Below are 57,671 nucleotides of genomic sequence, written 5' to 3'. Positions count from 1 at the left end.
GGGAACCGTAGAAGGTTATGGAGAGCGTACACGGAAAAATCCTGCTCAGTTTGACCGAAATAATTTGCTCTTTAAAATTCATCAATACTTTAATGATAATCACCGACTTGGTTTTACCGCAGAGCGTTTTGATGATGATAGAAACACACATTCATTGGATGCTTCTAAAAGGTATGCCCCAGGTTCCGTTTATGATAAAGACAACAAACTTCGTGAACGCCTTTCTCTTTCTTATAACTATAACGGCAATGAAGATTCTGTTCTTGATGCGTTTCATGGAAAAATGTATTGGCAAAGACAGTCAAATCGTTATATTATGACTGGATTTCGTGTTGCAGCCCCAAACGGGGATTATTTGAGAGACAATTTTTTGCGTAACACTAATTATGGTTTCAATGCTGATGCTCTTAAAAAAGTTCATATTGGCACTGTAGATCATACATTAAAGCTTGCCACTAATGTTATGTCATCTAAATTTCATCATTATTTGTTCGGGAAAGATAATTGTCACTTGCCGGAAAATGCACGGGGGTGCCTCTTTGTACCCGCTAATCGGTCAGATTCACCAGATACAAATGGCTATAATTTGGGTTTTGTTTTCGAAGATGAAATTGCCTTTGCTGATAACCATTTCCGTGTAACACCTGGAATTCGTTATGATTGGTATAAGTATGTCCCTCAGAAAACACCCTCTTATGAGAAAGCTCTGATTTCTGATAAATTTCCTCCAGAAAGAAGTGGTTCACATTTTTCTCCCAAATTACGTGTGGAGTGGGATGTGCGTAATCAAATAAGACTTTATGCTCAATGGGCTCAAGCTTTTCGTGCACCACGCATTTCAGAACTTTACGTCTCTTATATAAAACCCGGTGCCTATTATGTGAAAGGAGAGCCTGATCTTAAAGCAGAAACGAGTAATGGGTATGATGTTGGTGTGCGATATGGAAATGAAAATTTCGGCGGTACACTCAATGCCTTTTTCAATCAATATAAGGACTTCATAGATACTATAGATAAAGGGCCTTCAGAAGAATTCAGATTTTCGCGTCGTCATTATACAAATCGTGCGAATGTGCGTATTTATGGTGCTGAAACAAAAATACATTGGGTTCTTAATAATGGTTTCCATGCCAATGTTGCCCTTGCTTATTCACAAGGAAAGGACACTGATAAAAATGAATATCTTAACTCAATTCCAGCTTTTAAAGCAGTTATCGGGATAGGATATGCAAAAGAAACTTGGGGTGCAGATGTCGTGCTTACCTCATCTGCCAAACGTGATAAAGTTGCTAAGGATTCTGATTATCAAAAGATACCCGGCTACAAGGTTGTTGATGTATCAGGTTGGTTGAAGCCATTCGGCGAGAAAGGCCTTGTTGTGAGGGTGGGCGTCTATAATCTGTTCAATGAAAAATATTGGAATGTATCGGATCTTCCTTCCGGTAAGAGTACCACACCGAAGGATTATTATAGTCAGCCGGGTCGCAACTTTAAAGTTTCGTTTGTGCAAAAATTTTAGTCACTTTTGTTAACCATTAGATCAATTAAAAAGGTTATATCGATAAAACATAAATTATTGCGTTTTTGTTCCCATTGTTCTTTGAACAACAAATTTTGAGGTTAGCGCTTTAGCTATTTGTAATTATTGGTTTTTATTGTTCTACTGTTGATAAAATAAAGGCTTATTTGGTGGTGAGTTGAACCATTAGTTGATGGTGGTTCAACTTACTGTCTTTGAGTTTTAAAATTAAACAATTAACCTTCAAACAGGAAACATAGGGATAAGCCCATGTCATACACAGCCGAAATGATTATTCGCTTGCGTGAAGAAAAAAAGGAGATGCGTAGCCGCGATTTCGCGGACTCTATTGGTATATCCGAAGCAGAACTCATTGCGGCTTATTGTACAATTGGAAAAGCAAAAAAACTACGCACTGATGTCGCTACTCTCTTGGAAAATGCTCCTAAACTTGGAACAGTTATGGCATTAACACGGAATGAAAATGCTGTCCATGAAATAACAGGATGTTTTGAGAAGATTGTTCAAAGCCAGCATATTCCGATAACACTGGGTGAAATTGACTTGCGTATTTTTTCAAAACAGTGGAAGTTTGGTTTCGAGCATGACGTGATTATTCTCGGAACACCTATGAAAAGTCTGCAATTTTTTGATCAATATGGCATTGCTATCTTCAAGCTCTATTCTAAAGACGCAACAAATATGGAAGAATGGGCTGCACTTGTTGACAAGTTGCTTCATGACGATCAATCACCCGTACTTGATATTTCTCCCGTTCCTACTCCAGTACAATGTGATACGACAAAGCTAGATGTTGAAAAGTTCCGAGATCGTTGGCGACAGATGACTGATGTGCATCAACTTCATGGGATTATTTCTGAACTGAAAATTAATCGACATAATGCTGTAAAACATGCCGGAAATGAATTTGCCGATGAGTTGAAAATAGAAGCTGTTGAGATGATGCTCAAACAAGTTGCGCAAGAAGAGTTACCAATTATGTGTTTTGTTGGAAACAAAGGATGTATCCAAATTTTTACTGGACAAGTAAAGAATATTAAGCAAATGGGACCTTGGCTTAATGTTCTCGATCAGAAATTTCACCTCCATTTACTCGTTTCTGGAATCAAAAAGGTATGGCGTGTTCGCAAACCTACAATTGATGGGTATGTCAACTCACTTGAAGTTTTCGATAAAGATGACGAGATGATTATTCAATTCTTTGGCGTACGCAAGGAGGGTCAAAAAGAACGTGAAGATTGGCGCTCTTTATTGAATGGTTTACCATCGTGCCAAGAAAACAGCAGTAACTAAGATAAGGTAAGGTCGGACATGTTCATATCTCTTTTGCATAGGTTATCAAACCTTTTTCTTATGTGTTTACTGCTCTCTCTTACCTGTTTTTCTAAACAAGTAATTGCTGAACCCACAACCGGTTTTCCTGAAAATGCTCGAATTGTTTCTATCGGCGGAGCACTTACAGAAATTGTCTATGCATTAGGGGGACAAGATCAACTTATCGCTCGCGATAGTACAAGCGTCTATCCAGAGGAAGCTCTCAAGCTTCCTGTGCTTGGGTATATGCGCGCGCTCTCTCCTGAAGGTATTTTATCACTTGCTCCAGAGGGCATCTTACTTGTTGAAGGAAGCGGTCCCGCTTCAACCATTGATATTCTCAAAAAAACATCAATACCTCTGGTGATCATACCAGAAGACTACTCCCGTGAAAATGTGATAGAAAAAATCCGCCTCGTTGGTAAAGCCATTCATCGGGAAATGCAGGCAGCTACATTAATTGAAAAAATAAGTCGTGATTTTGTCGACAATGATGCGCTTTTGGAAAAAGTAACAAAACCAAAGCGCGTTCTTTTTATTTTATCAGTACAAAATGGGCGTGTTATGGCGTCTGGAACAGGGACAGCTGCCGATGGTATGATAAAACTTTCAGGTGGGATCAATGCTATTACCGATTATAAAGGATATAAGCTTCTCAATAACGAAGCGTTATTGAAATCGAATCCGGATGTTATTTTGCTTGTCAAGCATGGTAGAAAATCTGCTAACATTGATAAAATTTTAGCCATTCCAGCAGTTCAAGCAACAACTGCTGCAAAAAATCACGCCATTAAACAGATGGATGCCATGTATCTTTTGGGATTTGGTCCACGCACTGCAAATGCATCAAAAGAGCTTATCCATATACTTTATGGTACAAATCAAAATGATAAGAGTTGATAGAAATGCTAGACAATCCATCCATGGTGCGTACCCCTGAAACAAAAGAGAATAAAAGACTAAACCGTGCAAGATTGGGAAAAATTTTATTATTTAGCTTAGTAGTGTTCCTTACCTTTAGCATTTTTAGCGGGCTTTTACTTGGTGCATCAAGCGCTTCTTTCATTAATCTTCTTCATGTGATGCTTACGCAAGACTTTTCAGTGAGTAGTAAGACACGTGATTATCTTATTCTTATCGATATAAGGCTTCCCCGTGTTATCTTTGGATTGTTGATTGGAGCAGCTTTAGCTGTCTCCGGTGTTCTTATGCAAGGGCTTTTCCGTAATCCTCTTGCAGATCCAGGAATTGTAGGTGTATCAGCAGGTGCTGGACTTGGAGCAGTCTTAGCAATTGTTGTCGGTATTGCTTTTCCTGTTTCATTTGCACCTTTTTTAGAGCCTTACAAAGTTATCATAGGTGCTTTTTTTGGTGGACTTTTATCAACGATTATTCTCTACATAATAGCAACGCATAATAGCTTTACCTCTATTGCAACCATGCTGCTTGCTGGTATTGCTCTTGGTGCATTAAGCAGTGCAGTTGTCGGAACATTGATTTTTATCGCAAATGACCAACAACTCCGTGATATCACTTTTTGGAGTCTTGGCTCTCTTGCGGGCGCTACATGGTTGAAAGTATGGCTCGTTCTCCCTTTCATCATTATTGGTCTTCTTTTCTCTCCCTTTTTATCACGAGCACTTAATGCCCTTGCTCTTGGAGAAGCTGTTGCTGGCCATATTGGTTTCCATATTCAACGCGTTAAAAATATTGCTATTCCCCTTGTTGCTCTTATGTGTGGTAGTGCTGTTGCTGTCAGTGGGGGTATTGGTTTTATTGGTATTATTGTTCCTCATATTTTACGTCAGCTCATTGGTCCTGATCATCGCTATCTCATTCCTTGCTCTGCTCTCTTAGGAGCAGCATTACTTATTTTTGCTGATACGTTTGCACGCTTAATTGTTGCCCCCGCAGAATTACCGATTGGAATTGTAACAGCACTTTTTGGTGCACCTTTCTTTCTATGGATCCTTATCTGCAAACGAGGAACAGACTTTTCATGATTAAAGCAACAAATATTTGTGTTCAGCGCGGAAAGAAGCAGATTCTTAAACACATTAATCTTCAAGCTAAAAGTGGTGCTTTTACCATTATTATTGGTCCTAATGGATCAGGAAAAAGTACTTTTATCAAAGCTCTGAGTGGTGAAATTCCTTACAGTGGAAAAATAACTTTAAATGGTTATAATGTATGCCAAACAAAAACTCATGAAATGGCAAAAATGCGCGCTGTGCTACCACAATCAACAACGCTCGTATTTCCATTCTTAGTCCATGAAGTTGTAGGGCTTGGCCTTTCTGTAAACCAATTTACCATTGCCAAAACCAAAGTGCAAAATCTTATCCAAAAAGCTTTAGAGTGCGTTGACCTTTCTGATTATGGCAACCTGTATTATCACCAATTATCAGGCGGAGAACAAGCTAGAGTACAACTTGCCCGTGTACTTTGTCAAATCTGGAAACCTGTTCATAATGGGATTCCTCGCTGGATGATACTAGATGAACCTATTGCTAGCCTCGATATTCAACATCAAATCATCGTTATGGATATTGCTAAACAATTTGCCCATTCTGGTGGCGGCGTTCTTGCTGTTCTTCATGACCTCAATCTCGCAGCACATTATGCCGATAACATGATCTTGCTCAAGGAAGGAGAGATTTATTGCGAAGGAAATGCAACTAACGTTTTAACAACACAAAATCTCCGCGATGTTTATCATTGTTCTTTAAACGTTTCTGAATTACCTAAAGAAGATATCCCATTTATACTCCCTCAAACGGCATCCTCCTATGAAATTAGATCTCTAAGCTATCGGTTTCAATCTAAAAACTAAAGTCCATAGAAAAATAAAACATGCAAATATTCAAGAATTTTTTTTATTTTTATATGAGCTTTTTTTGTCATCTGTCATTTTAAAAAATTGTTTTTTTTGACTCTCTCAAGTATCATATTAACAGTATAGATTTCCTCTTCATATGCTAGAAAATAACGCGGAATTGCTCCGCGTTAACAAAATTATCAGGGTGTATAGATTATTATTACTCAAACATACTCATGATTTTATAGCATAGACAACGGTTGCATTAACAGGGCGCGTTTCTGCCTCACCCGTATGGGAAAGAGTTACCTTGTGTGTATGTGCACCAGCAGAACCTGTTCTCCCTTTCAGGGTCGCATTATAGGTATAATGATTTGGTAGTCTCCCAATATCACCAACTGGCCATCCTACCCCTTGATACTCAAAATTATGCGTATGCTCACCTGCATTTTCAATACTCCCAATATGCGTATGCGATTTTATGCTATCTTGTTGTTCATCTGCAAATTTTCTACCACTATCTAAACCCCGACCATTATCAAAGCCGCGTAAAAACATGCCTCTAAAATCAGGAACTTTAAAAGTTTTATTGCTGTCTTTTCCCCATTTATCACCTATTGCGTTGAATAACTGCGGATAATCTTCACGCTTATAGGCCTTACCATCACACAAAAGCCAACCATTTGGCACATTTTGCATAGCAAATGTTGCAATGAATCCAGAGGGAAAACTTTCTATCTTTGGTGGTGTAGGATTTAATAAATACCACCCCTCATGCTCTTTTATTAAAACACCATTATTGTATACCATTTCATAAATGCCATCTGTTTGAAATTCTCCACCTTCTAATGGTATAACTCCCGCATCAGTTGCTTTATAGATAAGCTTTTCTCCTATATTATTAACAGTTATTTTTGTCGAGCCAATATTTACACCACAAGCTTTAAAACGTATGAGGATATCATTGTTGTATTTCTTTATAGGCGAAACTGTCTTTAAGGTAATTAATGTTGTTTTATCTTCCACATTTACTATAAAGCTTGAATTAATAGATCCACCATTATCTGCAAGATATTCACGCACGCGCTGCATCATCGCCCGTGCACTATCATTAACAGAACTAGGCGGCTGACCTTCTGCCCAATTAATGATACTATCTGAATAAGCATTTTCATCAGCCTTTAGAGACCAATCGTAAATATTAGACATTATAAATCCCCCATTATTTTCATAGTTTTTTTAACAAATTCTCGTTCTGTGCACTAAAATGTGCTGCCGCTGTTGATTGGTACATCATAATTACTGCACCATCCGTATTTACGCATTTTACCTCTCTTCACTCCTTACAATTTAATAACCTAAATTCACCAGATGCTTTTCATAACATTAGTATTAATGTTTTCTCTTCTAATGTGTAATGTAACTACCTCATCTGATGTTACTTAATATCTTGTTTTGTTGCTTTGCTGTTGTTATATAATTATTTTTTAAATCTTGCATCTTGTTGCAAAATTTATAAATACTGTTCAAAATTTTCCTTATTATGGATTTCATACAACCATTATCGAATGTAATAACTTATCATCCACATAGAAAGTTTCTGATTTAAACATTATCTTTTTTTATTTTTTTCAATAGGTTAAATCTATCGCGTCGATCTTTTAAAACAAAGAAACTCTATCTTTTGGCTATCACTTGTATTAAAATTTTAAAAGTTAGCTTCAACTTCGTTGCATGCTTCATTATGTTTTTATTCACATGCAGATGCTTTGTTCTATTTTATTCAATTTATTCCTGAAATTGTGTTACAAAGTCAGCACCAATGTTTTTTTGAACAAGCTTTTGTCTAATCTAAATGCACCATAGAAAATATATTCAATATGGACACTTCTTCACGCTGAAATACTTTGAAATACTAAAGAAACATCACACACCTTCACCAAATCTGAAGGTTGTATCCGATCCGGAAAACATTAAAAAACATAACCTAGCACCCTCCCCCAATTTTTATAAACAATACCCCTATTTTTTAAGCGCCCCGCAACAAAATTCTCCCCTCCCGCACTTAGCACATCCCTCTATATATATTATTATATGTATATTTTTTTTGCAAGAATAATAAATTATTCTCAACAACATCTTACAATTATTGGTGCTCTTCTCTATTCTTTCCAGCGGTTACTTCATTATTTAATATAATTGCACTACTTAAAAATGATTTTTTAACAAGATCTAAAAGATAAACTGTTTTTTATATCTTTCATAATGTTCATAACTAGTTTTATGATATTAGTGGGACAATGAAAAGCGATTATAGAATGCTATGATAGTGTAGATAAAGAGTTCACTAACGAATTTATCTATGAGTCTCTTGTTAACACATTTTTTTATCTCTGAGGTATACCAATCATCTTTTCCTGTATAGCTGCCGCTTTTATATGGCTACCAATTGTAAAATTGCTAATAATAGCAATATTAGTGGGAATTTGGTTACTCTTCCTCATAATTCCCTACTTATTCTAAAATTGTTTTTTGGCTTTGGTAATCATTATCATAATAATTCTTTGTTTGCGTTTGTTTTATTTATTACCTATTTTAGTGTTTAAAATTTTTTTAATGCAAATTTACTCAATTTTTCTCTTTTTGTATTATAATAATAAGAGTACTCCATTATAATTAGAAAGCTTTTTGTATATAATTAGTGATTTCTTATCTGTAATATTGTTGCACGATACCACATGACTCTTGAATAACTTTGCCATGAAAACAAAGAGCTTTATGTCTCAGAAAATGAATTTTTATCTCGTCTTAAGCTAAAACACAGCGTTTTGCACACATTTCTAGTGCAAATTAATTAATGAATTTACGTAATACTTTATGCTGAGATAGATCCTTTTGCTTTTCTCTCTCTTCCAACTATTTAAAATTGTTGATGAAATTTCAAGATGAAAAGCCTTTGTTCATTTTCATCATCATTTTTTTATTCAGCTTTACGATTTTCAAAACATTCAAGGCAATATTATTTTTAATAATAAAGATTAGGTATTGTTTCACGCTTTTGTTTATCGCATTCTTAATGGGAACATCCCATCATAAAAAATAGAATGCCCCGCACAAAATATAATGGTACCGCATATCACGCACTTTTTAAAGAAATATTGCTCAAAATATACTCCGTTCATTTTACGACAGCGCACGTCAATGATACAATATAGATCATCATCTTTAAGCTTTTGAAGATACAAGCTGGAACCCATCATACATTTTGTTGGTCCCCACATTGCAATAGTCCTCGCATCTGAGAATGTTCATGAATGACTTTTGGCTTCCTTTCTTCAAGTGTTTTGCCCCATATGCTCCCACTGATGACGTGCAAGGAAATGATTTTATATGAAAAGATGTATGATGAGAGAATCTTATGGTATTCTGAGTTATTATTTTAATATGAAAAAAATCTCGATCAGAGCTATAAACTATCTAATTTTTCCTTGATAATCCGTTTTTAACTTTATTCTTGTTTATAAAAGCTTCAGTATCATAGTTTATCACTTCATAATATCTATTTTCACTCTTAAAAAACACACCAAAATCGTTTAAATATATTTTTATGATTGACAATATAGATATTTAAGCCAACCATATTCGTATTAACAAAAATACTTTAAGTGGGAGGAGACATGCAAATATTAGAATAGATATTGTATCAATTTTCAAAATAAGTTTTCTTGAGCTTTATTGGGTTTGCTTTACTATAAAGCAATACTATTCCTATTCATCCGAATGCTCGTAATTGATAATTTGAATACATCCCCATTAACATCGCAACCTATTTTTGAACCCTATGTCTATAAGGAAAAAGTTTGTGCAGAAAAATACTCCATCAATCAGTTGTAGCCCCTTTCCCGCTTCACGCAAAATTTATCAACAGAGCCTTCTCTTTTCTGATGTGCGCGTCCCATTGCGTGAAATTTCATTAACTGATGGCAGTAGTGAAAAATCTTTAAGCGTCTACGATACTTCTGGCCCTTACACAGATAAAGATATGATCATTGATATTACAAAAGGCTTGCCAGCAATTAGCTTGCCTTGGCTCTCTAAGCGGGATGATACTGAAACTTATCCTGCACGATCAGTAAAACCTGAAGATAATGGATTGGCTTCTGATAAAAACCTTACACCAGCCTTTAAACAAAAACGTCCCATTTTACGAGCAAAAAATGGCAAAGCAGTTACACAAATAGCTTATGCGCGCGCAGGCATTATTACCGAAGAAATGGAATATGTGGCTATACGAGAAAATGAAGGATTAGCAGTAAAAGAACGGCAGAATGTACCATCAAATGAAACATTTGCTGGATCAATACCAGAAATTTACACTGCAGAATTTGTTCGCAATGAAATTGCTTGCGGACGCGCCATTATTCCTCAAAACATCAATCATCCAGAATGCGAACCAATGATTATTGGGCGCAATTTTCGTGTTAAAATTAATGCCAATATTGGAAATTCTGCAGTTACTTCATCTATGGCAGAAGAAGTTGATAAAATGGTTTGGGCCATTCGCTGGGGAGCAGATACAGTGATGGATCTCTCAACAGGTCGGAATATTCATAATATTCGTGAGTGGATTATTCGAAATTCCCCAGTTCCCATAGGAACTGTCCCACTTTATCAAGCACTCGAAAAAGTACAGGGTATCGCTGAAAATTTAACATGGGATATTTTCCGTGATACGCTCATTGAACAAGCAGAGCAAGGTGTTGATTATTTTACTATTCATGCAGGATTAAGATTACCTTTTATCCCTCTAACTATTGATCGGATAACGGGTATTGTTTCAAGAGGCGGTTCTATTATGGCAAAATGGTGTCTGCATCATCACAAAGAAAGTTTTCTCTATGAACATTTTGATGAAATTTGTGATATTGCACGCACATATGATATTTCTCTTTCCTTGGGAGATGGATTGCGCCCTGGCTCTATTGCCGATGCTAATGATGAAGCCCAATTTGCTGAACTTAAAACTTTGGGAGAATTGACAAAAATTGCTTGGGAAAAAGATGTACAGGTTATGATTGAAGGACCTGGACATGTCCCAATGCATAAAATTAAAGAAAATATGGAAAAACAATTAGATCTCTGTCATGAAGCACCCTTTTATACTTTGGGACCTCTTACAACTGACATCGCACCGGGATATGACCATATTACATCGGCCATTGGTGCTGCTATGATTGGATGGTTTGGAACTGCCATGCTGTGTTATGTAACACCTAAAGAACACTTAGGATTGCCTGATAAAAACGACGTAAAAACTGGTGTGATCACTTATAAAATTGCTGCTCATGCTGCTGATCTTGCCAAAGGTTTGCCTAGAGCACAATTGCGCGATAATGCTCTTTCGCGTGCACGATTTGATTTTAGATGGTATGATCAATTCAACCTTTCTCTTGATCCGGAAACAGCCTGTGCCTTTCATGATGAGACAATGCCTAAAGAAGCCCATAAATTGGTACATTTTTGTTCCATGTGTGGACCAAAATTCTGTTCTATGCGTATTTCTCATGATATTCGTGAGGCAGCAGCAATAAGAAAAACAAAAGGGGAAGGTATGATCGCCATGGCCGAGAAATATCAAAAAAATGGTGAGCTTTATATGGAAATCGTTTCTCCTCAAAAAGAGAAAGCAAACAGTTGAAGAACATTCTTATCAAAGGTACAGGTGTAGGCGGCTTAACGGTTGCCTTTATGTTACAGCAAAAAGGTGTTTCTGTTACTATATCGGCTCCCCCTCATTCTCCTATAGGAAGTGCTAGTTGGTATGCAGGAGGAATGCTCGCACCTTACTGTGAGAGAGAAAATGCGGAACAGATTGTTGAAGATCTTGGTATACAAGCTATACAGTGGTGGCGTAAAACGCTCCCCAACCTTGTCATACAAAAAGGCACTTTAGTGGTTGCACCTACACGAGATAGAGGAGAGCTTGAACGATTTTCTGAGCGCACGCATAATCACAAAACCATAGATAATATAGAAATAGCTCATCTTGAACCAGATCTTGCGGAACGTTTTAACTGTGCGCTCTTTTATGAAAATGAAGCCCATATTGATCCTCGCAAAGCACTTATGGCTTTAAAAGAAAAGCTTCTCAACAATGGAGCGTGTTTTGTTGATGTAGAGACAGCTGAAACAAATTTTGATATTGTTATTGATGCGACAGGAATAGCGCGTTTAAGAAAAGATAAAAATATACGGGGCGTACGTGGCGAAATGCTTCTCGTGCGCTGCACCGATGTTAAAATTTCGCGTCCAATTCGTCTTCTTCATCCACGGTTTCCTCTCTACATTGTACCTCGACAAGATAATATTTTTATGATTGGTGCAACAATGATTGAAAGTGACTTTGATGGTGCAATCTCAGTGAGATCAATGATGGAACTGCTCAATGCGGCTTATACTTTACATCCTGCTTTTGCTGAAGCAGAAATTATTGAATCTGGCGTTGGTGTTCGTCCATGTTATCCTGATAACTTCCCTTCTGTGCATAAAGATGGTAATTGTATTTTTATTAATGGATTTTATAGACATGGTTTTCTTTTGTCTCCAGAAATGGCAAAACAAGCAATGAAATTGGCATTGGAATAAAGCATGAAAATATTTGTTAATGGTGAAACTGTCCAAACAGAAGTTATGACTCTCGGTCTCTTACTTGAAGAATTGGGATATGAAGGAAATTGGCTTGCAACCGCTGTTAACGCTGAAGTTGTTTCCATAGATGCACGAAGCCAATTTGTCTTGCATGAAGGGGATAAAATTGAAATTTTAAGCCCAATGCAAGGAGGCTAAAATTATGCTGAATCTTTATGGACGACAATTCTCTTCCCGTCTTCTATTAGGTACAGCGCAATATCCTTCACCTGCAATCCTTCGTGATGCTATTCATAAATCGAATACGGAAATTGTGACTGTTTCCTTGCGCCGTGAAACTGCAGGTGGAAAACAAGGTGGACAATTTTGGAAATTTCTTCAAGAACTTGGGGTAACAGTGCTTCCTAATACTGCTGGTTGTTATACTGTTAAAGAGGCCGTAACCACAGCGCATTTAGCAAGAGATCTCTTTAAAACAGCTTGGATTAAACTCGAAGTGATAGGAAACCCAGACACCTTACAGCCAAATATTTTTTCCTTAATCGAAGCAGCGCAAATTTTAAATGATGAAGGATTCCAAATTTTTGCTTATACAACGGATGATCTCATTGTTGCTGAAAAGCTCTTGGATGTTGGTTGTCGTGTCATTATGCCTTGGTGTGCTCCTATTGGATCTGCCAAAGGACCTCATAATACTGATGGACTGCGTTCTATCCGCGCTTACCTTCCTGATATTACTCTTGTTGTTGATGCCGGTATTGGACGTCCATCACATGCCACCATTGCTATGGAACTCGGTTATGATGCAGTACTGCTTAACACTGCAGTTGCTAAAGCAGGTAATCCTGTCTTAATGGCTGAAGCATTTTCTAAAGCTGTTCAAGCAGGACGTATGGGATATAAAGCTGGCATGATCGAAGCACGCAATGTAGCGGTCCCTTCAACACCAGTGATTGGAAAAGCAGTATTTTCATGAAACTGGATCCATTTTACCTCATCGTTGATAACGCTGATTGGGTTGAACGTTTGCTCCCTCTTGGCATCAAGCTCGTACAATTGCGTATGAAACATGAAAATCAACAAAGAATCCGTCAACATATCAAGCGCGCAAAAAACATATGCAATAAATTGGGAGCACAATTAATTATTAATGATCATTGGGAAATAGCAATTGATGAAAAGTGCAATTTTATTCATCTGGGACAAGAAGACCTAAGCAATGCTGATCTTCACGCAATTCGAAAAAGTGGTATAAAATTTGGTCTTAGTACACATGATGAACATGAATTGGATATCGCACTCTCTGTCAATCCTGAGTATATTGCACTTGGTCCTATTTATCCGACAATCTTAAAAAAAATGAAATGGATGCCGCAAGGACTAGAAAAAATCAAACAATGGAGAAAACGGATTGGTGCTTTACCTTTGGTAGGTATTGGTGGTTTAACACCAGAACGCGCAGTTGATGTTTTAAAAGCAGGAGCAAATAGTGCTGCTGTTGTGACTGATATTATCCTCCATAAAAAACCTGAAGAGCGTGTCCAGCAGTGGATAAAAGTGACACAAACATGGCGTTAATACCTTCCATTCTTATTGTTGCAGGCACGGATCCAACAGGAGGTGCCGGTATTATTCGTGATATAGAAACCGCCGCACATTTTCAAATAAAAGCAAATTTAGCAATCACTTGTGTTAACGTACAAGATGATAATCGCGTTGTCGAAATCACTCCAATGCGTGGAGGCCTCGTCGCTGCGCAAATGCGTGCTGCCCTAGAAGCAAATCCAATAAGCGCAATAAAAATCGGTATGACGGGGACAAAAGCAATTATAATAGCAATCTGTAACGTACTCAAAGACTATCCCCATATTCCAGTTATTCTGGACCCCGTACTTGTCGCTTCATCAGGAGGAAAACTAACAACAGAAACAATCATCTACACGATGATCGATAAACTGCTTCCTCATGTTACTCTTTTAACACCAAATAGAGAAGAACTAGCTCTTCTTAGCCAAAGTCCATTGGCATCTCATGATAAGCAAGCAATACAACAAGCAAAAAAACTTTTGTCATTGGGAGCTCGATCTATTTTAGTAAAAGGGGGACATGCAGAGGGTCCTCTTGCAATTGATAGCTTCATTGACAAAACTGAAGTCATAAATATTTCTACGCCACGTTTAAAAGGAACAATGCGAGGAACAGGTTGCATTCTCTCAAGCGCTATTGCAGCGCATTTAGCATTAAATGAATCTATGACTGAAGCGGTAAAAAAAGCAAAAGCATATATCCACACATTGCTTTTAACCCATTGTAAAAACAGTTTGTAAAGTCTAGTATTTTCACATATAAAAGTAATATTTATATATCTCATTCATATATTTAATATTTTTAATAAAAATTATTAAAAAAAGATAAAAATATAATAATAAAAAATTTATACTTAATTTTATAAATAAAATACTATAAAAGTCACTTTCATTAATTATTAAATATAAAATATAATGATCAAAAATGTTATCATACCACTTGCATTCAGTAGAGAATTCTTTTATTATAAAGGGCTTAGTCTGTTTAAAAATTTAAAATAGCGTAATTTAAACAAATTGTACATTTAAAGATGTATATAATCGCGAACACTCGCATTTTACGATTTGCCTTTTTTGTGAAAAGAGAGAATCCTATCAGCGTTCTTGTACATTAATGGCTAGCGAATACATTTATAAAACTTGAAGGATAATTTTGTTTGATCTATAGTTGTTAGATCATTAGAAAAAATAAAATGTTAAATCAAACGCCGTGCTCAATTTCCTATGAAGAACTCTTAAACTTTTATAAAGAAAGTGGTGCGGATGCTGTTCTGACAGATTTCCCTATTAATCGTTTTAAGCAGTCTGCTTGTTCAGAGAGCAAATTAATATCTGTCGTGAACATTTCTCATAATCAACAAACATCTCCCACCGTAAAATCAGATCATCGTCCGCTGCATAACTCTAGCGGGGCTATACAAAATGAACCCACAGCTATAGAGAGTGCAAACAATGCAAAAACACTTGATGAATTAAAATCTGCGCTCCTTGCATTTAATGGCTGTTCACTAAAATTGACAGCAAAAAATACCTGCTTTTCAGATGGAACAGCTGGAAGCCCCCTGATGCTTATAGGCGAAGCACCAGGACGAGAAGAGGATATACAAGGAATTCCTTTTGTGGGAAAAGCAGGGATGTTGCTTAATAAAATCCTCGCATCAATTGGCTTAACAAGAAATAATGTTTACATTGCCAACACTATTCCTTGGCGTCCACCAGGAAATCGTACACCAACACCAAGAGAAGTTGCCTTGTGCCGTCCTTTTATTGAACGGCACATTTATTTAGCGCGTCCTCGTGTACTTATAGCACTGGGAGGCATTGCTGCACAGCTTCTTACGGGATCTCAAAATGGGATTATCCGAACACGAGGGAAATGGCATATTTATGAAAGTGAGGATAATATTAAAATACCTGTTATGCCAACTTTCCACCCTGCCTACCTTCTCCGAACCCCTAGTCAAAAAAAACTTACATGGATAGACTTCTTAGAAGTAAAAAATCGCCTCGATAGCCTTTTGTAATTCTGTAATCTTCTTTGACTCTAAAATTAAACACCTTCTTCTTTAACTCTTAAAATACGAATGGGAAAAACTATGGAACAGCCAACAACATCTATTTATCGTTTGGAAGACTATCAGCCAACCCCTTACGCTATCCCTAAAACACAACTTTCCTTCCAATTGGCACCAACAAAAACCTATGTTACAGCCATATTGTCTATTGAATCCCGTCACAATACAAAAAAATTAACACCTCTTGTTCTTTCTGGTGATGATCTTACTTTAATTTCCGTTTCTATTAATGATGAGACATTAGCCCCAAACACTTATAAAGTGACGCCTTCACGTTTAGAAATTACAAACCCACCAGCGGCTCCTTTTACATTGAAATTGGTTACGGAACTGAATCCTGAAAGCAACCGCCAACTTATGGGCCTTTATCTTTCAAATGGTGTTTATTGCACACAATGCGAATCGGAAGGTTTTCGTCGTATTACTTATTTTTACGACCGCCCAGATGTTCTTTCTACCTATAGAGTGAAAATTGAAGCAGATTCCCAAACAATCCCAATCTTGCTTTCAAATGGTAATCTGGTGGAAACAGGAACTTTAGAGAATAATCGCCATTTTGCTACTTGGGAAGATCCTTATCCCAAACCATCTTATCTCTTTGCTTTAGTAGGTGGAGATCTTGATAAGTTAGAAGACCATTTTACAACTGTATCTGGACGACGTATCGAGCTTGGTATCTATGTGGAAAAAGGAAAAACAAAACGCGCAACCTATGCAATGGATGCTCTTAAACGTTCCATGCGTTGGGATGAACAATGTTTTGGGCGCGAATATGATCTTGATGTTTTTAATATTGTTGCTGTCTCCGATTTTAACATGGGAGCAATGGAAAACAAGGGACTTAACATTTTTAATGATAAATATGTTCTCGCAGATCCTGAAACAGCAACCGATCAGGATTATAGAAATGTTGAACGTGTCATTGCACATGAATATTTCCATAATTGGAGTGGTAATCGTATTACCTGTCGCGATTGGTTTCAACTATGTTTAAAAGAAGGATTCACTGTTTATCGTGATCAGGAATTTTCATCAGATCAAAATGTACGCAGCCTACAGCGAATTGAAAATATAAAAACATTAAAAGCTACTCAATTTGCCGAAGACGCTGGTCCCCTCGCTCATCCTGTACGTCCTCGTCAATATAGCCAAATTAACAATTTTTACACCACAACTGTTTATGAAAAAGGTGCTGAGGTTGTTCGCATGATACGGACTATTTTAGGACCCTCTCTATTTCGTAAAGGTACTGATCTTTATTTTCAACGTCATGATGGACAAGCTTGTACAATTGAAGATTTTATCGCCTGTTTTGCTGAAGTATCTGGTCAAGACTTTTCCCAATTCATGTTGTGGTATGAACAAGCTGGAACACCAAATGTAGAAATCGATAGTCATTATAGCGATGGTGTTTTAACAATTCATGCAAAGCAACATATTCCCGAAACCCCACAACAAAATACCAAAAAGCCCATGCTTATCCCTATATTATTTGGCTTGTTAGGACCTAATGGAGAAAACCTCACCTATGAAGCGGATACGGATATTCAATCAAACGTTATGCTTTTATCCAAGGAAAACCAAACGTTTACATTAAAGGGTCTGCGTGAAAAACCTGTTTTATCACTCCTTAGAGACTTCTCTGCACCAATCAATCTACACACTCCATTCAATGAAAGCGAATTTATTTTTCTTGCACAACATGATGACAATCACATCAATCGCTGGCAATCTCTTAATCATTTAATGACGCAAGCTTTGATTCAAAACATTCAAGATGAAACAAAAGCAAAAGAGGGTATGCCCTCTGCTTTGATAAAATTGATTGAAGCTATCATTACAGATGAAAGTCTTGAACCTGAGTTTCGTGCATTTTGTTTAAGTTTACCGAGCGAAGTTGAACTTGCCCATACACTTGGTAAAAATGTTGATCCAGAGCGTATTCATCATGTGCACAATCAGTTTTTAGCTTCGCTCGCGCATACACATCAAGGACTCTTCACAAAATTTTATGGGCAAATGCAAACCAAAGAGCCCTATTCATCAAACACTGTACAAGCTGGAAAGCGAGCATTAAAGAATATAATACTGGATTATCTTTCCATTACTGAGGCCAATCCAAATCGTGCTGCCACACAATATGCAACAGCTGATAATATGACTGACCGTATGGCTAGTATCGCTGTTCTCGTGAAGCGTTTTAATGAAAGTGAGCAGGCGCAAAATGCCTTAAATGATTTTGAAAACCGCTATCGCCATGATCCTTTGGTCATGGATAAATGGTTTTCCATTCAAGCAATGGTTGCAGGGGCATCAACGCTCGAGAATGTTCAAAAGCTCATGCAACACCCGCTCTTTTCAAAAGATAATCCCAATCGTGTGCGTTCCCTAATCGGTGCCTTTGCCTCTAACAATCTCACGGGCTTTAACAGGATGGATGGAGCATCTTATCAATTTCTTTGCCAAATTATTTTGGAAATTGACAAAAAAAATCCACAGCTCGCTTCATGGTTATTAACAACGATGCGCTCTTGGCGACAATTAGAACCCATTCGACAACAAAAACTTGAAACTGAATTAAAAATGATTGCTGCTGCGCCAAAGTTATCAAGCGATGTCGCTGATATCATCAACCGTCTGCTCACTTGAAACGAAAATTTATTTTAAATCAATATTCTATAATATTTTTTAAATAAATTCTACAGACTATTCAATCATCATTAAATCTATAAACAGGCAATCTAAGCCTGTTTATAGATCATGTTTAAAATGCCTTTTCCTTTTCATATTCCAAGTTCATAGAAGTAAAATTATTTTTTTTTAAAAAAAGACTGGACAGAAGACTCCTGTTTTGATTCATTGCATTCGATGGGGTTACTATGAATATCGAAGCAGTTTTTAAATCACATTATTCCATAATTAAAGGAACTGGAAATGGCTAAATTGGACGCATATCATGCGCCAACGGAGGTGTATGCTGATTCAAAATCGAGCGCTCCAAGTCATAAAGCGCAGAAAAAACGTATTCATCTGCTTTCTGGCTCCGCCTATCAAAAGCTTCTCTTTATTGAACCTTGGTTGCGTCGCTCACTTCCGTTTGTTATTTTAGCATTTCTTATTGTACTTGCATCAATTCGTTTTATATCACTCTATGATTGGCGTAACACGATTGATAAGAACACGCGTTCTACCATCACTCTCTTAGCTTCTCATATTACCAATACAATTAATCATGACTTACTGGCTGTTTCTCAGAAAGGAAAAGTCTCTGCCCTTTCTCATAGTCATTTGCAAAATATCCTCACCACTTTTCGTAATCAAGATCTTATTAATCCTAGCACTCTGATCGCCATTATTGATCAAAAAGGAAATGTCTTAGCTTCATCCAGTTCAGAGATTTCTTTAGGAAAACCTTTGCAAGATTTTATCTCTGACAGCATTGCTTTACAATCTCTTGGACAGCACGTTGGAATTATGAAAATCACAATAGGAAAAGATGCCCCTGCTCTTGCTTCATTTCAGCAAACAGAAAATGGGCAATATGGCGTATTCATTAGCGAAAAAATGCAAGATAGCGCCATGGAATGGCGGAAAATTCTCTCGTTAAATATAACCCTATTCATTGGAACTAGTGGCGTTATCCTCGCTCTTCTTTATGCTTATTACAACCAAATTGTACGAGCACGCAAAACGGATCTTGTCTCAGAAAAAATTCAAAACCGTATTGATATGGCAATGATGCGTGGACGCTGTGGACTATGGGATTGGAATATGGCAAGTGGACGCGTCTACTGGTCACGAGCAATGTATGAAATGCTGGGCTATGTCCCTCAAGATGCATTGCTCTCAATTTCCCAAATTAGCGCCATTATCAATCCAAATGATGCGAACTTTTTTGATCTTGCTCAGGAATTAATGAGCGGTAAAAAAAAGCATATCGATATTAACGTTCCCATGCGTCATGCCGATGGCCATTATGTCTGGATGCGCATTCGTGCTGAAGTTACTGAAGAAGAAGAACCCCATTTGGTTGGTATTTCCTTCGATATTAGTGAACAGCAACAATTGGCTGAACAAACAGCGCAAGCCGACCTTCGTATCCGTGATGCGATTGAAAACATTTCAGAATCTTTCGTCTTGTGGGATTCAGAAGGACGTTTAGTCATGTCCAACAGCAAATTTTGCGAATATGCTGCTATTCCTAAACAAATTCTACAATCCGGTATCCAACGTGCAACCGTCGAAGCCATGGCACGCCCTGCACTCAGTGAATATCCCCTTAAAGATGATGGTACTGGTAACTTAACCAGTATTCGCCAAACGGCAGATGGTTGTTGGCTCAAAATTAACGAACGGCGAACCCAAGACGGAGGATTGGTTTGTATTGGTACTGACATTTCTGAGCTTAAACAACAACAGGAAAAATTTGAAGACAGTGAAAGGCGTCTTTTTTCTTTTATTCAAGAACTCAAACGTGCTCGAGGAAGTGCTCAACAACGTGCCTCAGAAGTTGAAAAACTTAATAAAAGTCTCAAGGCAGAAAAAGAGCGTGCTGAAAGTGCTAACAAAGCTAAATCAGAGTTTTTGGCTAATATGTCCCATGAATTGCGCACTCCACTTAACGCTATTCTAGGCTTTTCAGATATCATGTTGCAATCGACTTTTGGACCTCTTGGCTCACAACGCTATAAGGAATATATGCATGATATTTACAATTCGGGAACCCATCTTCTAACCCTTATCAATGACATCCTTGATATGTCAAAAATTGAAGCTGGAAGATTTTCGCTTGATTGTAAAAATACCGATCTTGAGCCCATCATTAGTGAAGCAGTACGGACACTAACGCCTCAAGCTCAAGAAAAAAATATTGTTGTTACAACAAATATTACGCCAGAACTTCATGCTGAAGTTGATGGTCGTGCAATGAAACAGATTTTCCTTAATCTCATCTCTAATGCCGTTAAATTTACGCCTTCTGGCGGAAATATTGATGTCTGTGCTTTCAAGAAAAAAAACAACCTTATTTTTAAAATTACAGATACAGGTGTTGGTATTCCCCAATCAGCAATTAAAAAACTTGGGCAACCTTTTGAACAAGTTGAAAATCAACTTACTAAATCTCACACGGGCTCAGGTCTTGGCTTAGCCATTTCACGCTCCTTGCTAGAACTCCACAAAGGAAAACTTGAAATTACCTCAAAAGAAATGAAAGGAACAACTGTAACGATTATAATGCCCATCACACAAAATTAAATTCCTCCATTTTGTTCTCGTTGTAGCAAAATCTGTTTCCGTTTGGATCCCCAACGATACCCCGAAATAAAACCATTTTTACGCACAACACGATGACAAGGAATGATAACAGCCAATTCGTTACGTGCACACGCATTAGCAACGGCACGAAAAGCGTTCGGTATACCAATACGGCATGCTAAGACTTCATATGAAATTGTTTCACCACATGGTATATCACATAATACTGCCCATACTTGTCGTTGAAAAACTGTACCATTTATATCTAAGGGAAAATTATATTTTTTGACCAACTTAGGTGTTTCTATCATGGCTATAATATGAGCAACTTCTCTCTTAAATGTATTGTCACCTACAACTTGTTGTGCATTGCCAAATCGTATCGTAAACTCCTGTAATAATTGCTCTATAGTGTCTCCTAACGCTATATAACAAATCCCTTTTTGAGACCTAGCCACCAAAAGCTTTCCTATTGATACATCTTTCAGACAGAATATTCTCGTTTGGGAAATGTTCAGCATTTTAGCCTTCTTTATATTTTTAAATATTTTAAAAAGTTTTGAACATCATCCATAAAGTAAAGAGAGAGTATTCACTATCTTTTAACAGCAAACAAAATCATTCTGAAATTATCTCCTTAGCCATTGTATTAAAATACACTCTCACCCTTTTATGAAATGGAAACATACATCTATTGATTTTCTTCCTACCCTAAAACGGAAAGTTCGACCAGAACCGATCTATCAACAATCTTGCTTTTTATCTAACAGATTCCAACTAAGACCATTTCATATGGTTTATTTCATAAGCTCTCTAAAAACAAATCCCGCCCTGAATTCTATCATAGACTCTAACAAAAAACACCTTAATGTAGTAAATTTTCATACCTTATATCACAGCTCTAAACGGTAGTACTTTACGGAACAACAAGATAAACTTCCCATTTCATTTTACGAAATCCCATCGAACCATAAATAATGGCTTATGTTTTACAAGCAACAGAAAAAGTGCGCACCCTCTTTAGGAAAACAACGTCATAAAAACACAAAATATGCCTGCAATGGACTGGAAAGATGTTCCGGCTTTTTATTCTCCACAGTATGCTTAAATATTCTAATTTGTTGGAGCACTATTATTATTTTTTATCAAAGATCATACTTTTGATATACTGACGAGATGACTCAGCTCAAAAAAGAAATTTATCTTCAATTTTATGAAAAAAAGCATGGAAAAGGTATTTTAGTGCTTACTTTCTTTATCACTTAACTTATAAAATGACTGTAGCCTCAGAACTGAAATATTTTACCCGCAACAATTGCGCACAGATATTTGTCATAGGAAAAAGCCATGCCCAAACGCACAGATATAAAATCTATTCTTATCATCGGAGCAGGACCTATTATCATTGGTCAGGCATGTGAATTTGATTATTCAGGCACACAAGCCTGTAAAGCATTAAAAGAAGAAGGTTATCGAATTATTTTGGTAAATTCTAATCCTGCCACGATTATGACAGATCCAGATCTAGCTGATGCAACGTATATAGAGCCCATTACTCCTGAAATAGTTGCCAAAATTATTGCCCACGAACGTCCCGATGCCCTTTTGCCCACTATGGGAGGACAAACAGCCCTCAACACTGCTTTATCATTAAAGCGTATGGGTATTTTAGACCGCTATCATGTTGAAATGATAGGGGCCAATGCTGATGCTATTGATAAAGCTGAAGATCGTGCTTTATTCCGCCAAGCGATGGCAAAAATCGGTTTGGAAACGCCACGCTCTATGTTAGCCAATGCAACAGAATTAAAAGAAGAAAATCGCCGACAGCACGCAAAAACGCGTGCTGAACTTAAAGCAAAACTTTCTGGTGCTGCACTTGATAAAGCACTCGAAGAACTTGAGCGAAACTGGCGACATACCGAAATTGATCGCAAACAACATTATATCGCCCATGCAACAGCAAAAGCAGTTCAAGCTCTTGATGTTGTTGGACTTCCAGCTATTATTCGTCCTTCATTTACCCTTGGTGGAACCGGTGGTGGAATCGCTTACAATCGTTCTGAATTTTATGAAATTATCGAACGCGGTCTTGAAGCTTCGCCTACAACAGAAGTTTTAATTGAAGAAAGTGTTTTAGGGTGGAAAGAATATGAGATGGAAGTTGTTCGTGATAAGAACGACAACTGTATCATTGTTTGTTCTATTGAAAACATTGATCCAATGGGGATTCATACCGGTGATTCGATCACTGTAGCACCTGCTCTCACCTTAACAGATAAAGAATATCAATGTATGCGTAATGCTTCGATTGCTGTTTTGCGTGAAATTGGTGTTGAAACGGGGGGATCCAATGTACAGTTTGCTGTCAATCCTGAAAATGGGCGCCTCATTGTTATTGAAATGAATCCGCGTGTTTCTCGCTCTTCAGCGCTTGCCTCAAAAGCAACGGGGTTTCCCATTGCCAAAGTAGCGGCTAAACTGGCTGTTGGTTATACTCTTGATGAATTAAAAAATGATATCACGGGTGGTGCAACACCAGCATCATTTGAACCTTCTATTGACTATATTGTGACAAAAATTCCTCGTTTTGCTTTCGAAAAATTTCCCGGTTCATCGCCTGTCCTTACAACTGCAATGAAATCTGTAGGAGAAGTCATGGCCATTGGACGCACTTTTCAAGAATCGTTACAAAAAGCACTCCGTGGACTTGAAACAGGACTTACGGGTCTTGATGAAATTGTTATTCCAGAGCATGCTGAAGGTGATGAAAAAAGTTCTATACGCTCCGCCATTGCAATACCAAGCCCTGATCGTCTACGCTATATTGCTCAAGCCATGCGTACAGGCTTACCCATAGATGAGATTCACCAAATTAGTAAAATTGATCCGTGGTTTTTAGAACAAATAGCCTCCATCATTGAAATGGAGCAGCGTATCCGCGTTCATGGATTACCCCAAGACGCAGATAACTTACGTATGTTAAAAGCTATGGGATTTTCAGATGCGCGATTAGCCTCCCTTACTGGAAAAGAACCCGATGATATCGCAGCTTTACGCAAATCACTGAATGTTAAACACGTCTTCAAACGAATTGACACTTGTGCCGCTGAATTTTCTTCTCCTACAGCCTATATGTATTCAACATATGAAGTTCCCTTTGCAGGTGTAGAGCACTCGGAAGCACACATTTCTGAACGCAAAAAAATTGCTATTTTAGGCGGTGGACCAAACCGCATTGGGCAAGGTATTGAATTTGATTATTGTTGTTGCCACGCTGCTTTTGCACTGCGTGATGCAGGCTTTGAAGCGATTATGATTAACTGTAATCCTGAAACAGTTTCAACCGACTATGATACCTCTGATCGCCTTTACTTTGAATCTTTAACAACAGAAGATGTTATCGCTATTTTAGAAGCAGAACAGGAAAAAGGAGATTTGGTTGGAGTCATCGTCCAATTTGGCGGACAAACACCCTTGAAATTGGCAAGCGCTCTAGAAAAACACAACATTCCCATCTTGGGTACTTCACCTGACGCTATCGACTTAGCTGAAGATAGAGATCGCTTTCAAAAACTGTTATTTAAACTTAACTTAACACAACCTCAAAATGGTATTGCTCACTCCATCGAACAAGCACGCCTCATTGCCCACGAACTAGGCTTCCCATTGGTTGTACGTCCCTCTTATGTTTTAGGAGGACGTGCTATGCAAATTATCCGTGATGAACGTAGCTTACAAAATTATTTACTGGAGAGTGTCCCAGAATTAATTTCAGAAGATATCAAAGTCCGTTATCCTAACGACACAACAGGACAAATCAATATATTGCTTGGTAAAAATCCGCTTCTCTTTGATACCTATTTAACAGAAGCAATTGAAGTAGACGTTGATTGTCTATGTGATGGCAACGAAACACTGATTGTTGGTATTATGGAACACATTGAAGAAGCTGGTATTCACTCTGGTGATTCAGCATGTTCTTTACCAGTCCGTACACTCTCAAATAAAATAGTTACTGAATTAGAGCGCCAAACCAAAGCATTAGCACAAGCACTTTATGTTCGCGGCTTCATGAATGTACAATATGCTATAAAAGATGACACCATTTATGTCTTAGAAGTCAATCCCCGTGCTTCACGTACTGTCCCATTTGTTGCAAAAACGATTGGTCGCCCTATTGCTAAAATGGCTGCACGTATTATGGCAGGAGAAACACTTCATGATGCTCTTCAAGCTTATGGTGGATTACCTGCTTTGCAGGAAAAACAACATATTGCCGTCAAGGAAGCAGTGTTTCCTTTTGCTCGTTTTTCAGGTGTTGATACACTTCTTGGTCCAGAAATGCGCTCAACCGGTGAAGTTATGGGACTGGACTATGAATTTTCGCTTGCTTTTGCTAAAGCCCAACTTGGAGCTGGTGTAAAACTCCCTAAAGAGGGAACTTTGTTCGTTTCTGTAAGAGATGAAGATAAAAAACGCATCTTAAATCCTGTAAAACGTTTAACTGAGCTTGGCTTTTCTGTTGTCGCCACAAGTGGAACACATAAATTTCTTACCGAACACCACGTTGAAGCAACAAAAATCAACAAAGTCCTAGAGGGACACCCCCATATTGAAGATGCTATTCGTAATCGCCAAATTCAATTGATTTTTAATACAACTAGCACTGCCAGTGCCATCTCAGACTCAAAATCATTACGTTATGCAGCACTCATGCAAAATGTTCCCTATTATACAACAATAGCTGGAGCCGAAGCCGTCGTAGAAGCGATCAAAGCACTCAAAAAAAGGCGCCTTGAAGTACGTTCCCTACAAAGTTATTTCAGTTGATTTTTTTCTACTCAGCAAAGTATACACTGTTTTCTTATTTTTTCTTTATATAAAAATTGATTAAGGCTTGCTTTTTGTTCTAAAGACTTTTATAGAAGTTTCATCGAATTTTCGGTTACGTGACTTTCTTTCCTGTGCAATCTGCACTTTTGACGAAACTTCTCCCACCTAATTTCGATCTACAACCGTATTGAAGGAATGAAAGCTTCAATACTCAATATAATTATATATTCTAAGGAGTTTCCTATGTCTACAGGAACAGTTAAGTGGTTTAATACAACAAAAGGTTTCGGATTCATTCAGCCTAGTGATGGTAGTGCAGATGTATTTGTACACATTTCTGCCGTTGAGCGTTCTGGTCTAAACAGTCTTAATGAAGGGCAAAAAATTTCTTATGATGTTCTTCAAGATCGTCGTTCAGGAAAATTTGCCGCTGGCAACCTTGCAGCCCTTTAAGGTTTAAATTCTGCAATATTTTATTTAAAATCTTCGTCTGTAACGACGAAGATTTTTTTATTTTGTATAAAGCATCATTTCACCTTGTTAAAATAAAGACTGCTTATCTCCTTTGCACAATTTATCACCTCCCCCCTTTATACTTCCTCTAAAACTTTCTTAAAATTTAAGAAGAGATTATCTTGTAAAAATCTCAAAAAAGGAAAATGTAAAGCCCGTGTAAGAGTATTTTGGAAGTTTTTTATTGCATACAATATAATCTCTTATAGAATATCCTTAAAGCAATAACCATTTGTTGATATAATATAAGGATTTAAAATTATGGCTTTTATTGCCGACAAATTGTCTCGTATCAAACCTTCTGCAACAATTGCTGCTTCCCAAAAAGCCCGTCATTTAAAAACATTAGGGCGCAACGTTATTGCTTTAAGCGCTGGAGAGCCAGACTTTGATACCCCAGACAACATCAAAAACGCGGCCATTGAAGCTATTCGAAGAGGAGAAACAAAATACCCTCCCATATCTGGAATTCCAGAATTGCGCCAAGCAATTTCTGCAAAGTTTAAAAGGGAAAATAATCTCAATTATGAACCAGAGCAAATTATTGTTGGAACCGGCGGTAAACAGATTCTCTTTAATGCATTGATGGCAACTTTAAATAAAGGGGATGAAGTCATCATTCCATCTCCTTATTGGGTAAGTTATCCAGAAATGGTCGCACTCAACGATGGTAAGCCTGTCTTTTTAGAAACAAAAGCCGAATTTTCTTATAAACTCCAACCACAAGAGCTGGAAGCTGTCATTACCCCGAAAACCAAATGGTTCATCTTTAACTCTCCTTCAAATCCATCAGGTGCCGCTTATACACATAATGAATTGAAGAAACTCACAGACGTTTTAGTAAAATATCCTCATGTTTATATTCTTTCCGATGATATATATGAACATCTCACATATGAGGGTTTTACCTTTGTTACTCCAGCTCAAGTAGAACCAGCGCTTTATGAGCGTACACTCACAATGAATGGTGTTTCCAAAGCATATGCGATGACGGGATGGAGAATCGGCTATGCAGGGGGACCACAAGAATTAATTAAAGCTATGGATACCATTCAAGGTCAACAAACATCTGGAACAAGTGTCATTTCACAATGGGCTGCTTTTGAAGCACTCAATGGGCCACAAGACTTTATCGCTAAAAATAAAAGTATTTTTCAAGCACGCCGTGATCTCGTTGTTTCCATGCTAAACCAAGCTCCTGGCATTCACTGTCCAACGCCCGAAGGTGCTTTTTATGTTTATCCTTCTTGCACAGGACTTATTGGAAAGAAAACACCAAACGGTCAATATATTACGAATGACGAAGACTTTGCCATAGCGCTTCTAGAAACAGAAGCTGTTGCTGTCGTCCAAGGATCTGCTTTTGGACTTGGATCTGCTTTTCGTATTTCTTATGCAACATCAGAAGAATTACTTGAAGAAGCTTGTATACGTATACAGCGCTTTTGCAACAGTTTAATTTAAAATTTTTAATATCATCTCTTGTGATCGTTTTTTTGCCGAATGTCAGTATATCCGAGAAAATATCGAAAATTGTATCATGGTCTGAATCAATCGATTCAGCAAAAATATCCGTGAATAAATACAACAATAAAAGCTGTAGTAGATAAAGATCAAATAAATCTAGCGATCAATAAATGAATCGGTTTATTATCATGAGATGATGAAAAAACTATTCTGCTTTCTCTATTTAATTTATAACTCTAAAAAAGATCGAGCGCTTTTAAATACAATTGCCCTTATAATCAAATCTTTTCTATTTCTCGGCTTCTTCTTCGTCATAAAATGAAGAAGAAGCCACCTCCCGTCGTTATGTAAACAATCCAGTTTCCTTTAAGTTCTATCTAATAACGACTTGATTTACTTCATAGGCTTTATGAACAAGACCTCCCTTAAATATTCACCTCACACTCTAATAAAAAGCACTTCATGCATAAAGTTTTAAATATTTTATATCACACCGCTAAAAGACAGACTTTTATGCTACAACAGGATAAATCTCTCTCAAACTCCTTATTGAATTTTAGTATTCTTAAAAAAGTGTTGGATATCCACAAGTTTCGAAATTTTTTTCTTATCATCCTCCCATATATTGCAATTTCTAGGGCTCTTTCAAAAATAAAAAAAAGCCGGACATATGTCCGGCAAATCTGGAAAATCCTCAGAGATAAAATCAATCTGATAGATCTTCGTAAGGGAACACTCAAGAAAATGCACTGGGAGGCAACATAATCAAGAGATAGTATTCTATGTCATTTTATAAGAAAAAGTACAATAACGACTTAAGCGTATCTGCTATGCAATAAACACATATCTTTAAATTTGGCTCCATCATGTACCACTATTTTAATTAAATATAAAAATGTAAGCTACTCCATCACACGATTGTCCAGTTTTCAATATATGATAACCCTCACATTTGCTAGCATTCATAAAAAACATTTATCCCTTTTTTCAAAAGTATTTCTCCACACGGACTTCCTCCACTTTTAATGTGCAACGAATAGTTTTAATTGATTCAATATGGGTAAATTTAAAACGAAAGAATATTAGGGGGAGTCTCAAGTTGTAAAACAGTTAATTATTCCTTATAAATTAAGGCATTAACATTAAAAAGACCATTGACGGGCTTTTAAAAAAATATAATCTCGAAAAGCATTTAATCTTGCCAAATTCTTTAAATTATAAGGATAACAAAAAAAAGTATCAAAAGAAGGAATATCAACCATATCAGGAAAAAGACGCACCAAATGCTCATTATTATTGACGATATAATCAGGCAGCACAGCAATCCCAAGATCACGCATAAGCGCATTCTTTATTGAGATGATATTGTTGATTTGTAGAACTGAAACGCGCAATGATCCATCACTTCTACCAGCCTTTTCCAACCAATTTAAGCCAGACAAATAAGGTGGGACAGGTTCACCGAACGAAATAATACGATGCTCATCGAGATCAGACAATTTTTCCGGCTTTCCATAATTTGCAATATACTTTTCCGAAGCATAAACATGCATATGAATTGTAAAGAGTTTTCTTTGTATAAGATCAGGTTGTTGGGGTTGATGTAAGCGAACAGCACAATCCGCATGACACATTGTCAAATCAAGCTCTTCATCGGAAAGCAAAAGCTGAACCTGCATATCAGGATAAAGACTAAGAAATTCTGGCATACGCTCTGCAATCCACCCTGCCCCCATTCCAAAGGTCGAGGTCACACGCAAGTGCCCCGTTGGTTTTGCATAGCTTTCACTTAATTGCAAACGTACACTTTCAAGCTTCATCAAAACATCGTGAGCTGTACGATAAAGAGTTTCTCCCTGTTCTGTAAGAATCAAACCACGCGCATGACGTTGAAATAAGGATACCCCAACCTCTTGTTCTAAAGCCGAAACCTGTCGTGAAACTGCTGATTGAGATAAATGAAGTTTTTGAGCAGCATGCGTAAAAGATCCCGCTTCTGCTGCAGCGTGAAAAACCCTTAACTTATCCCAATCCAACGGTGGCGCCACAATTAATTCTACCTCTAGATTCTTTATGTTCTCAATGAGTTACTAACGCTTAGGTATATCTAAAAACCGTTCTGCTTCCAACGCTGCCATACATCCTCTTCCTGCAGCTGTTACAGCTTGGCGGAATGTTTCATCTGTTACATCCCCAGCAGCAAAAACACCAGCAATGCTTGTTGCTGTTGAGTCCGGTGCTGTCCATAAATAGCCGCCTCGTTTTTGTTTCAGCTGTCCTTCAAACAGAGAAACAGCAGGATCATGCCCAATAGCAATAAATATTCCCTCTGCATTCACTTCCATCTCATGACCTGTCTTAACATTTTTCAGACGTGCCCCTGTTACAACAGCGCCCATTGCCCCCTGTGCTGGCAGCCCCACAATTTCTTCCACCACATGATCCCAAATGATACGTACGTTCTTGCAAGCAAGCAACCTATCTTGCAAAATTCTTTCTGCCCGAAAATGATCTCGGCGATGCACCACGCTTACACTTTTAGCCAAATGCGATAAATAAAGTGCTTCTTCAACAGCGGTATTTCCTCCTCCCACGACAATAACGTCCTTATCACGGTAAAAAAAGCCATCACATGTAGCACAAGCGGAAACACCACCGCCCATAAAGGTCTGTTCACTTTCTAAACCAAGCCAGCGCGCTTTAGCTCCTGTTGCAATAATCAGTGCATCACAAGAATATTGTGTTCCTGAATCCCCATATAAGACAAAAGGATACTTCAACAAATCAGCCTTTATAATTGTATCATAGACAATTTTTGTCCCCATATTCTCAGCTTGTTTTGCCATTTGTTCCATCAACCACGGTCCTTGAATAGGATCTGCAAAACCTGGATAATTCTCAACATCAGCTGTAATTGTCAATTGTCCACCCTGCTGCAAGCCCGTCACCAAAACCGGCTTAAGCATTGCTCTTGCTGCATAGATCGCCGCTGTATAACCAGCCGGACCTGAGCCAATAATCAGCAGACGAATATGCGATTGTACCATTAAATCCCCTTCACTTTATTATAACTTAATTATTCTATAAATGATAACGGAATGCAGCCTTTTAAAAAAATATTTTTCAAGAACTCCAATTATGTTATATATACTTCATTTTCAAGTTTTATAAAAAGGTCTGATTACCAATTTCATCAAGGCATGCTAATGTTAAGAATTAATCTTTATCCTATAAAGAGAAAAACGTAAATTCTTATGAGCACAAAACCATAATAAAAAGAGATACAAAGATAGGGAACGGTCATTTTTCAGTTTATTATCAATGTCTGTGCACGTTTTGCGTTAATCATGGCAGGAGCAATGCTTTTGCCAATTTTTGTGGATCTGCACGACAACAATCGTAATTGGATAACCTTTCTCTATTCTTGTGCCATAACCACCATGTTAGCAACGCTGATTCTTTTAGCAACTAAGGGAGCTACTTGTCGTTTTTCAGCACGGCTTGGCTTTATGCTCACTGTTTGTCTTTGGCTAACAGGAAGCATCGTAGGTGCCTTACCTCTTTATCTTTCTCCTCTTCCCATTTCTCTAGCAGGAGCCATTTTTGAATCTGTTTCTGGAATTACAACAACAGGCTCTACAGTCCTTTCTGATCTTGATAATTTATCGCGAAGTATTTTGTTATGGCGTTCTCTTATATGCTGGATTGGGGGCATTGGTTTTATCGGTTTAGCCCTCTTACTTTTGCCTTCACTGCGTGTGGGTGGCGTACGACTTTTTCATATGGAATCATCTGATAAATCTGAAAAAATATTGCCTCGCATCAACCAAATTGCTAACGGAATTATCATCGCTTATGTTGGACTCACATTGGCTTGTATGCTTTCTTATTTTGCTGCAGGCATGAATTTATTTGATGCCATTAACCATGCAATGAGTACAGTAGCAACAGCTGGTTTTTCAACGCATGATGCTTCTTTTGGTTATTTTTCTGATACACCAGCCATCTTAATTATTTCAACAATCTTCATGTTGCTTTCTGCTTTGCCCTTCGTGCTTTATGTTAAATTAGTCCTTCCTGGACACCCAAAACGCTTCCTTGACCCACAAGTGATTGTTTTTCTCCATATCGTTCTCCTTTTCAGCTTTGCGTTAGCGGCATGGCTACGGTTTTATGATCATCGCGCGTTCCACTTGATTTTCCTTGATGTCATTTTTCACCTTTCATCCATTATTAGCACCACAGGTTACAGCGCTGAAGATTATCAACTTTGGGGACCATTTGCGCTTGGAATTTTCTTCATTGTTTCTTTTACAGGCGGATGTGCTGGTTCTACTTCTGGTGGCATGAAAATCAATCGCCTCATTATTCTTTGGCGTATTACACAAACAAATATAGAAAAACTTCTTTCTCCTAATGTCGTTGTAAAGGCGCGCTACGATCACTCAAATATATCAAACGATGTTGCTCAAGCCGTTTTGTTTTTTGTCTGTCTTTATATGTTTTGCCTTGTTATCGGCACTGCACTTTTGCTTACAACCGGTCTTGACTTTACCTCTGCCTTTACGGGGGTCTTAACCGCACTTTCAAATGTTGGTCCAGGCTTTGGAGATATTATTGGCCCCACTGGTAATTTCTCTACAATCAACGATAATGCTTTATGGATTTTAAGTTTTCTAATGTTAGCTGGACGCCTTGAAATCATAACAATATTCGTCCTTTTTATTCCCGCTTTCTGGCGTGAACAATTCTAATGCATAAAGCATTTTATTCTACCATGATAAAAAATTTACAACATAAAAAGGTGTGAACAGTATGAGTCATAATATTCACCCCTCACTCAATCCACTGAAGATTTCCTAAAATTTCATACAAATCATCATATCAACGATATAAATGTTGATATAAAAATAATTTGACAAGAGCAATCAAATACCAAGAGCCTTCAAATCCAGAACATATAAAACTTCACTTTATTGATCTTCTTTATCAAATAAAGTGGGCACATAGAACATCCTTTTTTTACGAATAATCTCTCATGCAAAAAATATGAATATTTACTGATAAAAGTGCTTTTTCTCTTTAATAGAGTTACATCCTTATAGAAAATAAAATGCTATTATATTACGAATTCACAAGCTTGTTTGTAAAAAACATCTCACAATACTCATCACCCCCATTTCACGACAGCTCTCATGAAAGATATAAAATGGGCACCATCATTTTTACTTAAATAATAATAAGGTGCAAGGCGGTACCACAAAATAAGATATAAATTAGTACCACCATACTATTTTCTTTCTGTTAATGTCGTAACAGCCTGCATTTCAGACAATTTATAAGAAATTTCTTTATACCCTGTCTTCAATAGTTTTTATCCACCACATGCTTTCTTCCAATTGTGATGTGCAAGAGGATAGCTCTTATTCAAATTAAAAAGGTAAATTATCTATAGAAATCATATATATATATATTGATCTTAGATCCATCTTATTATGAATTTATTGAAAATATGTACGACTATTTTACCCATGGAGACACCATAAATATCTTTTTAAAGACAAGAAAACGTTTTTTCTATCTATTTAAGTCTTCCAAAACGAACAATATCAGTACGACACCGTATATCTAGACTTGAGTTAAAGCATTATTTTCTTATTCTAAAATAATTTTCCTCTCTCCTAGTATGCTTCATCATAAAGCACATATTGCTCTCAAGCGTATACATTTTTAATCTTTTATCCAAAATTTTGAGAACTTCTTATAGCGTTCTACTAAAGACAATATAAATTTTGTAAAATAACATTTATATCATTGAGCTGTTTTCTTGATGACTATGAAAAACCTTTAAGGAAAACACTTTTTATCACTCCTCAAAAAGATTTTTGATATAATAATCAAAGTGTTTTTTCCGCAAACAGTTCTTTGTAAACACGCTCAATCTCGGTTGTCTCCTTTTCCAAAGGAAAGTGTGTACGAACATGGGTTAAAGCTTTCTTTCCGGCTACCAATGTTTTTTCTACATCAGCAAAATAAGGTTCAATTGCTGCTGTTAAAGCCGCTCCATCTCCTGCTTTTACAACTGTTCCTGTTCCCTCGACCACCAATTCTTTATAAGCTCCTGCATCACTCGTTACAACCGCAACCTGTGATGCCATTGCTTCTAATGGTGTTAAACCGAAACCTTCTGTACGAGAAGGTGCAACATAAAGCGATAAACGACGATACCACAAAGGGATATCCAGAATCTCACCAAGAAAAATAATGCGATCATCCAGACCAGCCTTAGCAATCTTTTGGCGTAATTCTTTTTCAAAATGATAATATTGCTCTGTCGTACGACCAGCGATAAGTGCTGTCCATTTAGGATAGTCAGGCAATAATGCTATCATGGCATCAACAAATAAATCTGTTCCCTTTGAGTAACGCAGACGCCCAAAACACCCTACCGCATATTTTCCTGGAAATCCTGTCGAAGAAAAGCAATCATCAAGAGTCTGTGGTGGAGTAAAACGCCTCACATCCACCCCATGCATAATAACCTTATGAGGCACTTCTAGATAAGCGCCCGTATGTGTACTGGTAGCGATAACCCTATCCATACAGCGAATCAACCATTTGGTAAAAGGCTTATGATGGCGTTGTGAAGCCGATGTAAAGATAAGTTTCAGCTTCATTTTCAAGATATCGCGCAAAAAGATCCCAAAAAGCATCTCAATATTGCGTCGTGCATGCCAAATACGAAATGGCTTCCCTTTCGGACTTTTCCAAAGTCCGAAAAGGTCCCTAAAGGCAAGAGCCGGCAAAGTTTGTGGTAAACCAAACCCCAAAGTGGATATACGCACACCCTGTTCGCGTTGCAGTGGAATAAGCTGAATAATCGTAGATGTTACTCCCGATAAACGCCTTTTAAAGTGAGGCGCAATAATCTCAGTTTCATCCAAAGATACACGCATAATAATCCATATGTTATTTAGATGTACTGAACCTTAATGATCTCGTAATTATGCGCACCACCGGGTGCATTTACCTCAATCACATCACCTTCTTGCTTGCCAATGAGTGCACGTGCGATAGGCGAAGAAATAGAGATTTTACCAACCTTTACATCAGCTTCTTGATCTCCTACGATCTGATACACTTTTTTTTCTTCAGTATCCTCATCCAAGAGTTTAATGGTTGCTCCAAATTTTATTTTGTCGCCTGAAAGACGCGAGACATCTATAACCTCTGCTCGTGCGATATAATCTTCAAGCTCATTTATACGCCCCTCATTATGGCTTTGCGCTTCTTTAGCTGCATGATACTCAGCATTTTCTGATAAATCACCATGTGCACGCGCCTCAGAAATTGCTTCAATAATTCGCGGACGCTCCTGTTGTTGACGCCAACGCAACTCTTCTTTAAGACTCTCAAAACCAGCTGTAGTCATCGGAACTTTTTCCATAATCCGTCCCTTTCTATTACACGGAAGGTTTAATAAAAATACAAAAAACGGCTTCCAAAATTACTTTTGGAATCCGAAAACTACGATCTTTTTCATTATATAGTACAGTATCGCTATTTTCCATACAAAAATAAATAAAGGAAACAAAACATGCACAAATAGTGATTAAAACATCTCATTTTGGTGTTTAACCCGTTAAACTTCACTCTTCTCTTTAAAATCTCCTAAAGAAGAAAGAATTGTATTTTTTTCTGTTTTATCATAATCTAGCAAAAGAAATCATATGGGATATGCAAAGAGAAGGATAGAAAATCTCTAAAGAAATTCTTTACAGAAAAATGAAAAATATCGTCATTTTTTTTATGTTTGGCTCTTTCTTTTTCGCCACAACAGTATCTGAAGCTGCGGATGCTTTTGTTACGAGAAATCTTAATTTTAGAACAGGTCCCAGCACTCAGTATGCGCTTTGCGGCTTAATCTCTGCTGGAGAATTGGTTTTTGTTAAAAACTGTGAAGGCAATTGGTGCCATATCCGATATAACACTCAAATAGGTTGGGTGTCATCCCGTTATCTTTCATTTAAAGATGGAAATGATCTTTATCACACATACACGATGTCTTTAGTGCCCAAACGTACCGATTATTCTCCATAACAGCCATAATAACTTATGCCATCTTAAATATCATCATGGCAAAAATGCAATAGTGTCCACGAACAACCACAATATGCCCCCTCCAAAGAAACACTTCGAAGAATTCGTCTCATAGAAAAAACTTGATCAATATCCTAATGAAAGCTCCAATAAACCAAAATAAATCTGTTCAATAACGTTTTGCTGTTGTCGTAATGAAATTGTAAAAATTAGTATTTTCTTTAAAATCACCAGCACTTTTCTATTAAAGGATACAACAATGAAAAATGGTGTTACAGCAACAGTTGAGGCTCTTTCTGCTCTGATTGCCTCAGGCAATCCTCTTTTTAAGAATGGCGCGTTATGGACACCTCACCGCCCTGTTCGTCCTGAAAAATCTGAAGGTGGTATTCCATTTCAACTCGAAACACCCTTTGAACCTGCGGGGGATCAACCTCAAGCAATTAAAACTCTGGTTGAGGGAATTCAAAAAGATGAGCGTACGCAAGTGCTTTTGGGTGTTACCGGCTCAGGAAAAACCTATACAATGGCCAAAATCATTGAAGAAACACAGCGTCCAGCTTTAATCTTAGCACCAAATAAAACTCTAGCGGCGCAGCTTTACGGAGAGTTTAAAAGTTTTTTTCCCCACAATGCCGTCGAATATTTTGTTTCCTATTATGACTATTATCAGCCAGAAGCCTACGTTGCACGCTCTGATACCTATATTGAAAAAGAATCCTCAATTAATGAACAAATCGACCGTATGCGCCATGCAGCAACACGTGCTGTCCTTGAACGTGATGACGTCATTATTGTCGCGTCTGTATCGTGTATTTACGGGATTGGTTCAGTAGAAACTTATACTGCTATGACCTTCAAAATAGAAAAAGGTGATAAACTCAATCAACGAAAACTCTTGGCTGATTTAGTCTCTCAACACTATCATCGACAAGATATTAATTTCATTCGTGGTTCTTTTCGTGTTCGAGGGGATACAATTGAAATTTTCCCTGCCCACCTCGAAGATCGTGCTTGGCGTATTTCGCTCTTTGGCGATGAAGTGGAAACAATTACGGAATTTGATCCTCTAACGGGTCAAAAAACAGGCGACCTTCAATCGATTAAAATTTATGCCAACTCACACTACGTAACACCACGCCCAACACTCAATCAAGCGATGAAATCGATCAAAGTAGAACTCATTCAACGCCTTGATGAGTTGAACGCAGCTGGACGTCTTTTAGAAGCACAACGTTTAGAACAACGTACAATTTTTGATTTGGAAATGTTGGAAACCACCGGCTCATGCTCTGGAATCGAAAATTATTCACGCTATTTAACAGGACGAAAACCCGGAGAACCACCACCAACCTTGTTCGAATACATTCCAAACAATGCTCTTGTTTTTATCGATGAAAGCCATGTAACCATTCCCCAAATTGGAGGCATGTACCGAGGTGACTTTCGAAGAAAAGCAACCCTAGCAGAATATGGGTTTCGCCTACCTTCCTGTATGGACAATCGCCCTTTACGCTTTGAAGAATGGGATGCCATGCGCCCACAAACTATTGCCGTCTCTGCAACACCAGGACGCTGGGAAATAGAACAATCTCACGGCACTTTTGCAGAACAAATTATTCGTCCAACAGGGCTCATTGATCCGCCAACAGAGGTTCGTCCAGCCAGCAATCAAGTCGATGATGTTATGAATGAAATTCGTAAAACAATTCAAAAAGGCTACCGTACATTGGTGACAGTTCTCACAAAGCGTATGGCAGAGGACTTAACTGAATATCTCCACGAACAAGATATTCGTGTACGCTATATGCATTCTGACATTGATACATTAGAACGCATTGAAATTCTACGCGATCTGCGGCTTGGCACCTTTGATGTCCTTATCGGTATCAACTTGCTTCGAGAAGGCTTAGATATTCCAGAATGTGGCTTTGTTGCCATTCTAGATGCCGATAAGGAGGGCTTTTTGCGCTCTGAAACTTCCCTCATACAAACAATCGGACGTGCTGCACGTAACGTAGATGGCCACGTTATCCTCTATGCAGATACAATCACAGGCTCCATAGAACGAGCCTTACAGGAGACACAAAGACGTCGACAAAAACAAATAGCCTATAATGAAGAACACCATATCACACCGAAAAGTATCAAAAAAAATATCGGAGATATTCTCAATTCAGGCTATGAAAACAACCATATTCGCACAAGTATCCCTGATGTCATCGAGAAAAAAAATATGGTTGGCAACAATTTAGCATCTCATATAAAATACCTTGAAAAATTAATGCATGAAGCAGCTGCTGATCTCAACTTTGAAGAAGCAGCGCGACTTCGCGATGAAATCAAACAATTACAAAAGATAGAACTAGAAATCGCTGAGAACCCCTTAACACATCATAGCGAACAATCTACCCATGAGCCCGTGTTAAAACCAAGTCTTTTCTCCAAACCAAACCTTGCACACATGGGACCAACCATGGACACTGGTATTTTGGAAAATCGAAAAGGAAAATCTCGTAAAAACACCCCTAATCAAGCAACCATAAAACGAAAAAAAACGCAATCAACAAAGGAGAAAGAAATTTCAAACCGCCTAAAGTAATCTTCAGCTCTTCTAAAAAAACGACTAAAGCTCAAAAGCAAACAGCATTATCCGCAAAACAGACAACCTCAAACATCAAGGGTGCTCGAATTTATCTAAAACACCATGAGAGAGAGCGTTTTACAAAAAATTCCTAAACTTTATTGACTTTTTAAGCAATTTTTCTTGTTAAACCGCGTTATAAAAAATCCCTAAAAATGTAAAAAACTTCTAAACTCTAAAAAAGCAGACAAATTTAAAAAGAATGTCTTATATATATATATTCCTAAAATATATTATCTTTATACAGTTATACTCTGATATCGAACGAAAATATTATTTAGCCTCACAAGAGAATATTCAAACAGGATACTGCTCCATAGTAAAAAAATCGGGACTCTCAATACAAACTTATTAATTAACCTCAAGAAGAGTACATTTATTGAAATCAAAATTCTGTCATTATTTTACTGTATTTTTTATAGGTTTAACTAAATGAATTTTCATTTGTTTTGTCACAATAAAGTCCAAAATTATTCAGGCTCTATTCAGTTTGAAACGTGTAGGATGTGAAAAATACGAATTTATACAAGGAGCATCATTATGAAAAAGGTGATCAGATTAGCGGTATTATCAGCAATGTCAACTGCAACCGTTTTGATGCCGCTAAATGCAACGCTTGCGGATATAACATGGGATCATAGTAACTCTATCTCGAGAGAAATAGATGATATGATGAGGAAGATGCGTAAAGAAACAGATGATGCGATAAGGGAAATGAGGAAGAAAGCTGGTATCCGTCCTTCTGGTTTTTCTCGCTCCCATTGTTCTGTTAAAAAACGTGGCTTTTTTCCTGATGATTCCCAAAAGTTTATTGATGATTTCGACGGCTGTTCTAATGACAACGACAAAAGCAAGAAACATCAACATCATCACCAACATCATCACCAACATCATCACCAACATCATCATCAACATCATCATCAACATCATCATCAACATCATCAATATCATCAATATCATCAATATCATGTTGAAAACAAAACATATCATTACGTCGAGCGCAAAAAGACAAAACACAGTAATATTCATATAGACAACTCAGGAGATGCTTTAGCGGTGGGTATTCTTGGTCTTGCAACAGGTACGATTCTTGGTACAATTTTAAAAAAACCAGAACAGCCACAAGTGGTTTATCAAATAGTACCACCAAAGCAGGTAATTTATCAAAAAGTTCCGCAAAATCAAAGAGTTTATCAAGTGCAGCAAACGGTGGAATATGAGCCACTCCAACAATCATTAGAATCTGATTGGCTTAACTATTGCAAGAAAAAATATCGTTCCTTCAACCCTAAAACAGGGACTTTTCGAGACCGTAATGGTTTGGAACACGTTTGTTATGCTCCAATAAATTAACTTCTGTTCGGTCCTACTAAAAAAGTCTTAAATGGCAAAAAAAAACGCTTCAAAGCGTTTTTTTGTTTGCTCATATATAAAAATCTTGAAGAAAAGGATTATTTTGGCGCTCATAGCCTATGCTACTTTTGGGACCATGCCCACAGATAAAACAAACATCATCGCCTAATGGCAAAACTTTCTCCTTAAGAGATTTCATCAACTCTTCATGAGAACAGAATGGAAAATCCGTACGTCCAATAGAACCACGAAAGAGAACATCACCCAAGAGGACTAAGCGTTCTTTTTCATTGAAATAAATAACATGACCAGGAGAATGTCCTGGGGTGTGAAAAACCTTAAACACATGTCCAGCAAAATGAACGCACTCACCATCTTCTAACCATTGGTCAGGAATACAGGTGCAAGCATCAGTGATGCCGTAATTTTTTGCGCTTTCGCTCACGGCATCCATCACAGGCTTATCATCGCGATGTGAACCGATAATTTTTACATTAAGCACTTCTTTCGCTTGCATTGCTGCTCCCACATGATCAAAATGACCATGTGTTATCCAAATAGCCTCAACGATAACGCCATTCTTTTCGATTACATCTTGAATCCGCGGCCAATCACCACCAGGATCAACAAGAACCCCCGTTTTACATTCACTATCAAAAAGCAAAGTGCAATTTTGTTGGAATGTCGTAACTGGAATAATATGTATATTAAGACTACCCATAATATCCTTTTCAAAATAACTTTTTTAAATCTATAAATAAAACTTTCTCTCCTTTAAGCTAAAGGTGCTGCTCGACAGCTTTATACAACTTATGTAAACTTGCATTTTGTGTAAACTAAATTTTTGTCAAGGTTTTTAAGAATGTCCGATCATGTTCAAGTTTTGTGTGATGACGCACCTCACCTTCTTGTGATTGATGACGACACTCGTATTCGCAATCTTTTATTTCAGTTTCTCATTAAAAATGGATTTCGTGTTTCAGTTTCAGCCAATGCTAATGAAGCAAGACGACTGTTGGCAAGTTTAGATTTTGATCTTCTTATTGTTGATGTCATGATGCCTGGTGAAAACGGTATTGATCTTACTCATTCACTCCGTCAAACAAAGGATGTTCCTATCTTCATGCTAACAGCTTTATCAGAAATAGACAATCGTATCCATGGCTTAGAAGCGGGTGCAGATGATTATCTTGCTAAGCCTTTTGACCCTCGTGAGCTTCTCCTTCGTATCAATGCCATTTTACGGCGTGGTTTTCCTTCTCACCAACCCAAAATTGAGCAGATCGTTTTTGGACCTTATATATTTTCAATTTCACGGCGCGAACTCAAAAAAGGAGGAGAAATTATTAAATTAACAGATAAAGAACAAGAAATGATGGTCATTTTTGCCGAAAATGCAGGCGATACAATTCCGCGCCATAAATTCGCGACCGATGACAGCAATATAAGTGAACGTGCCATTGATGTACAGATCAACCGCCTTCGTCGTAAAATCGAAAAAAACCCAACACTGCCTATATGGCTCCAAACCGTGCGAGGAATAGGGTATAAACTCTCTATTGAATAGGCACAAGAATGATCAAGCCTTTAAGATTTTTTCTTCGATGGTTAACGAAAAAAATGCCTAAACGGCTTTATGCTCGCTCTTTGATCATTATTATCGCTCCCATGGTACTTCTGCAAACAGTCATTGCTTATGTCTTTATGGAACGCCATTGGCAAATGGTAACCGAGCGTCTTTCAATGGCTGTGGTGCATGACATTTCAGCCATTATTGATATTCTTGAAACATATCCCCAACAAGATAACTATGAAGATATTAAGCGTATTGCACAACAACGTATGGGATTAAACATTTCTATTCTATCTCCTACCTCCTTACCCCCTCCAGGACCTAAGCCATTTTTTGCAATTCTTGACTATTTTTTAAGTGAAGAAATCACCCGCCAAATTAACCGTCCCTTCTGGATCGATACCGTAGGAGATTCTGATCTTGTTGAAATCCGTATCCACCTTGGTCACAACATCTTACGCGTCTTTGCTCCACGCAGCCAAGCCTACGCTTCCAATACTGCTATTTTTTTAAGCTGGATGGTAGGAACAGCTCTTGTTTTATTGCTGATAGCAATATACTTTTTGCGCAATCAAATTAAACCTATTCAACAATTGGCTGAAGCAGCAGAAAGCTTTGGACGTGGTCGTCCTTTACCACAAGGATTTCAACCACAAGGAGCTGATGAAGTCCGTCGTGCTGGCATTGCTTTTTTACGTATGCGAGAACGTATTGAACGCCAAATCGAACAACGCACCATGATGCTCTCAGGAGTAAGTCATGATTTAAGAACCATTCTTACACGCTTTAAACTTCAGCTAGCATTAGTAAATACTGACTTTGATATTAAACCGCTTGAGCAAGATGTAAGTGACATGCAAAATATGTTAGAAGATTATCTTGCTTTTGCTCGTGGTGAAAAAAGTGAAAGTGTCAAGACTTTTGATTTAAATGCTCTTATGCAAAAATTCTCCGCCGATGCTCATCTTCACAAACGTCAATTCTCTTACACTATTGAAGGTCCTACAGAAATACAAGTACGTCCCCGTGCTTTCACACGCTTGGTCAGCAATCTTGTATCGAATGCATTTTGTTACGGCACAACCGTTAAACTAACAGCTAACTCTCAACAAGAATCTTTTATATTGATAATCGATGATAATGGACCTGGAATTCATGAAAATATGCGCACAGAAGTTTTTAAGCCATTCTTTCGACTTGATAAGGCGCGAAATCAAGATGCAAGTGGAACAGGACTTGGTCTTTCTATTGCTCAAGACATAGCGCGCAGCCATGGTGGCAATATACAATTAGATGAGAGCCCACTGGGGGGATTACGCGCTATTCTTGATATCCCCCTATGAGCAATATTTCAGCAAACAGTCTGTAAAAATAACAGACTGTGTATTTAGGCATTCCCTACAGTTTCAAACAAAGTGTACTGCAGTGCCTTGTAAGCACTTTCTCCCGACAAAGCAACCATCTGAAATGCAACATAATGGCTTTCACAGGCTTTAAGTGCATGTATCAACAATGTTTCAACCTGTATATGAGATGGATGCATCCCACCAGCCAAAAGAAGACCTTGCCGATAAATAACTGAATTATTCCTTTGCCAGTAATCAAAATGTCCCAACAACAACTTTTCATTAATTGCTAGCAATAAGCGCTGTATTTCAGCTGTTCGAGCATTTTTAATAGAGAGATCAAACGAACAAGCCAAATGAAGTGCTTCATGCTCTTCCATCCATGAAAAAGCAAGACGATAATTTGCGCGCTTTCCTTCCACACAAACGCTAATTTCATCTTGCGCATCCCGCTCAAACGACCAATCATATTCACAGGCAATCTGTTCGATAAAGTCAACAGGGTGCTCTTTTCTCTCTGTGGCGCAAAATGCAAGCCTCATCACAATCCTCAATCATCTTAAAAACATTGTCAACAGAATATAAACCGCCTAAACTGTAACAATATTTTGCTACAATCAGGACCTTTACACCAAACAAATACACATAAAACATCGACAGTACACAAACACCCAGAACACAATCGCGCTGTTTAGGGCAACCTGATAGTCATAAAACGAATCATCAAGTCTTTTCAGTGTATTGATACAATTTCATAGCGCCAGCCCCCCTGATTCAAAAAAATGTATTTTACCCCAAAAAAAAATCAAAAATAAACAAATGCTCCGCTCTAACAGACTCAAGATTAAGCATTTTTTAGTTTCACGCATCATATTGAAAAATTGGGGATATTTTTTTGAAGATTCTTTTTTTAAGAAACTATCTTACTTTTTTGTATCTGCGTTTTTTAAATCATCTTTTTTTAAATCATCAAGGCGCCTTTTCAAATCAGCATTATCAGCATGGATTTTCAGCACCATCTCCTTAAAAGTCTCAAACTCTTCGCGAGAAACAAGATCAAGTTTGTTTGCTATCTTTTCAGCCTGCACACGAAAAGCTGTTCCAGCTTCACGTCGTATACCTTGCGCGACGTCAGCAGCATCTGTTGCTAATTTTGCTAATTCATCAAGAATACGATTTGATCCATTACGCATAACATTTTTCCTTAAATTTTAATTATTGATGCACGCATTATAGCGTATTCTCATAACATTTAGATACTGTAATTTGTTCCTTTTACCCTATATTTTACATGCTGTGCAGATTTTTCATGACGATTTTTTAAGATTTCTTTTATCACCATATTTTTTTTACCGCGATAAACCAGTGGAAATCTATCCCCCTTTCTGACGAGCCTCCCTACTGACTTGACCATTGTGCATTCATCTGTCATTTCTAACCATCAGAGTCACTTCATATTCATCTCGTATAATGTAAGATGCTTAATTCATGAACAATCTGTCTTGTCCAGCCATTGTTTTTCCGTCTTTTCTTGATCCTGTCATTATCCAGTTAGGTCCCATAGCACTTCATTGGTATGGACTTGGTTACGTGGTGGGTATTCTTTTTGCTTGGTGGTATGCGCAAAAATTATTAAAAAAAACATCTCTATGGTATAGAGACCACCCTCCTATGGATAAAGAAAAGATCGGAGATTTTGTTGTCTGGTCTGCTATAAGTGTTGTTGTCGGAGGGCGTTTAGGACAAGTTCTTGTATGGGATCCCATTTACTATTTTAACCATCCAAGTGCTATCATTGCCGTATGGGATGGGGGAATGTCCTTTCATGGCGGACTTATTGGTATTATCATTGCTATGATCTGGTTTGCCAGTAAAAATCATATTAACATACGAGCCATGTTTGATATCATTGCTGCAGGTGCTCCTATTGGTATCGGCATTGTACGAATTTGCAACTTCATTAACCAAGAGTTATGGGGCAATATTACTACACGTCCTTGGGCTGTTTGTTTTCCTCTCGATCCTCACTATCTACCGCGCCATCCAAGCCAACTTTACGAAGCTTTCATGGAAGGATTTCTTCTCTTCATCATCTTATGCCTTATCATTTTTGCCTTCAAAGCATTAAAGCGCCCTGGAGCTGTTGCAGGAACATTTATTATAGGCTACGCAGTAGCACGCAGCATTTCTGAAGTCTACCGTGCGCCTCAAGAAGATCCAGAATGGTTTTCGACTCTTTTCCATTCTACAGGTTTTACCTATGGCATGGCTTTATCTGTTCCCATGCTTCTTTTAGGGTTTTATCTTCTTCTCCACGCCTTTAAATATAAATCGACAGAAAATGGCCAATCTAAAAGAAAAAATTAAAGAAATTATTGCCCTTAATGGACCAATCACTGTTAGCCAATATATGACGTTGGCACTTACCGATCCTCAATTTGGTTATTATCAAACACAAACACCTTTTGGGCGTACCGGTGATTTCATTACAGCACCTGAAATAAGCCAATTATTTGGAGAGATGATTGGCATTTGGACTCTCGCAAGCTGGAACGCTCATGGCTGTCCTCACCCTTTTATCCTCGCTGAAATAGGTCCAGGACGTGGAACTCTCATGGATGATGTTTTGCGTACCATTCAAAAATTATCCACGACAGCATTTGAATCTGCTGAAGTTTTTCTCCTTGAAATAAGTAAAAAACTCGCAAAAGAACAAAAAAAGCGCCTTTGCTCTTATCAAAAACAAATCCATAGCATTGAAAATTTTAATCAAATTCCTTCAAAACCTCTCTTCCTCATAGCTAATGAATTTCTCGATACACTCCCTATCAACCAATATATTAAAGTCAATGGAGAATGGAAAGAGCGCTGCATTACAGTCAATCAAGATGGAGATCTCATCTTTATTGCTGCCCCGCATAAACTTCTCTCTTCTTATCTACAAACCCATTGTTCCAAAATGCCTGACGGAACAATTTTTGAATATGCCCCCTTACGGCATCAGTTCATGCAACAAATCAGCCACCATTTAGTGCAAGTGACAGGTTCTGCTTTACTTATCGACTATGGTGCTGCTGATCTTGCATTTGGCGATACCCTGCAAGCGCTGTCAAAACACAGATTCCGTGATATTTTTGATGCTCCTGGTGAACATGATTTAACATCGCATGTTGGTTTTTTCTTTTTAAAAAAAATAGCCCTTGAACAAGGTTGTTTTGCTGAAATCTTCGAGCAAGGAGATTTTCTTTTAAAAATGGGGCTGCTGAAACGCGCAAAACAGCTTGGAGTTGGCAAAAGTGCTCCTGTGCAAAACAAAATTCGCCAAGACATCGAACGGCTCGCTGGTCAAGATCAAATGGGAAAATTATTTAAAGTTTTACATTTCAGTGATAAAAACATCTCCATCCCTCCCCAATTTTGATGATCGGCGCTTTTGTCAATAAGCACATCATTATCTGAAATATTCATTGACAAATATGAACATCTCCACCCTTACTTCAAATAATCTCCATAAGGAACTTTTATGAAATCTATCCCTCATCCCATTCTTGCAAAAAATCTTTCTACTTTACACACCCATGGGATAAAACATGGTTTTTTTACTCGTCAAGGTGGTGTTTCAAAAAGCCTTTACAAAAGCCTTAATGTTGGCCAAAGCTCAAATGATCACCCTGAACATATTACACAAAACCGCACTTTGGTCGCTCATTATTTTGATGTTGAGATACAAAATTTAGTCACTGTCAATCAAATACACTCTTGTGAAGTCGTTGTCATTGATAAAGCTTTTATCGACTCCCCTCCTAAAGCCGATGCTCTCGTTACCACCACACAAGAACTCGTAATCGGCATTCTTACAGCAGATTGCGGACCCATTCTGTTTGCTGATCCACAAGCTGGGGTCATCGCTGCAACTCATGCTGGCTGGCGCGGAAGCTTAAATGGAATTATCGAGAAAACAATTGCTGTTATGGAAAAACAAGGAGCCAAAAGACAATCAATAACAGCGGTCCTTGGACCTTGTATTGGTCCTTGTCACTACGAAGTAACAAGTGAATTTTACGACCAATTTATTGATTGCCATAGCAAATACCAAAAATATTTTATAAAAACAGATAAAATAAATCACTTTTACTTTAATCTGTGGGCATTCATTATAAATCAACTCATAGAAGCAGGCGTTAAAGCTTCTTGTGTAGAGCTTTGTACCTACAAAGATGAAAAGCGTTTTTTCTCCTATCGCCGTGCAATACACCGCAGCGAACCTGATTACGGACGGCAAATTTCTGCTATTATGCTAAAAAATAAAAGATGATCCTCTTTTATGCTTTAAAACAATACCAAAACTGCAAAACTAAACTTTTTACTCAAATGTAAAAATAAATTCCATTGTACTTTGCTTTTTTTACAAAATCATTTACCAGCCCATAAAATATGATAGCTTCTGCTCTGAATCATTTTCAATGTTTGGTTATAATGATTGAAGGAAAGATGATACTTCTTTTTATTTACTCCCCTTCATTCATCTTAAATATGAGGCATTCCCCATATTGAAAGCATTTTTTTATCAAGTAATAACCAAAAAGCTTAATCAATACGTATTTCTTTGCCGCATGGAGAAAAAACTTTGCTCTAAAAGAAACAAACTTTTGGAAAAAGAGAAAACAGACGGCATAGCTCTTTAACAATAATCAATAAAATTGTAAGGCTTTTGTAATTGTTCTCTTGCAATTTAATAAAAAGAAATTAAAAACCGTGTCGCATTCCCACCATGATAATTCAGAGGTTCTACTATGAAACTTTTCTGCGGAAATTCTAATCCACGCCTAGCTGAAGATGTTGCAAATTATTTGAACATCCCCTTAGGCAAAGCCACCGTAAAACGTTTCGCTGATCAAGAGATTTTCGTAGAATTGCATGAAAATGTGCGTGGACAGGACGTGTTTGTTTTGCAATCTACATCCTACCCAGCCAATGATCACTTGATGGAATTACTCATCATGATTGATGCGCTTCGCCGTTCTTCGGCACGTCGCATCACAGCTGTTATCCCTTATTTTGGCTATGCCCGCCAAGATAGAAAACCTGGTCCGCGTACTCCCATTTCCGCAAAACTTGTTGCCAACCTGATTACTGAAGCAGGGGCCCATCGTGTTTTAACATTGGACCTTCATGCAGGACAAATTCAAGGTTTTTTTGATATCCCTACGGATAATCTCTATGCTGTTCCTGTTATTTCTCGCGATGTCAAAGTGCATTATTCTCTTGAAAATGTTATCGTTGTTTCACCTGATGTGGGTGGAGTCGTACGCGCACGCTCACTCGCCAAGCGTTTGAACAGTTTGCTTGCTATTGTAGATAAACGTCGTGAACGTCCCGGTGAATCAGAGGTTATGAATATCATTGGAGATGTATCGGGAAAAGATTGCCTTTTACTTGATGATATTGTTGATTCAGGTGGAACTTTATGCAATGCAGCAAGTGCTCTGCTTAAACATGGTGCCAATAGTGTCACGGCTTATATCACGCACGGTGTTCTTTCTGGTAATGCAATCGAACGAATTACCAATTCAGAGATGAAAGAATTGGTTATTACAGATTCAATTATGCCAACACAAGCTATTGAGAAAGCCCATAATATTCGTGTTTTGCCCATTGCCGACCTTATTGGGGAAGCAATAGCAAGAACAGCAGCAGAACAATCGGTTTCCAGCTTATTTGGTTAAAGTGGTTCCTTGGGGTCTCCTGGTGCTGTTTCAACAGCAAGATCAGGAAATGCAACAATACGTTGACCACTAAAATGCGTATGAATAACAATAAGACCACGCTCTTCAAAGTAGGTTAAAAGTCGGCGTGCACGGCTTAAAGAATGAGTCCCATAAAGACGTGCTAAAAATGCATCGGATGGACATGGCTTTCCCCTTAATGCGGCCTGTGCTACATTCAAGAAGACTCCTTGGACATCTTCTTCTAAACTTTCTGATATCTGCAAAATATGTTTCCAATGTTCACTGACAGCCGTTTGTTCATCAACAAAAGCCTGAGCAATAGCCAATTTACGTCGAAATTGTGTAAGATTAAAAGGAACCTTTGACATACCATGGATACGACAACGAACTGAAAAATCTTGATAAAGCACCGCTGTTGAACGATAAAAAGCCTCTGAATCCTCAAGAATTTCCCGAATAATATGTTCTGCTTGCCCGTCACGCTCAACATCAGAAAGTTCAGGAAATAAACTCGGGTTTTCTTCCAACAACTCTTGTTTTTTATGCACTACCTCCTCTAACATCTCGTGCATTGATTTTTCCCTCATCGGCTCTCGTGTTTGTTTAAATGGCGTTAAAATTTCCTCTGGTGAAGCAGTAAAAACGAGCTCTTGCACATCATCCCGCTCTGTTGGAAGTGGCATTAATTTAGGGCTAGAAGAGCGTGCCAAAGTTTCAACAGAACCGATAATGATTGGTAAGGGACGTCGTGATAAAGCGGGGCCTAAAGCTATAAAATTCCCCCGTTCAAGATCTCTAAACATTTCCGCTTGGCGACGCTCCATTCCCAAAAGATCAGCAGCACGCACCATATCAATATCTAAAAAAGTCCGCCCTATTAAAAAGTTTGAAGCTTCAGCAGCAACATTTTTGGCCAACTTAGCCAAACGTTGTGTTGCAATAACACCAGCAAGACCACGTTTACGCCCTCGACACATAAGATTGGTCATAGCACTAAGAGAAATCTTACGTGCTTCATCAGAAACTTCTCCTGCCGCAGTTGGAGCAAACAATTGTGCTTCATCGACAACGACAAGCATAGGATACCAATAATCACGTTCTACATCAAACAGTGCCCCAAGGAAAGCCCCTACAGCACGCATCTGTTGTTCAGTATCCAAACCTTCAAGATTGAATACCACTGAAACCCGATGTTGTCGAATGCGATGGGCAATACGAGTCAATTCTAATTCACTACGTTGAGCCTCTACAATAACATGACCAAATTTATCTGCCAAAGTTACAAAATCGCCTTCTGGATCAATTACACAATGCTGCACCCACTTAGCACTTTGCTCTAAAAGACGGCGTAAAAGATGTGATTTCCCTGAACCAGAATTACCTTGTACAAGAAGACGTGTCGCCAATAATTCTTCCAGATCAAGAAGTGCTGGCATCGATTTATGCAAAGCACGACTCTCTGACATCTCACCCAAGGCAATCTCAACCTTCATAACATCTCCAGTGTTTGATTTTGAACATATCAGTGCCAGCACATATTGGTTGATTCTCCATCCACACCATAATTTGTAACATTTCCTCCTTTTTAACGGTAGAAATCATCGATTTTTCCCACAACTCTTGCATCTATGAATAGTTTGAATTATAGAACAAGCTTCTGCGTAGACACCCTTGGAGGCAACGCAGAATGGAGCGATCGCTGTTGGTTAGCGCATATCTTCATATCCATGCAAAAACTATTACTGTTTTTGAAGGATCTCCAATCATGTAAAAAGGACTTAAATTATGAGCAAAAGCTACACTCTTAAGGCCGAAAAACGCGAGCGGGTTGGTAAGGGGTCCTCCCGTGAACTTCGCCGCAACGGTCTTATTCCTGCTGTCATTTATGGTGAAAAACAACCTCCCTTGGCAATAACAGTTCCCTATAAAGAAATTTTCTACAAAATTCATGCCGGTGGCTTTCGTACCACCATTGCAACGATTATTCTTGACAAGCAAAAAATTATGGTTTTGCCAAAAGATTATCAATTAGATCCCGTGCGTGACTTTCCCCTCCATGTAGATTTCTTACGCATTTCAGCAAAATCCGTTGTAGAAGTGAATATTCCTGTCCACTTCCTCAATGAAGATACAGCACCTGGACTTAAAAAGGGTGGTGTCCTCAATATTGTTCGGCACGAAATTGAATGTACGGCTCCAGCAAGTGCTATTCCTGAAGCTATTGAAATTGATCTCTCCAGCTACTCTATTGGTGATTCTATTCACATTTCAGCAGTGCAACTGCCAAAAGATGTGACTCCCATCATCCAAGATCGAGATTTTACCATTGCAACCATTGCAGCTCCTGCTGGCATGGATGTCAGCGATGAAACTTCTGAACAAGAAGATGATGAAGAAGACACGCAAACTTCATAAAACTCAAAAGGCGGGAATTTTTTCCGCCTTAATTTATGAGACATTACCCTTACTCATACTTTGACTGAAGATACACATGTGGCTTATTGCTGGTCTTGGCAATCCTGGTTTACAATATCAAAATAACCGCCATAATATCGGTTTTATGGCTGTTGATGCCATTTATCAGTCCTTCTCTTTTTCTCCATGGTCGAAGAAGTTTCAAGCAGAAATCTCTAATGGTTTCATAAATAATGAGAAAATTTTTCTTATAAAACCACAAACTTTCATGAATCTCTCTGGTCAAGCTATCGGTGAAGCTTTGCGATTTTATAAATTAGATCTGAAGAATTTGATCATCATTTATGATGAGTTAGACCTGTCACCGGGAAAAGTTCGTATAAAAATTGGTGGAGGAAATAATGGGCATAATGGTATTAAGTCTATTGATGCCCATTGTGGTACTGGCTATTGTCGTATACGTATAGGAATTGGTCATCCTGGAAGCAAAGAACTTGTTCATCAGCATGTTCTGGGAAATTTTACCAAATCTGATCAAGAGTGGTTATCCCCTCTCTTAGAGACAATTGCAAAACATATCGCTCTCCTTATAAAAGATGACAAATCCCTCTTTATGAATGAAATTTCACAAACGATAAAAAACAATCAAAACCATTAACTTGCGTGTCACAGTCGCGTGAAGCATATGGATAAGAACTCTTGAAAAAAAATGCCTCTTATACACTTTCTCAAAGGCAAAATCTGTTGGCAACCTGAGAAGCTAGAAAATAAAATAAGAATACAAGCTTGTATACACTTTTGAAAAAGAAAGGCTTATATTCTCTTTTGAGAGAAAGAGAATATTGAACAGAAAACCAAAATACTCAAACGGCTCTCTTCAATCTTCTCCCCCAAATTAAAAAAATTCATTTGGCTGAATGGTCGACTGTAGCGGATCGTAGCCATTTGATTGTTGACTATAAACTGTAGGAATACTACTATTGTTTTGCAATACCACAACACGCGAACCAACAGGAACACGATCATAAAGATCAATAATATCTTGATTAAGCAAACGAATACACCCACTTGAAATAGCACGCCCAATTGACCACGATTCGTGTGAGCCATGAATACGGAAAAGTGTATCTTTCCCATTTTTGAACAAATAAAGTGCCCGTGCACCTAACGGATTATCGGGTCCTGGTGGCATTCCTTTCCCAAGATGACCATAACGTTCTGGTTCTCGAGCCATCATAGCTGCAGTAGGAGCCCAATTTGGCCACCGACGCTTGCGCTGTACAACCCCTTCACCTTCAAATGCTAAACCTTCCTTACCGACCCCAATCCCATAACGCAAAGCCTTTCCATTTTCACCAATAAGGTAAAGAAAACACTCTTGCGTATCTACAACCAATGTTCCAGGTGGATAAGATGTATAATAAATCACTTCTTGTCGCCAAAACTTTGGATCAATTGTCGCAAGATCAACAGCAGGTAACGAATAGGTCTCATTCGTTACAGGACCGTACAAAGCCTGTATTTCTGGTGGAATGTATCGAACTTGTTGAAAAGGAACCGATGACATATCTGACTGATGTGTAGCACATCCAGCTAAAGCCAAAAGTGCTGCGATTAAAAAGGCACAACGAGATAACACTCTTCTATTTTCTCCGATTAATTATTTATGCAGATTTGCATACCATGAAAAACTTAGCACACTATTAACATTAATTCGAAGTTTTCTTATCCTTGAGACTAAGGAGAGCATTAAGATAAGAAGAACTAAGGTAAAAAAAGCAGATTATCTGTTACTTTAGACTTTTTTCTCACTTATCGCAACACAAAGACTATAACTCTTCTGAAAATATGCTATAAAAAAGAAGCTATCTTGACTATAAAATCAAAAGAAAAGAAAGACTCTCATGGGCTTTAAATGCGGTATTGTCGGATTACCTAATGTTGGGAAATCAACTCTTTTTAATGCATTAACAAAAACAGCCACTGCACAGGCTGCCAATTATCCTTTTTGTACCATTGAACCCAATACCGGTGAAGTTGCTGTTCCAGATTTACGAATGGAAAAAATTGCATCAATCGCTGGTTCAAAAGAAATAATTCCTACACGCATTAACTTCGTCGATATTGCGGGGCTTGTACGAGGAGCTTCAAAAGGCGAAGGTTTAGGAAACAAATTTTTAGCCAATATTCGCGAAGTCGATGCCATTGTCCACGTTTTACGCTGTTTTCAAAATGAAGATATTACCCATGTAGAAGGACGTATTGATCCTGTTTCTGATGCCACAACCGTTGAAACCGAACTCATGCTTGCCGATCTTGAGAGCCTTGAGCGACGAATCGTACAAATCCGTAAACGTGCAACCGGAAAAGACAAAGAAGCTCTCACAATTTTACCCATTATGGAAAAAGCATTAAACATACTGCAACAGGGAAACCCTGTCCGGTTATTACTCAAAAATATCTCTTCCGATGAACACCACATTCTTAAGAGTTTGAATCTTTTAACCTCCAAACCTGTACTTTATGTTTGTAACGTAAGCGAAAATGACGCCGCTCATGGAAATAGCTTTACCCAAACAGTTGAAAAAATGGCAACAGAGCAAAATGCGCAAAGCATTATCATTTCTGCTTCTATCGAAGCGGAAATCACACAACTGAGTGAGGCTGAAGCATCAGAATATCTCAATGCTCTTGGACTCTTTGAACCAAGTTTAAATCGCCTTATTCGTGCTGGTTACCATTTACTTGATCTCATTACTTACTTCACCTGTGGGCCTAAGGAAACACGAGCATGGACAATTACGCGTGGTACAAAAGCTCCCCAAGCAGCTGGCGTTATTCACTCAGATTTTGAGCGCGGTTTCATTCGTGCCCAAACCATCAGCTACAATGACTATATTGCTCTGGGTGGAGAAAGCGGTGCAAAAGAAGCAGGAAAAGCCCGCGATGAAGGAAAAGACTACATTGTGCAAGATGGCGATGTCATGTTATTTAAACATAATACTTAAATCTTCACTCTGTCTTAATAGTTTATCTTAAAAACTTTGTAATGGGTCCTTGGAATCTTGTCGCAAAAGCTCCCAAGAATTTTTTGAACAAAAAAACGTTGCTAGCATATTATATTATTATGATAGCAACAGTTTTATCCATTAAAGAATGGAAATATAAAATTAGCGCGTCCAACGCCCTTCGTATTTAAATGATGGAGCGTCCTTTAAAGAATCCTTTGTCGCATTTGTAATGAGTTTCCATTTACCATAATCATTTGTCATCTGGATTGTTTCTGGAGAAACTACCACATAACTCTCGCCTATGCCAAGAAAACCTCCAACAGCAACAACAAACCCTGCAATATTATTTTCACGTAAAATAATATCTTTTACTTCACCAATATTTTCATCTTCTATATTATATACATTGGCGCCTATAAGGCTGGAAGCAACAAAATCGGTTGCTAAAGGTGTCACATAACGCACAGACTTATCTACCCCCACTTGTACAATACCCGTCGAAGAGATCATTTCAGGTTTTGAAGGCACTTCAAAAAACTGGGCGTAAGTACTAGAAACCATTAAAATTGACATAAGAGTAGTACATACAATTTTTTTCATTTTAACATCTCCGTTTTTACTTTGCTTTTACTTTATAAAACCTCAATGCATCATAAACAGATTTGTTCCTTATGCTCTTTATACTCTATACTCTTTCAAGCCTTGTTGCTTTACCATTTTCTCTTTATTTCGTCTTTTGTTTCTTTCTCTAACTCTTCTTCTAAACTACACCAAATACGATTTTTTAAAATATAAACAAACCCTGCAAAAATGATTAAAAATAAAATAACACGAAAACCGGTTTTTTTACGAATTTCCATATGAGGATCGGCAGCCCACATCAAAAAAGCAGAAACATCGCGCGCGTAATGTTCAATGATTTCTGGGGTTCCATCTTCATAAGAAACCATACCATCACTCAAAGGAGGAGCCATAGTTAAAGAGTTACCGGCAATAAAATAAGGATTATACCAATAACCATCCGCAATTTTTATCTCCTTCGGTTCCTTCTGATATCCTGTTAAAAGAGCTGTAATATAATCTGGACCATATGTATCATAATGAGACAACGCATCAGTAATTAAAGCAGGAAACGGCAAAGATACACCACGTGCACGTGCCATCAATGACAAATCTGGAGGATAAGCACTATTCAAAATAAATCTTGCTTCTTCTTCATGTGCAAAGGGAGAAGGAAAATAATCCGTTACAACCCCAGCACGTTTAAAAAATTTTCCTTCTCGATTAGGACCATCGCGCACTTCATATTGCCCCGCCAAAGCTTTAATCTGTTCTTGATCATACCCAAGAGCTTTTAAATTGCGAAAAGCCACATATTTTAGCCCATGGCAGCTGGAACAAACTTGTTTATAAACCTTTAATCCACGCCTCAATTGCGCCTTATCATAAAGCCCAAATGGACCTGAAAAACTCCATTCTTGTTTTTTAGGAATCCTTAAAGGAAAAGAAATAAATTCCTCCTCCTGAACAGAGGCATCTCTCGCTAAACTCTGAGCAGAAAAGCTCATAGCAACGATAACAATCAGTCCGACAAAAACATTTACCATAGTCTCTTTTTTTTCTGTTTTAAATCTTGCATAATTGAAGAAGGAAGAGAACATTTTTTTTCAAAGGCTGGCAAAGTCGGCAAAATAACCAAAAAGAATATAAAATAATAAACCGTAGCCAATTGCGTCCATAAAAGGATTTTGTCATTTATTTCTCTTGACCCCAACCAACCAAGGAAAACGACATCAATAACCAACGCCCAAAAGAAAATTTTATAAACAGGTCGATATCTTGCTGAACATATTTTAGAGCGGTCTAACCATGGCACAAAAATTAAAATGCAAATCGAACTGACGAATAAAACAAAGCCCACAAAAGTCGAAGGGAAAATACCAATATCAAAAGTTATAGCACGAAGTATCGCATAAAAAGGCAAAAAATACCATTCTGGAACCACACGAAGAGGTGCTTTTAACGGATCTGCCACATTATAATTTTCAGCCTGCCCCATATAATCGGGCATATAAAACAAAAACCAGGCAAAGAAGATCAGAAAAACAGTAATAGCAAAAATATCTTTGATAAGCGCATAAGGTGAAAATGGAACCGTTTCCTTATCTGATTGTATAGCAAGACCCGTTGGATTGCCTTGCCCAACACAATGGATTGCCCAAATATGCAGCCCCACAAAAAGAAGCAAAACAAATGATAAAACATAATGGAAAACATAAAAACGATTCAACGTTGGTTGTCCTACGCCATAACCACCCAGAAGTGTCTCATGCAACCATGTCCCCACCAAAGGTATTGTTTTTAAAAGCCCTGCAATTACTGAAGCCGCTGAAATAGACATCATCCCCCAAACAAGCACATAACCAAAAAATGCTATTGCCATCATGATGATATAAATAAAAATACCTGTAACCCATACCATTTCTCGCATATTTTTATAAGAACCATAATAAAGTCCACGTGCCAAATGGATATAAACAGCAATAAAAAAAAACGAAGATCCTACAGAATGCCATGGACGAAAAAGCCAGCCAAACTGCCCTTCACGTCGAAATCGTTCACTAGTTTCAAAAGCCAAATGAATATCTGGAACATAGTGCATAGCCAAGACAATACCAGTCAAGAGCTGTGATAAAAGCATAATGGTCAAAATACCGCCAAATGTGTAAACGTAATTAAGATTACGCGGAACAGGAAAAATAACAAATGTATTATAAAAAAAACGAGGAAGAGGAAAACGCTTATCAAACCAACGAGCAAGAGCATTTTTAGGACAATAAGGAGGAAACCTTGTCATAACCTTATCCTATTTTGAGCAAAGTATCAGAAAGAAATTGGTAAGGTGGAATAGCCAAATTATAGTTAGCTGGACCTGACCGCACTCTTCCAGCGGTATCATAAACAGACCCATGACAGGGACACAACCATCCTCCAAATTTACCCGATTGCCCAAGTGTTACACAGCCTAGATGCGTACAAAGATTAATGACAATAAGCCAATTTTCACGTCCTTTACCTGCTGAACGCGCAAAATCTGTTGCTTCTTTTTCACCTTCAAGATTAGGATTGCGCGCTTGACGATCTTTTAGAAGACTCAATTCAGTAGCGCGTGCATCGGCAATTTCTTTTGTCGTACGATTTCGAATAACAACAGGCTGCCCTCGCCACTTTACCATCACCGACATCCCCTCTTCAATACCAGAAAGATCAACCTCAACAGAGGAAGATGCCAAAATAGCTTCATCTGGACGCAACTGACGGATAAAAGGCCACGCAACCGCCCCCATTCCAACTGCTCCTGCAACAGCTGTTACCAAAAACAGAAAATCCCGCCTCGTTTGCTCACCCATGGACTTAACTTAAAGAGACTATTTGCTAAAACATTCT

General features: G+C 38.0%; 45 protein-coding genes (1 of these 45 only partly in view). 30 read left to right on the top strand and 15 right to left on the bottom strand.

All coding sequences use genetic code 11. From position 1 onward, the window contains the following. From ACFINF_RS01640 to ACFINF_RS01620, 5 genes are all read left to right on the top strand, one after another. Positions 1 to 1,519 carry the 3' portion of a TonB-dependent hemoglobin/transferrin/lactoferrin family receptor gene (locus ACFINF_RS01640; protein WP_375619390.1) on the top strand. It extends 659 nt beyond the left edge of the window, so 1,519 of the gene's 2,178 nt are visible here — the last part of the coding sequence; its start codon lies off the left edge, out of view; the stop codon is at positions 1,517 to 1,519. A gap of 270 nt (positions 1,520 to 1,789) precedes the next feature. Then, entirely contained in the window at positions 1,790 to 2,833 is a 1,044-nt protein-coding gene (locus ACFINF_RS01635; protein ID WP_375619389.1) for a hemin-degrading factor, read from the top strand. A gap of 18 nt (positions 2,834 to 2,851) precedes the next feature. Continuing rightward, positions 2,852 to 3,754 carry a hemin ABC transporter substrate-binding protein gene (locus tag ACFINF_RS01630; protein ID WP_375619388.1) on the top strand — a complete coding sequence of 301 codons (903 nt, stop codon included), beginning with the start codon at positions 2,852 to 2,854 and terminating at the stop codon, positions 3,752 to 3,754. 5 nt (positions 3,755 to 3,759) lie between these two features. Further along, a complete protein-coding gene (locus tag ACFINF_RS01625; protein WP_375619387.1) occupies positions 3,760 to 4,857 on the top strand; it encodes a FecCD family ABC transporter permease in 1,098 nt (365 codons plus the stop codon). Further along, on the top strand, positions 4,854 to 5,687 hold the full coding sequence (locus tag ACFINF_RS01620; protein ID WP_375619386.1) for a heme ABC transporter ATP-binding protein: 834 nt from the start codon (positions 4,854 to 4,856) through the stop codon (positions 5,685 to 5,687). The genes ACFINF_RS01625 and ACFINF_RS01620 overlap by 4 nt, the downstream gene beginning before the upstream one ends. 219 nt (positions 5,688 to 5,906) lie before the next feature. Here the strand turns inward: ACFINF_RS01620 and ACFINF_RS01615 are convergent, their stop codons facing one another. Continuing rightward, positions 5,907 to 6,881, bottom strand: coding sequence for a tail fiber protein (locus ACFINF_RS01615; protein ID WP_375619385.1), 975 nt, complete (start codon positions 6,879 to 6,881; stop codon positions 5,907 to 5,909). A gap of 2,653 nt (positions 6,882 to 9,534) precedes the next feature. Here ACFINF_RS01615 and thiC point away from each other — a divergent pair. The 9 genes from thiC (at position 9,535) to ACFINF_RS01570 (ending at position 21,237) form a co-directional block, all read left to right on the top strand. Continuing rightward, positions 9,535 to 11,370 (top strand): phosphomethylpyrimidine synthase ThiC, encoded by a 1,836-nt coding sequence (gene thiC / locus ACFINF_RS01610; RefSeq protein ID WP_375619384.1) that lies wholly within the window; start codon positions 9,535 to 9,537, stop codon positions 11,368 to 11,370. After that, positions 11,367 to 12,317 carry a glycine oxidase ThiO gene (thiO, locus tag ACFINF_RS01605; RefSeq protein ID WP_375619383.1) on the top strand — a complete coding sequence of 317 codons (951 nt, stop codon included), beginning with the start codon at positions 11,367 to 11,369 and terminating at the stop codon, positions 12,315 to 12,317. The genes thiC and thiO overlap by 4 nt, the downstream gene beginning before the upstream one ends. A gap of 3 nt (positions 12,318 to 12,320) precedes the next feature. Next, on the top strand, positions 12,321 to 12,518 hold the full coding sequence (gene thiS / locus ACFINF_RS01600; RefSeq protein ID WP_375619382.1) for a sulfur carrier protein ThiS: 198 nt from the start codon (positions 12,321 to 12,323) through the stop codon (positions 12,516 to 12,518). A 4-nt stretch (positions 12,519 to 12,522) separates the two neighbouring features. After that, entirely contained in the window at positions 12,523 to 13,296 is a 774-nt protein-coding gene (locus ACFINF_RS01595; protein ID WP_375619381.1) for a thiazole synthase, read from the top strand. Beyond that, complete coding sequence (locus tag ACFINF_RS01590) at positions 13,293 to 13,898, top strand: thiamine phosphate synthase (RefSeq protein WP_375619380.1); 606 nt, start codon at positions 13,293 to 13,295, stop codon at positions 13,896 to 13,898. Before ACFINF_RS01595 ends, ACFINF_RS01590 begins: the two co-directional genes overlap by 4 nt. Next, on the top strand, positions 13,889 to 14,647 hold the full coding sequence (locus ACFINF_RS01585; RefSeq protein ID WP_375619379.1) for a hydroxymethylpyrimidine/phosphomethylpyrimidine kinase: 759 nt from the start codon (positions 13,889 to 13,891) through the stop codon (positions 14,645 to 14,647). The genes ACFINF_RS01590 and ACFINF_RS01585 overlap by 10 nt, the downstream gene beginning before the upstream one ends. Before the next feature lie 452 nt (positions 14,648 to 15,099). Then, on the top strand, positions 15,100 to 15,930 hold the full coding sequence (locus ACFINF_RS01580) for a uracil-DNA glycosylase family protein (RefSeq protein WP_375619378.1): 831 nt from the start codon (positions 15,100 to 15,102) through the stop codon (positions 15,928 to 15,930). Between the two features lie 72 nt (positions 15,931 to 16,002). Continuing rightward, positions 16,003 to 18,630, top strand: a complete 2,628-nt coding sequence (pepN, locus tag ACFINF_RS01575; RefSeq protein WP_375619377.1) for an aminopeptidase N — start codon at positions 16,003 to 16,005, stop codon at positions 18,628 to 18,630. Positions 18,631 to 18,915: 285 nt separating this feature from the next. Further along, positions 18,916 to 21,237: an ATP-binding protein gene (locus tag ACFINF_RS01570; protein ID WP_375619376.1), complete on the top strand. Its 2,322-nt coding sequence runs from the start codon at positions 18,916 to 18,918 to the stop codon at positions 21,235 to 21,237. Here the strand turns inward: ACFINF_RS01570 and ACFINF_RS01565 are convergent. Further along, positions 21,234 to 21,758 (bottom strand): methylated-DNA--[protein]-cysteine S-methyltransferase, encoded by a 525-nt coding sequence (locus ACFINF_RS01565; protein WP_273788414.1) that lies wholly within the window; start codon positions 21,756 to 21,758, stop codon positions 21,234 to 21,236. The genes ACFINF_RS01570 and ACFINF_RS01565 overlap by 4 nt on opposite strands. 826 nt (positions 21,759 to 22,584) lie before the next feature. Here ACFINF_RS01565 and carB point away from each other — a divergent pair. The 3 genes from carB to ACFINF_RS01550 all read left to right on the top strand — a co-directional run bounded on the left by carB (position 22,585) and on the right by ACFINF_RS01550 (position 28,050). Beyond that, entirely contained in the window at positions 22,585 to 26,070 is a 3,486-nt protein-coding gene (gene carB, locus ACFINF_RS01560) for a carbamoyl-phosphate synthase large subunit (RefSeq protein ID WP_375619375.1), read from the top strand. Positions 26,071 to 26,316: 246 nt separating this feature from the next. Continuing rightward, a complete protein-coding gene (locus ACFINF_RS01555; RefSeq protein ID WP_012754908.1) occupies positions 26,317 to 26,526 on the top strand; it encodes a cold-shock protein in 210 nt (69 codons plus the stop codon). Positions 26,527 to 26,847: 321 nt separating this feature from the next. After that, on the top strand, positions 26,848 to 28,050 hold the full coding sequence (locus ACFINF_RS01550; protein ID WP_375619374.1) for a pyridoxal phosphate-dependent aminotransferase: 1,203 nt from the start codon (positions 26,848 to 26,850) through the stop codon (positions 28,048 to 28,050). Between the two features lie 1,145 nt (positions 28,051 to 29,195). Here ACFINF_RS01550 and ACFINF_RS01545 read toward each other — a convergent pair. Both ACFINF_RS01545 and trxB read right to left on the bottom strand, forming a co-directional pair. Then, positions 29,196 to 30,101 carry a LysR family transcriptional regulator gene (locus tag ACFINF_RS01545; RefSeq protein ID WP_375619373.1) on the bottom strand — a complete coding sequence of 302 codons (906 nt, stop codon included), beginning with the start codon at positions 30,099 to 30,101 and terminating at the stop codon, positions 29,196 to 29,198. A gap of 42 nt (positions 30,102 to 30,143) precedes the next feature. Then, positions 30,144 to 31,100 carry a thioredoxin-disulfide reductase gene (gene trxB, locus ACFINF_RS01540; protein ID WP_375619372.1) on the bottom strand — a complete coding sequence of 319 codons (957 nt, stop codon included), beginning with the start codon at positions 31,098 to 31,100 and terminating at the stop codon, positions 30,144 to 30,146. A gap of 312 nt (positions 31,101 to 31,412) precedes the next feature. Here trxB and ACFINF_RS01535 point away from each other — a divergent pair, with 312 nt between their 5' ends. Then, the gene (locus ACFINF_RS01535) at positions 31,413 to 32,807 is read left to right on the top strand and encodes a TrkH family potassium uptake protein (RefSeq protein WP_375619468.1); all 1,395 of its coding nucleotides are present in this window, start codon (positions 31,413 to 31,415) and stop codon (positions 32,805 to 32,807) included. Between the two features lie 1,143 nt (positions 32,808 to 33,950). Here the strand turns inward: ACFINF_RS01535 and ACFINF_RS01530 are convergent. Then, a complete protein-coding gene (locus ACFINF_RS01530) occupies positions 33,951 to 35,009 on the bottom strand; it encodes a glycosyltransferase family 4 protein (protein ID WP_375619371.1) in 1,059 nt (352 codons plus the stop codon). Positions 35,010 to 35,026: 17 nt separating this feature from the next. Beyond that, the gene (gene greA, locus ACFINF_RS01525; RefSeq protein ID WP_007347010.1) at positions 35,027 to 35,500 is read right to left on the bottom strand and encodes a transcription elongation factor GreA; all 474 of its coding nucleotides are present in this window, start codon (positions 35,498 to 35,500) and stop codon (positions 35,027 to 35,029) included. Positions 35,501 to 35,838: 338 nt separating this feature from the next. Here greA and ACFINF_RS01520 point away from each other — a divergent pair, with 338 nt between their 5' ends. The 3 genes from ACFINF_RS01520 to ACFINF_RS01510 all read left to right on the top strand — a co-directional run bounded on the left by ACFINF_RS01520 (position 35,839) and on the right by ACFINF_RS01510 (position 40,150). Then, positions 35,839 to 36,153, top strand: coding sequence for an SH3 domain-containing protein (locus ACFINF_RS01520; protein WP_375619370.1), 315 nt, complete (start codon positions 35,839 to 35,841; stop codon positions 36,151 to 36,153). 259 nt (positions 36,154 to 36,412) lie between these two features. Then, positions 36,413 to 38,755, top strand: coding sequence for an excinuclease ABC subunit UvrB (gene uvrB / locus ACFINF_RS01515; protein WP_375619369.1), 2,343 nt, complete (start codon positions 36,413 to 36,415; stop codon positions 38,753 to 38,755). A 582-nt stretch (positions 38,756 to 39,337) separates the two neighbouring features. Beyond that, entirely contained in the window at positions 39,338 to 40,150 is an 813-nt protein-coding gene (locus ACFINF_RS01510; RefSeq protein ID WP_375619368.1) for a BA14K family protein, read from the top strand. 70 nt (positions 40,151 to 40,220) lie between these two features. Here ACFINF_RS01510 and ACFINF_RS01505 read toward each other — a convergent pair whose 3' ends face one another. Beyond that, positions 40,221 to 40,871, bottom strand: a complete 651-nt coding sequence (locus tag ACFINF_RS01505; protein WP_375619367.1) for an MBL fold metallo-hydrolase — start codon at positions 40,869 to 40,871, stop codon at positions 40,221 to 40,223. A 141-nt stretch (positions 40,872 to 41,012) separates the two neighbouring features. Between ACFINF_RS01505 and ACFINF_RS01500 the strand changes: the two genes are divergently transcribed. Further along, a complete protein-coding gene (locus tag ACFINF_RS01500) occupies positions 41,013 to 41,717 on the top strand; it encodes a response regulator (RefSeq protein ID WP_375619366.1) in 705 nt (234 codons plus the stop codon). Positions 41,718 to 41,725: 8 nt separating this feature from the next. Next, on the top strand, positions 41,726 to 43,066 hold the full coding sequence (locus tag ACFINF_RS01495) for an ATP-binding protein (RefSeq protein ID WP_375619364.1): 1,341 nt from the start codon (positions 41,726 to 41,728) through the stop codon (positions 43,064 to 43,066). A gap of 44 nt (positions 43,067 to 43,110) precedes the next feature. Here ACFINF_RS01495 and ACFINF_RS01490 read toward each other — a convergent pair whose 3' ends face one another. Continuing rightward, positions 43,111 to 43,611, bottom strand: a complete 501-nt coding sequence (locus ACFINF_RS01490; protein WP_273724125.1) for a YbjN domain-containing protein — start codon at positions 43,609 to 43,611, stop codon at positions 43,111 to 43,113. Positions 43,612 to 43,992: 381 nt separating this feature from the next. Then, positions 43,993 to 44,262, bottom strand: coding sequence for an accessory factor UbiK family protein (locus ACFINF_RS01485; protein ID WP_012754892.1), 270 nt, complete (start codon positions 44,260 to 44,262; stop codon positions 43,993 to 43,995). A 295-nt stretch (positions 44,263 to 44,557) separates the two neighbouring features. On the opposite strand from ACFINF_RS01485, the gene lgt reads away from it, so the two are divergent. The 4 genes from lgt (at position 44,558) to ACFINF_RS01465 (ending at position 48,795) form a co-directional block, all read left to right on the top strand. Then, positions 44,558 to 45,436 (top strand): prolipoprotein diacylglyceryl transferase, encoded by an 879-nt coding sequence (lgt, locus tag ACFINF_RS01480; protein ID WP_375619363.1) that lies wholly within the window; start codon positions 44,558 to 44,560, stop codon positions 45,434 to 45,436. Continuing rightward, positions 45,411 to 46,490 carry a class I SAM-dependent methyltransferase gene (locus ACFINF_RS01475; protein ID WP_375619362.1) on the top strand — a complete coding sequence of 360 codons (1,080 nt, stop codon included), beginning with the start codon at positions 45,411 to 45,413 and terminating at the stop codon, positions 46,488 to 46,490. Before lgt ends, ACFINF_RS01475 begins: the two co-directional genes overlap by 26 nt. 102 nt (positions 46,491 to 46,592) lie before the next feature. Then, positions 46,593 to 47,384: a peptidoglycan editing factor PgeF gene (pgeF, locus tag ACFINF_RS01470; protein WP_375619361.1), complete on the top strand. Its 792-nt coding sequence runs from the start codon at positions 46,593 to 46,595 to the stop codon at positions 47,382 to 47,384. 478 nt (positions 47,385 to 47,862) lie between these two features. Further along, positions 47,863 to 48,795: a ribose-phosphate pyrophosphokinase gene (locus ACFINF_RS01465; protein WP_012754888.1), complete on the top strand. Its 933-nt coding sequence runs from the start codon at positions 47,863 to 47,865 to the stop codon at positions 48,793 to 48,795. Here ACFINF_RS01465 and ACFINF_RS01460 read toward each other — a convergent pair. Beyond that, positions 48,792 to 50,291: a helicase HerA domain-containing protein gene (locus ACFINF_RS01460; RefSeq protein WP_375619360.1), complete on the bottom strand. Its 1,500-nt coding sequence runs from the start codon at positions 50,289 to 50,291 to the stop codon at positions 48,792 to 48,794. The genes ACFINF_RS01465 and ACFINF_RS01460 overlap by 4 nt on opposite strands. A gap of 292 nt (positions 50,292 to 50,583) precedes the next feature. Here ACFINF_RS01460 and ACFINF_RS01455 point away from each other — a divergent pair, with 292 nt between their 5' ends. Next, positions 50,584 to 51,213, top strand: a complete 630-nt coding sequence (locus ACFINF_RS01455) for a 50S ribosomal protein L25/general stress protein Ctc (RefSeq protein ID WP_375619359.1) — start codon at positions 50,584 to 50,586, stop codon at positions 51,211 to 51,213. A gap of 76 nt (positions 51,214 to 51,289) precedes the next feature. After that, positions 51,290 to 51,871, top strand: coding sequence for an aminoacyl-tRNA hydrolase (gene pth, locus ACFINF_RS01450; RefSeq protein WP_375619358.1), 582 nt, complete (start codon positions 51,290 to 51,292; stop codon positions 51,869 to 51,871). A gap of 237 nt (positions 51,872 to 52,108) precedes the next feature. Here the strand turns inward: pth and ACFINF_RS01445 are convergent, their stop codons facing one another. Beyond that, a complete protein-coding gene (locus ACFINF_RS01445) occupies positions 52,109 to 52,852 on the bottom strand; it encodes a L,D-transpeptidase (RefSeq protein WP_375619357.1) in 744 nt (247 codons plus the stop codon). Between the two features lie 265 nt (positions 52,853 to 53,117). On the opposite strand from ACFINF_RS01445, the gene ychF reads away from it, so the two are divergent. Continuing rightward, entirely contained in the window at positions 53,118 to 54,221 is a 1,104-nt protein-coding gene (ychF, locus tag ACFINF_RS01440) for a redox-regulated ATPase YchF (RefSeq protein WP_375619356.1), read from the top strand. Positions 54,222 to 54,383: 162 nt separating this feature from the next. Here ychF and ACFINF_RS01435 read toward each other — a convergent pair whose 3' ends face one another. The 4 genes from ACFINF_RS01435 to petA form a co-directional block, all read right to left on the bottom strand. Beyond that, on the bottom strand, positions 54,384 to 54,824 hold the full coding sequence (locus tag ACFINF_RS01435; protein ID WP_375619355.1) for a PRC-barrel domain-containing protein: 441 nt from the start codon (positions 54,822 to 54,824) through the stop codon (positions 54,384 to 54,386). 110 nt (positions 54,825 to 54,934) lie between these two features. Beyond that, entirely contained in the window at positions 54,935 to 55,831 is an 897-nt protein-coding gene (locus ACFINF_RS01430) for a cytochrome c1 (RefSeq protein WP_375619354.1), read from the bottom strand. Then, the gene (locus ACFINF_RS01425) at positions 55,825 to 57,081 is read right to left on the bottom strand and encodes a cytochrome bc complex cytochrome b subunit (protein ID WP_375619353.1); all 1,257 of its coding nucleotides are present in this window, start codon (positions 57,079 to 57,081) and stop codon (positions 55,825 to 55,827) included. Before ACFINF_RS01425 ends, ACFINF_RS01430 begins: the two co-directional genes overlap by 7 nt. Before the next feature lie 4 nt (positions 57,082 to 57,085). Further along, positions 57,086 to 57,634: a ubiquinol-cytochrome c reductase iron-sulfur subunit gene (gene petA, locus ACFINF_RS01420; protein ID WP_375619352.1), complete on the bottom strand. Its 549-nt coding sequence runs from the start codon at positions 57,632 to 57,634 to the stop codon at positions 57,086 to 57,088. Positions 57,635 to 57,671 lie beyond the last annotated feature (37 nt).

Source organism: Bartonella sp. TS25HLJMH (genome assembly GCF_042193505.1).
Taxonomy (GTDB): Bacteria; Pseudomonadota; Alphaproteobacteria; order Rhizobiales; family Rhizobiaceae; genus Bartonella; species Bartonella grahamii.
Note: the sequence above shows the minus strand (reverse complement) of the source record. Positions and strands in the feature narration are given on the sequence as shown.

What these genes read in the sequence shown, in the direction of transcription:
- ACFINF_RS01635 (WP_375619389.1), top strand. Translation starts at nt 1,790, where the DNA reads ATGTCATACACAGCCGAAATGATTATTCGCTTGCGTGAAGAAAAAAAG.
- ACFINF_RS01630 (WP_375619388.1), top strand. Translation starts at nt 2,852, where the DNA reads ATGTTCATATCTCTTTTGCATAGGTTATCAAACCTTTTTCTTATGTGT.
- ACFINF_RS01625 (WP_375619387.1), top strand. Translation starts at nt 3,760, where the DNA reads ATGCTAGACAATCCATCCATGGTGCGTACCCCTGAAACAAAAGAGAAT.
- ACFINF_RS01620 (WP_375619386.1), top strand. Translation starts at nt 4,854, where the DNA reads ATGATTAAAGCAACAAATATTTGTGTTCAGCGCGGAAAGAAGCAGATT.
- ACFINF_RS01615 (WP_375619385.1), bottom strand. Translation starts at nt 6,881, where the DNA reads ATGTCTAATATTTACGATTGGTCTCTAAAGGCTGATGAAAATGCTTAT.
- thiS (WP_375619382.1), top strand. Translation starts at nt 12,321, where the DNA reads ATGAAAATATTTGTTAATGGTGAAACTGTCCAAACAGAAGTTATGACT.
- ACFINF_RS01595 (WP_375619381.1), top strand. Translation starts at nt 12,523, where the DNA reads ATGCTGAATCTTTATGGACGACAATTCTCTTCCCGTCTTCTATTAGGT.
- ACFINF_RS01590 (WP_375619380.1), top strand. Translation starts at nt 13,293, where the DNA reads ATGAAACTGGATCCATTTTACCTCATCGTTGATAACGCTGATTGGGTT.
- ACFINF_RS01585 (WP_375619379.1), top strand. Translation starts at nt 13,889, where the DNA reads ATGGCGTTAATACCTTCCATTCTTATTGTTGCAGGCACGGATCCAACA.
- ACFINF_RS01580 (WP_375619378.1), top strand. Translation starts at nt 15,100, where the DNA reads ATGTTAAATCAAACGCCGTGCTCAATTTCCTATGAAGAACTCTTAAAC.
- pepN (WP_375619377.1), top strand. Translation starts at nt 16,003, where the DNA reads ATGGAACAGCCAACAACATCTATTTATCGTTTGGAAGACTATCAGCCA.
- ACFINF_RS01570 (WP_375619376.1), top strand. Translation starts at nt 18,916, where the DNA reads ATGGCTAAATTGGACGCATATCATGCGCCAACGGAGGTGTATGCTGAT.
- ACFINF_RS01565 (WP_273788414.1), bottom strand. Translation starts at nt 21,758, where the DNA reads ATGCTGAACATTTCCCAAACGAGAATATTCTGTCTGAAAGATGTATCA.
- carB (WP_375619375.1), top strand. Translation starts at nt 22,585, where the DNA reads ATGCCCAAACGCACAGATATAAAATCTATTCTTATCATCGGAGCAGGA.
- ACFINF_RS01555 (WP_012754908.1), top strand. Translation starts at nt 26,317, where the DNA reads ATGTCTACAGGAACAGTTAAGTGGTTTAATACAACAAAAGGTTTCGGA.
- ACFINF_RS01550 (WP_375619374.1), top strand. Translation starts at nt 26,848, where the DNA reads ATGGCTTTTATTGCCGACAAATTGTCTCGTATCAAACCTTCTGCAACA.
- trxB (WP_375619372.1), bottom strand. Translation starts at nt 31,100, where the DNA reads ATGGTACAATCGCATATTCGTCTGCTGATTATTGGCTCAGGTCCGGCT.
- ACFINF_RS01535 (WP_375619468.1), top strand. Translation starts at nt 31,413, where the DNA reads ATGCTTTTGCCAATTTTTGTGGATCTGCACGACAACAATCGTAATTGG.
- ACFINF_RS01530 (WP_375619371.1), bottom strand. Translation starts at nt 35,009, where the DNA reads ATGCGTGTATCTTTGGATGAAACTGAGATTATTGCGCCTCACTTTAAA.
- greA (WP_007347010.1), bottom strand. Translation starts at nt 35,500, where the DNA reads ATGGAAAAAGTTCCGATGACTACAGCTGGTTTTGAGAGTCTTAAAGAA.
- ACFINF_RS01520 (WP_375619370.1), top strand. Translation starts at nt 35,839, where the DNA reads ATGAAAAATATCGTCATTTTTTTTATGTTTGGCTCTTTCTTTTTCGCC.
- uvrB (WP_375619369.1), top strand. Translation starts at nt 36,413, where the DNA reads ATGAAAAATGGTGTTACAGCAACAGTTGAGGCTCTTTCTGCTCTGATT.
- ACFINF_RS01510 (WP_375619368.1), top strand. Translation starts at nt 39,338, where the DNA reads ATGAAAAAGGTGATCAGATTAGCGGTATTATCAGCAATGTCAACTGCA.
- ACFINF_RS01505 (WP_375619367.1), bottom strand. Translation starts at nt 40,871, where the DNA reads ATGGGTAGTCTTAATATACATATTATTCCAGTTACGACATTCCAACAA.
- ACFINF_RS01500 (WP_375619366.1), top strand. Translation starts at nt 41,013, where the DNA reads ATGTCCGATCATGTTCAAGTTTTGTGTGATGACGCACCTCACCTTCTT.
- ACFINF_RS01495 (WP_375619364.1), top strand. Translation starts at nt 41,726, where the DNA reads ATGATCAAGCCTTTAAGATTTTTTCTTCGATGGTTAACGAAAAAAATG.
- ACFINF_RS01490 (WP_273724125.1), bottom strand. Translation starts at nt 43,611, where the DNA reads ATGAGGCTTGCATTTTGCGCCACAGAGAGAAAAGAGCACCCTGTTGAC.
- ACFINF_RS01485 (WP_012754892.1), bottom strand. Translation starts at nt 44,262, where the DNA reads ATGCGTAATGGATCAAATCGTATTCTTGATGAATTAGCAAAATTAGCA.
- lgt (WP_375619363.1), top strand. Translation starts at nt 44,558, where the DNA reads ATGAACAATCTGTCTTGTCCAGCCATTGTTTTTCCGTCTTTTCTTGAT.
- ACFINF_RS01475 (WP_375619362.1), top strand. Translation starts at nt 45,411, where the DNA reads ATGGCCAATCTAAAAGAAAAAATTAAAGAAATTATTGCCCTTAATGGA.
- pgeF (WP_375619361.1), top strand. Translation starts at nt 46,593, where the DNA reads ATGAAATCTATCCCTCATCCCATTCTTGCAAAAAATCTTTCTACTTTA.
- ACFINF_RS01465 (WP_012754888.1), top strand. Translation starts at nt 47,863, where the DNA reads ATGAAACTTTTCTGCGGAAATTCTAATCCACGCCTAGCTGAAGATGTT.
- ACFINF_RS01460 (WP_375619360.1), bottom strand. Translation starts at nt 50,291, where the DNA reads ATGAAGGTTGAGATTGCCTTGGGTGAGATGTCAGAGAGTCGTGCTTTG.
- ACFINF_RS01455 (WP_375619359.1), top strand. Translation starts at nt 50,584, where the DNA reads ATGAGCAAAAGCTACACTCTTAAGGCCGAAAAACGCGAGCGGGTTGGT.
- pth (WP_375619358.1), top strand. Translation starts at nt 51,290, where the DNA reads ATGTGGCTTATTGCTGGTCTTGGCAATCCTGGTTTACAATATCAAAAT.
- ychF (WP_375619356.1), top strand. Translation starts at nt 53,118, where the DNA reads ATGGGCTTTAAATGCGGTATTGTCGGATTACCTAATGTTGGGAAATCA.
- ACFINF_RS01435 (WP_375619355.1), bottom strand. Translation starts at nt 54,824, where the DNA reads ATGAAAAAAATTGTATGTACTACTCTTATGTCAATTTTAATGGTTTCT.
- ACFINF_RS01430 (WP_375619354.1), bottom strand. Translation starts at nt 55,831, where the DNA reads ATGGTAAATGTTTTTGTCGGACTGATTGTTATCGTTGCTATGAGCTTT.
- ACFINF_RS01425 (WP_375619353.1), bottom strand. Translation starts at nt 57,081, where the DNA reads ATGACAAGGTTTCCTCCTTATTGTCCTAAAAATGCTCTTGCTCGTTGG.
- petA (WP_375619352.1), bottom strand. Translation starts at nt 57,634, where the DNA reads ATGGGTGAGCAAACGAGGCGGGATTTTCTGTTTTTGGTAACAGCTGTT.